Raw genomic sequence first — 56693 nt, 5'->3', positions numbered from 1 at the left:
GCTTTACCACCGGTAGTGGTTTCGGGGGAACCGAAGAAGACGCCGATCTTTTCACGCAACTGGTTGATGAAGATGGCGGTGGTCTTGGTCTGGCTCAGGCGGCCGGTGATCTTACGCAGGGCCTGGCTCATGAGGCGTGCCTGGAGGCCTACGTGGCTGTCGCCCATGTCGCCTTCGATTTCGGCGCGCGGCACCAGGGCGGCAACGGAGTCGATGACGATGACGTCCAGCGATCCGGAGCCCACCAGCATGTCCATGATTTCCAGGGCCTGTTCACCGGTGTCCGGCTGGGAGACGAGGAGGGCGTCCGTGTCCACTCCGAGTTTGGCGGCGTAGTCAGGATCCAGGGCGTGTTCGGCGTCGATGAAGGCCGCGATGCCGCCGGCGCGCTGCGCATTTGCCACGGCGTGCAGGGCGACGGTGGTCTTACCGGAGGACTCAGGGCCGTAGATCTCGATGACGCGGCCGCGCGGGAGCCCGCCAATGCCAAGGGCGACGTCCAGTGCGATGGAGCCGGTGGGGATGACTTCGATCGGGGCACGGACTTCGTCGCCCAGGCGCATGACCGAGCCCTTGCCGAACTGCTTGTCAATCTGGGCAAGCGCTGCTTCCAGCGCTTTTGCACGATCCGGGGCTGCCGCCATGGTTGACACCTCTAATGCTTTCTCGATGGTGGCCTTCGCGGCCGATTTATTGGTCATCTCTGACGCTAAGGGGACCCACTGACATTCCGGCCGGAGGACGACGGCTATGTGGATAAACCCAATAGAAAAAGCATAGCGTTATCCGAACAGGTATTCGAAGAGTGAAACCTCTGCGGCGTGTCCGGCCGGATTGGGGCTAGTCCCGGCGCGGGGCGATGTCCCGTCCCAGCCGGCGTTCTGCCGGTACGTCCTGGACGTCGCAAACGGCAAGCCAGACCTTCCGGGGCTCCACGCCGGCAGCGAGGGCTTGGTCGGCGGTGCGCCCGCCTACCCCGGCAAGGACCAGGGTGCTGCTCAGCACGCGGGAGTAGCCCGCGCCGAACTCGTCATCCATGAGACGCCAGTACTCGCTGATTCGCATCGGTAAATCCTCTCATGATTGTGGACCATAGAATTATTGGCATGAGCACCTCCCCGGATGTCCCGCCACGGCACGACGAAGGCGAAGAAGCCGCCGACACCGCGCTGCAGAATGTTGAGCACCAGATCAGCCTGTTTTGGCGGCGTGCCCGGGCCATTTCCAACCAGCTTTCACGCGAAGTACATCCGGATATGGAGCCTGCCGCCTACGGGCTGCTGACGGTGATCCGGAGGGAGGGACCCATCCGGCTCACCGAGCTTGCCATGAACATCGGGGTGGGCAAGCCTTCAGTCAGCCGGCAGATCGCGTTCCTGGAAAGCCTGGGGCTGGTGTCCAAGGAGGCTGACCCGCTGGACCGCAGGGCACAATCCATCCGCCTGACGCCAAAGGGCGAGGAGAAAATGCACCAGGTCCAGGACGCCCGGCGCCAGGTCTTCCAGGAGCGGCTGCGCGAGTGGCCGGTGGAGGACCTGCAGGAACTCGGCCGCTACATGGCCAAGTTGAACTCCACATATGAGCGTGATGGGTTTCCCGGGGAAGCCGCTGGTGCAGCATCGGCCCAGGACCAATAGCCGAAGAGAACAACCAAAAGAGACAGCAGGAAGCCCCCGGCCTGGCCGGGGGCTTCCTGCTGTTCGTCGGACCCTTGCGGGCGCCGGCTGCCTTTAGCGGGCGCCGGAGAAGAGGCCCGTGGAGAGTTCGTCGTTCAGTTCAGTGTTGAGGTCGCGCTCGAGGTCACGGCCGTAACGCTGGGAGAATTCCTGTGGGACGGTGTCCGGAACGGCGACGCCTTCGGCTACTGCCACACGGTCACTGACCTCGCGGAGCATGCTCGACAGCGGAACATCCAGCGCCGAACAAATCGAGGACAGGAGCTCTGACGATGCTTCCTTCTGGCCGCGCTCCACTTCACTGAGGTATCCCAGGGAGACGCGGGCGCTGTGCGAAACTTCACGGAGCGTACGCCCCTGACGCTGGCGGACATCGCGCAGGACATCACCGATTTCGTGACGAAGTACTACCATCTTGCGCTCCTTCTGTTCGCTCTTAGCCTGTTCGGCGAGGCCCACATCCTTCCAGCGGACAACGCCGTTTACGGATACGGGCTGCTTTACCATCTGTATCGCCTTGCTCCCTCATTGGTCAGGTCCACCGCAGGGCGGACCGTCTTGGTCATTTCATCCTAGGCGCCTCCGCTCTCCGGAAGCGACACAATGTAATAACTAATCGGTACCGGCTTTTGTTCCCGGCAACTTTACGCCCGGTAACTTAGGCGGCCACGGCCTCAGGCGGACAGTGTCTCCAGAAGCCTTTCCAGGGCGGCGGCGCAGGCGGCGGCGCGGATGTCCGGCCTGTTGCCGGTGAAGGAATACTCGAAGGCCGAGGTTCCGGCCGCGGTGGAGATCCCGATGTAAACCCGCCCCACGGGCTTGCCGTCGTGGGCATCGGGGCCTGCCACCCCTGTGGTGGAAAGTCCGACGTCGGCGCCGAGTTCGGTGCGTGCCCCGGCTGCCATGGCGCGGGCGACGTCCGGGTCAACGGACCCTACGCGGGCCAGCAGATCGGCGGGGACATGCAGCACCTTGTCCTTCACGGAGTTTTGGTAGGCAACCACCCCGCCCTGCAACATTCCGGATGCTCCGGGCGTGTCGGCGAGGACCGCTGACACCATGCCCGCCGTCAGCGATTCGGCCGTAGCGACGGTCCGCCCGGACTCAAGCGCCTGGCGGACGGCCTCCCCGGCCAGATGGTGAAGATTGCTCATGCCTGCTCCTGCCCCTGCACGGTCCCGGCCTGGCGTTTGCCCTTCGCACGGAGGCGCAGGGCCTCCACGACATATTCGACGCCGGTCCACAGTGTGATGGCTACGGCCGCCATCATGACCGCGAAGGCAACCCACGACATCCACGGTGCGAACGGTCCGAACGGCAGGAGGTACAGGAAGATCGCCGCCGTCTGCACCACGGTCTTGAGCTTGCCGCCGCGGGAGGCAGGGATGACGCCGTACCGGATCACGAAGAAACGCAGCGCTGTGATGCCCCATTCCCGGACCAGGATCACAAGGGTGGCCCACCAGGGCAACTCCCCCAGCAGGGACAGCATCACCAGCGCGGAACCGGTGAGGAGCTTGTCGGCGATGGGGTCGGCGATCTTGCCGAAGTCGGTGACCAGGTTACGGCTCCTGGCGATGTCGCCGTCGAGCTTGTCCGTGTAGATGGCGACGGCGAACGCTGCGACCGCCGCCCAGCGCCACGGCCCGGATTCGCTGTGCAGCCCGGGGGCGTCCGCTATGAGGAACCACACGAAAAACGGGACCAGCGCGATGCGGATCATGGTCAGGACGTTGGGTAGGTTCCAGACCCCGGCACGGCCTGGGCCGGCGGCGGTTGCATCGGTGCTAGTCACGTTTCTAGGCTACCGGGCTAACGCCCGGTGAGGGACCATGCGTCTTCGGACCCGTCCTCGTCATCGCCGTACCCGCCTGGCGCGGAGTCGGAGCCGTCGTAATATTCGACGCTCTGTTTCCTGTTGTCCAGGTCCGCAGCCACCAGGTCTTCGGCGTAGCCGCCCTGGGCAATGTTGGCGTTGGCGTTGTCGCTCAGCGCGGCGGTCTGGGAGTCCGCCGTGGCCGGCGCCTCCTGGCCCTTCATGGCGGCCAGGACGGCAGCGAGGTCGTCCGGTTTGACCAGCACGTCGCGTGCCTTGGACCCCTCGGAGGGACCCACCACGCCCCTGGATTCGAGCAGGTCCATGAGGCGGCCGGCCTTGGCGAAGCCGACACGCAGCTTGCGCTGCAGCATGGAGGTGGAGCCGAACTGCGTGGTGACTACGAGTTCGGTGGCCTGCAGCAGCACCTCGAGGTCGTCCCCGATGTCGTCGTCGATCTGCTTCTTTTCCGCCTCGGGGGCGACGTCGTCCCGGTAGACGGCCTGGAGCTGTCCCTTGACGTGCTCCACCACCTTGTGGATCTCCGACTCGGTGACCCAGGCGCCCTGGACGCGCATTGCCTTGGAGGCGCCCATGGGCAGGAAGAGCGCGTCACCCTGGCCGATGAGCTTCTCGGCGCCGGGCTGGTCAAGGACCACGCGGGAGTCCGTTACGGAGGACGTGGCGAACGCCATGCGGGACGGCACGTTGGCCTTGATGAGGCCGGTGACCACGTCCACGGACGGACGCTGGGTGGCCAGCACCAGGTGGATGCCGGCGGCACGGGCCAGCTGGGTGATGCGGACGATCGAGTCCTCGACGTCGCGCGGGGCCACCATCATGAGGTCCGCGAGTTCGTCCACGATGACCAGCAGGTACGGGTACGGCCGAATGACGCGCTTGGAGTCCACCGGCGGCTGGACCTTCCCGGCCCGCACCGCCTTGTTGAAGTCGTCGATGTGCTTGAAGCCATAGTTGGCGAGGTCGTCGTAGCGGGCGTCCATCTCCCGGACCACCCACTGCAGTGCCTCGGCGGCCTTCTTGGGATTGGTGATGATGGGCGTGATCAGGTGCGGGACGCCTTCGTAGGCAGTCAGTTCCACGCGCTTGGGGTCCACCATGACCATGCGGACCTCATCCGGCGTGGCCCGCATGAGGATGGAGGTGATCATCGAGTTCACGAAGGAAGACTTACCGGCACCGGTGGCACCGGCCACCAGGAGGTGCGGCATCTTAGCCAGGTTGGCCACCACGTAGCCGCCCTCCACGTCCTTGCCCACGCCCATCACCATCGGGTGGTCCGTGCGGCGGGCGTTCTGGCTGCGGAGCACATCGCCGAGCGAGACGGTTTCGCGGTCCGTGTTGGGGATCTCGATGCCGATGGCCGATTTGCCGGGAATCGGGCTGAGGATCCGGACATCGCTGGACGCCACGGCGTAGGAGATGTTCTTGGATAGCGCCGTGACGCGCTCCACCTTGGTGCCGGGCGAGAGCTCGATCTCGTACCGGGTAACGGTGGGGCCGCGGCTGAATCCCGTGACCGTAGCGTCGACGTTGAACTGCGTCAGGGTGTCGGTCAGGGCAGCAACGACGGCGTCGTTGGCTTCGGTGCGCTCCTTGGGGATGGAACCTGGCGTCAGGAAGTCCGAGGCCGGGAGGGTGTACGTGACGTCGCCCGCGAGGGAGAGCTGCTCGGTGCGCTGCGGGATCGGCACGGGCGGCGGCGCCGGCGCAACAGGGTTGGAAGGCACGGTGGGCGCGGCGGCAGCCTTGCCGGGGGCAGCGGCGCCGGGGATGACCAGCGGGATGGCCTCCGTGGCGTTCTCCGCCGGAGAAGCGGTCGCCGCCGGCGCCCCGGCGCCCAGGCCCTGGGCTGCCTTGATCTTCTCGACGGCGATTTCCGCCTGGGTGGGCCGCCGCACGCCGGGCGCCGGGCGGGCAGTTTCCGGCTCGTCGTCGTCAATGACGGCATGTTCAAAGGCCTCGTCGCCCACGTAGCCCTCAAGGCCGGCGTCGGACTCCTCATCCTTGCCAAAAAGCCTGCGCTTCTTTTTCTTCGGGGCCGCAGGCCGCGTCCGTTCCAGGTAGCTGCGGTCGTGCGTGTCGCCGGGGTTTTCCTGGTCCATCAGGTCGATGCCCATGAGGTGTTCGTACGCTCCCCGAAGGCGCCGCGGGATGGCCGTGAACGGGGTTGCGGTGAGGATCAGCAGCGAAATGAAGGCCAGCAGGCCGTAGAGGAGCACGGGCACGGCGGGATGGATGGCTGCCAGCGGCGCGGCAGCCAGGAAGCCGAGCATGCCGCCGGCTCTGCGCAGGCCGTCGAAGCCATCGGCGACGGTGGGCTGGCCGCCCAGGATGTGCGCCAGGCCGCAGCCCGCGAACGCCATGATCAGGAAGCCGATGCCGACCCGGTTGTTGCCCCGTCCGTCGGAGGGCTGGCGGAACAGCCGGAACGCGCACACGAAAAGCATGAGCGGAAGCAGCAGGGAGATCCAGCCGAACGTGCCATTCACCACGGCGTACACTGCGTCCGGGAACCAGCCCGTCAGGCCCCACCAGGCGAAGGTGGCAATGAAGATGCCCAATGCCAGGTTGAAAAGGGCGGCGCCGTCGCGGCGGTCCTCGGCAGGGAGGTCGCTGACGTCATGGCCGATGCGGCGCACTCCCCCGCCCACCAGATGCCCAACGCCCAGCCAGGCTCCGCCCACCACCCGCAGCAGCCAGGGCTGGTGGTGTTCGACGGCGGGAAGCTGGCGGGTGCGTGCGGTGCTGGATGAGCCGCCGCGCCCAGCCTTGCCGGCAGTGGAGCCGGTTCCGCGGCCGGTGGAGCTCCCGGATTTGCTGCCGGAGCTGCCCCTGCCGGTACCTTTGGGCGCGGAAGTAGTACGTGTGGCCATAGTAGCCACGGTACCGGAAGCATGCTGTGATTCCGGGGATATCGGGGCCGGGCAGGTGCCCGGACCCTGTCGTCAAACAGCTCCGGCCCGCACTCCCGCTTGCAGCGGGAGTACGGGCCGGAGCCAGTGTGCGGGTGCTCTCAGGCTTCGAGCACCACGGGGATGATCATGGGCTTGCGGCGGAGCTTCCGGTTGACCCACGTGCCGACGACCCTGCGGACCACCTGCTGGAGCTGGTGGCTGGTGTGGTCGGCGTGGTTCTGTACTGCTTCCTCCAGGGCCGCGTTGATCTTGGGGATGATGTCGTCGAAGACGGAATCATCCTCGGCCACGCCGCGGGCGTGGATTTCCGGGCCGGACACCACCTTGCCGGTAGCGCGGTGGATAACCGTGATGATGGAGATGAACCCTTCATCACCCAGGATGCGGCGGTCCTTGAGGTCGGCATCGGTGATCTCGCCCACGCTGGAGCCGTCCACATAGACGAAGCCCACCTCCACCTGGCCCACAATGTCTGCCTGGTGATCGCGCAGGTCGATGACGCTGCCGTTGTCCGCGAGGATGACACTGGCCTCCGGCACCCCGGACTCGATGGCAATCTTGCCGTTGGCGATCAGGTGGCGCGTTTCACCGTGTACGGGCATGGCGTTCAGCGGCTCGAGGATGTTGTAGCAGTACAGCAGTTCGCCGGCCGCAGCGTGGCCGGAGACGTGCACCTTGGCGTTGCCCTTATGGATCACGTCGGCGCCGAGCTTAAGCAGGCCGTTGATGATCCGGAACACCGCGTTCTCGTTGCCCGGGATGAGGCTGGAGGCCAGGATGACGGTATCGCCGTCGCCCACCACCACCCGGTGGTCGCCGTTTGCCATGCGGGACAGGGCAGCCATCGGCTCACCCTGGGAACCGGTGGACATGAGCACTACGCGGTTGTCGGGAAGGTTGTCGATGTTCTTGATGTCGACAATCAGTCCGGCGGGAACGTCGAGGTAGCCCAGTTTTTCGGCGATGGCCATGTTGCGGACCATGGACCGGCCCACGAAGGCCACCTTGCGGTTGTGCTTGGCGGCCGCGTCCAGCACCTGCTGCACGCGGTGGACGTGGGAGGAAAAGGAGGCCACGATGATGCGCTTGGTGGCTTGGCCGAAAAGCCGCTCCAGGGTCGGGCCGATTTCCTTCTCAGCCGTGGTGAATCCGGGGACGTCCGCGTTGGTGGAGTCGGACATGAAAAGGTCCACGCCTTCTTCGCCGAGCTTGGCGAAGTGCCGGAGGTCGGTGATGCGGCCATCCAGCGGCAGCTGGTCCATCTTGAAGTCGCCGGTGTGCAGGACGGTGCCGCCCGCGGTGCGGATGAACACGGCCAAAGCGTCCGGGATGGAGTGGTTGACGGCCACGAACTCGCATTCGAAGGGCCCGAACTTTTCCACCTGGCCCTCTTCGACGGTCAGCGTGTAGGGCCTGATGCGGTGCTCCTGCAGCTTGGCCTCGATGAGGGCAAGGGTCAGCTGCGATCCCACCAACGGGATGTCGTTGCGCAGCTTCAGCAGGTAGGGCACCGCGCCGATGTGGTCTTCGTGGCCGTGGGTGAGGACCACCGCCACCACGTCGTCCAGCCGGTCCTCAATGTAGGAGAAGTCCGGCAGGATCAGGTCAACGCCGGGCTGGGTTTCCTCGGGAAAGAGGACGCCGCAGTCCACGATCAGCAGTTTGCCGTCGATTTCGAACACGGCCATGTTCCGGCCGATCTCCCCCAGCCCGCCAAGCGGGACGATCCGCAGCGTGCCCTGGGGCAGGCGCGGAGGGGTGACAAGGCCGGTAAGGGCAGTTTGGGTCATAGTGCACTTCTTTCCAGGCGGAAGGGTGCCGGTCTTAGCCTCAGGAGAAGACCAGCCCCGCTTCCGCCAAATCCCCGCGGATGGTTTCGATCTCGGTTTCGTCCGGCTCCACGAGGGGCAAACGGACAATCGAGTTGGGCAGGACTCCCTGCCATTTAAGAATCTGTTTGGCCGCCACGGCGCCCTGGACGCGGGTCATGGTGGCGCGGACCACGGGCTGCAGCTCGAAGTTGATCTTGCGGGCGGTCCCGAGGTCGTTCGCGTTGACGGCGTCGATGAGTTCGCGGAAGCGGCGGGTGGCGACATGGGTGGTGACGCCCACCAGGCCGACGGCGCCCAGGGCCATCCAGGGAAGTGTCAGTCCGTCATCGCCCGAGTAGAACAGGAGGTCTGTTTCCGCCATGACGCGGGTGGCGGCAACAAAATCCGCCTTGGCGTCCTTCACAGCGACGATGTTGGGGTGCTGCGCCAGCCGGATCATGGTGTCCGGTTCGATGGGGATGGAGGACCGGCCGGGGATGTCGTAGAGCATGACGGGTACGTCCACGGCGGACGCAATGGTCTCGAAGTGGGCGCGGACACCTGCCTGGCTGGGCTTGTTGTAGTAAGGGGTCACCAGGAGGAGGCCGTCGACGCCGAGGGCTGCCGCCTGCTGGGAAAGGTGGACCGAGTGCGCGGTGTCGTTGGTGCCGGTACCGGCAATGATCGCCGCTCGGCCGCCTACGGCGTCTTTGACGGCGCGGAACATGCCGAGGTTCTCTTCGTCCGTCAGTGTGGAGGTTTCCCCCGTGGTTCCCGTGACTACCAGCCCGTCGCAGCCGTCGTCGACCAGCTTGCTGGCCAGCGCTGCCGCCTGGTCGTAATCCACTGCGCCGTCCTTGGTGAACGGCGTGACCATGGCGGTCAGGAGGGTACCGAGGGCAGGGATGTGCGCGGAAGAGTCAGCCATGGAAAAAACGTTACCCTGTCCCCGGCTGGTTAGGACAATGCCACGGGCGTGACGAGCGTCAAATACGGTGCCCGCCGGGCCGGGGCGCGTTTGTTCCGGCGTGGCAATAGCGTCCGACGGCGGCCTGCCGAAGGTCTTCAGCCCAGGACGCGAGCCGTTGCGCAGCGCGTACATAGTGGAACAGCTCCGTTGGCGTCAGCGCATCGATGTCGGTTTCCGCCAGCCGCCGGGCCAGCTCGGCCCCCTCTGGCTGGGCCGCGAGGCTGATGCCCTCCCGCTCCCATTGGACGTCCTCGGCGGGACGACCTGAGACGAGCTGGCGGAAGAGATAGTCCACCACTCCGGGGCTCATTGCCCTCAGCAGCCCGCCGTCCGCTCCAGTGCCGTCCACCGAAGGGCCCGCGGGGCGGAAATCTGCCGGTAACTGACCGGCCCGAAAGTTCCCTGACTGCAGCTTTCCGGAGTGCAGGTTTCCCGGCTGGTCGGATCCCCGTGGCGAAGGGGTTCCGGTAGATGGCGTCTTCATGCAGCCATGCTATTCGAACATATATTCGAAAACAAGGGGGTCACTGCACTGCCGCGCTCCCCTTCCCCCGTGGTTGCCTGCTTGACAGCAACGCCGCCAGTGCATGTGAGACGATCTGGTCATGACGTCCCGAACCCCGGCCACCCGGTCCCGGAAGACCCCAGGCGGGCAACAACCGGGGCGCCTTCGGGGCATCGACGCCGCCCGTGGCCTGGCCCTGTTGGGCATGATGGCCACGCACCTGCTGCCGACGTTCGAATCGAACGCCAGCCTCACCCCAACCTGGATCGGCCTCACGTTCTCGGGGCGGGCCGCGGCGCTCTTCGCCGTCCTGGCCGGCGTCGGGCTTGCCCTCTCCACGGGCAGGGACAAGCCTCTGGAGGGCGCCGAACTCTCCGGCGCCCGGCGTGGAGTGGCGCTCCGCGCCCTGGTGATTGCCGCCGTCGGGCTTACCCTGGGCAGCCTGGAAGTGAACGTGGCCATCATCCTGGTCCATTACGCCGTCCTTTTCCTGTGCATCCTGCCTTTCCTGGGACTCGGCGTGAAGCGACTGTGTGCGTGGGCCGCCGGCTGGATCCTGGCGTCGCCGGTGCTGGCCTATCTGCTGCGGCCCTGGCTCCTTGCCCCCGAGCCGCCCCTGAAGCTGGGCCACAACCCGAACTGGGAGGACCTGGGGACGCCTTCCAGGCTGCTCGCGGACGTGTTCTTCACCGGGTACTACCCGGTGGTGCAGTGGCTGTCGTACCTGCTGGTGGGGCTGGCCATCGGCCGCCTGGTCCTCAGTAAGGCACTGGTTCCCGTCCTGCTGCTGGTGGGCGGGACGGTGGTGGCCGTGGCCGCCAAGACCCTGGGCACAGCCGCGATGGAGGATTGGGGCGGCCGGGCCGCCCTGGAGAAAGTCCTGAACTCACCGGGGTACCCGCTGGGGAGCGTGCTGCAGGTCAACCTGGCAGGACTGCAGCAGGAGGGCTCGTGGTGGTGGCTCGCGTCGGCCGCACCGCACTCCGGTACCACGCTTGACCTGCTGCACACCTCAGCGGTGGCGGCGGCGGCTATCGGGGCATGCCTGCTTCTGGGGCGGCTGGCCGAGTGGGTGGACCTGGACCTGCTGCTGCCGCTGCGGGGAGCAGGCGCCATGACGCTGACCTTGTACACGGTGCACGTCTGGGTAATTTCCGGCTTCTACCTCCACCCCCTGCCCGTGGGCTGGACCGAGGACGGCATGTACTTTGCCCATGCAGCGGCCGCCGTCATCATCGGCATGGCGTTCGCCGTGCTGGGGTGGCGCGGTCCGCTGGAATGGGTGGCCCACGCGGCGAGCCGGGTGGGCCGGGGCGGCCTCAAAGCCCTGTACTGACCGGCAGCCATCGAAAGACTGGCTTCCACATATCGGCCGGGTTTTCCAGTTAACGCCAAGGAACCCGCGCCCAGGTGATGGGGGCGCGGGTTCCTTTCTCAACCCCTAACGGGGGTTGTCCGGCTACTGGGCAGTCAGGGTGAAGGTGGCCGCCTTGTCGCCGTAGTCATCGAATACCACAACCTGGACCGGACCCTTTTTGACGTCGAAGGCAATGATCCCCTGGCGGGCATCACCGGCGCTTACCTCATCGCTGGGCAAGGGCCCCAGCTTCTCATCCAGGTACACCTGCTCGCCCTCTTTGCCGTCGGCATCAAGGACCGTGAAGTTGGAGGGGCTGGAGAAGCTGGTGCCGGTTTGCGTCTCCCAGGAAACCTCCACCGCAAGGAAACCGCCGTTCTTTGGCTCCATGTAGTCCATGCCGGGAATCTTGTCCGTGTAAATGGAGTCGAGAACACTGATTTTCGCGGTGTTGCCTTCGGACACGGTGGCCACCATGGAGTTCGCTCCGGCCGCGCTGCCGCCGGTCGGGCTTCCGCTGGAGGGGGCAGGCGCGGCCTGGGAAGCCGAAGGAAGTTCAGGTGCAACGGGAACCTTCCGGGCGTCAATGGCCGCACCAACCATGGCGATGGACGCGATAGTCAACAAAATTCCGGTGATAATGCTGATCAGCCAGACGACGGCAGTGATGATCCACGCCTTCTTCTTGTTTTCCTGGTAGCCCTCCAGTGGACGGCCGTCCTTGTCCCGGGTGTTTCCCGTCAGGGTCATGATCAGGTCCACAATCGCCCAGATACCCGCACCGCCGGCCGTGAGCAGCTTCGCCACGCCGGAGCCGATCTTGCCCAGGTAGAAGCGGTCCACACCAAACGTGCCCAGCAGGAGGGAAAGGAGCCACGTGACCATGAAGGACTTCCGCGGCGCATCCGGGTAGGGCCCTTGGCCGTAGGACCCGGGCTGGTATTCCCCCTGCGGACCTGCCGGATGCTGCCCCTCGAAAGCGGGCTGCGCGCCAAAGGATGACGGCGGCGGCGGAATGGGCGGCGCCGCCGGCCCGTTCTGCTGCGGGTGGGGGTAATTCGGGTGGCTCATTGGTGGTCCTTCTGTGCGGTGACGAGGGGGCGGTGATCAAGGTGCGGTGATGAGGCATGCGGTGGTCAGGGTGCAGCGCTGCGCCGGCATCCGGGCACGCGGAATGACGGTGTGTGGAGTACAGGGGTGGGGATGTTGGGGGCCGGGCCTGAGATGCTGCAGCCCAGTGGCGCGGACAGTGCCAACGGCAGCGGCCAACCTCATGCTTTCCCCCAAAGCTAAAGAGTGTTTACTAAGTCAACCTACCGTGGACGGCAAAAGACCGCGATGGGCAGAAATGCCCATCGCGGCGGCAATGCCGATTACGGCAGTTGGGCAGGGCTGCCCTGCGAGCTAGGACGCGGCGGTGAAAAGCTTCACGGCGTCGCGCATGGACGCCCGGGCACGCTTGCGGTCTCCGGCGGCATCGTAGGCGCAGCTCAGCCGGAACCATGAACGCCAGTCGTCGGGAGCGGCCTCGGCCTCGGCCCGGTACTTTTCGAATTCGGCATCTGCAGCCGCCCGGACGATCCGGCCGCCGGGCGTGCGCGGGAGCTCGTCCACCGGCAGGCCGCCTTCGGCCTCCAGGACCTTGGCCATTTGCTCCGTGCGGGCACCGAACATCAGCTCGCGGATCAGGGCCCAGGCGCCAACAATGGGCAGCACCAGGTAGGCGGCGCCGATGGCCTTGGCGGTCAGGTTGCTGTCCGACAGGAGCAGGAGTGAGCGCTGGAAGGACACCACCAGGTAGAACACCAGCAACAGCGTTACCGCTGCCACCCAGATCTTGGTGCGGTTCTTCCGGAAGCCGGCTGCCAGCCCGTTCACGGCCTAAAGCCCCAGGTCCAGGTAACCGTCCAGGCCAACGGTGAGGCCGGGGTGTGCAGCAACGTTGCGCACGCCCAGGAGCACGCCCGGCATGAAGGAAGCACGGTCAAAGGAGTCGTGGCGGAGGGTCAGCTGCTCACCGGGACCGCCCAGGAGCACTTCCTGGTGTGCCACGAGCCCGCGGAGCCGGACGCTGTGCACGCGGACGCCATCCACTTCGCAGCCGCGGGCGCCGGCGCGTTCACTGGTGGTGGCATCGGGGCTGGGCGGCACCTGTGCAGCAGCACGTTCCGCAGCGATGAGCTGTGCCGTGCGGACGGCGGTGCCGGAAGGGGCATCCACCTTGTCCGGGTGGTGCAGTTCGATGATCTCCACCGATTCGAAGTACTTGGACGCCTTCGCGGCGAACGCGGAGGCCAACACGGAGCCGAGGGCGAAGTTCGGCGCGATCAGGACGCCCGTCTCCGGGTGCTCGGCCAGCAGGGATTCCAGTGCGGACAGGCGTTCGACGTCCCAACCGGTGGTGCCCACCACGGCGTGGATTCCGTGCTCGACGGCGAAGCGGACGTTCGCTTCGGTGCTTTCGGGGACCGTGAGGTCCACCAGGTACTGGGCACCAGAGGTGGTCAGCTGTTCCAGCGAGTCACCCCGTCCGAGGGCTGCGACGAGCTTCATGTCGGGAGCGGCGTCGATGGCCTTGACGGCCTCGGCGCCCATGCGTCCAGTGGCGCCGAGGACGGCCACCAGCTTGGGAACGGAGTGTTGTTCGGTCATGGCATTAACCCTACCGGCGGCAGTGGTTGGTGCAGGAACCGGGCGGCATGCGTTACCTCGCGGTGGGTCAGCCGCCTGCGCCTACCCATTCCACGGTGCCGTCGGAGAAGAACTGTTCCTTCCAAATGGGCACCTGTTCCTTGATGCGGTCCACGAGTTCGGAGCAGACGGCGAAGGCCTGGCCGCGGTGCGCGGCGGACACGGCGCACACCAGCGCGGGGTCGCCGATTTCCAGCATGCCGATGCGATGTGCTGCCCAGATGCGGACAGGCTGTTCAGCCCCGGCATCCCCTTCCGGGTCCTGTTCGGCAACAAGGCGGGCGACGACGTCGGCCATCACCTGGTGTGCCGTGGGATGCGCGCTGTAGCTGAGGCGCTGGACAGCCTTGCCGCCGTCGTGGTTGCGCACCACGCCACTGAAGCTGACCACCGCGCCCGCGGTGTCGCTTTCCACCGCCGCTATGGCCTGGTCCACAGAGATGGGGTCCGGGCTCAGGACTGCCCTTACTACTTCGAATGCTTCAGTGCCCATGTCCGCCTTCCAACTGGTCGCAGAGGTGCCCGATCAACGGGTCCAGGACGGTGAGCCCGTCCATAACCCCCTTAGGTGAACCGGGCAGGTTCACGATGAACGTGTGCCCTGCGGCGCCGGCGTAACCCCGGCTCAGGGACGCGAGCGGGGTTTTGGCAGCGCCCGCCCTCCTGATCGCCTCCATGATCCCGGGGATCTCCCGGTCCAGGAGCGGCAGGGTGACATCCGGCGTGCGGTCGTCGGGGCTTAGCCCGGTGCCGCCGCTGGTGATGATGACGGCGGGGTGCTGGGTGAGGAGGGCCCTGATGGCGGCACCTGCCGGGTCACCGTCGGGGACCACCATGGCCGGGAACACGTCAAAGCCATGCTCGGCGAGCCAGTCTGTAATCACGGGGCCGGTTTCGTCTTCGTAGATTCCGGCGGCCGCACGGGTGGAGGCAATGACGACGCCGGCCTTCCGCCCCTGTACCTCGCCGTGCACATGTGGGGCGGCTGCGCTGAAAGGTGTGGTCACAGTGCCCAGTCTCCGCTCTTGCCGCCGCTCTTGGCCAGCACCTTGATGTCCGTCAGGACCGCGTGCTTGTCCACGGCCTTGATCATGTCGTAAACGCTCAGCGCCGCCACGGAGGCCGCGGTCAGGGCCTCCATTTCCACCCCGGTGACGCCGCGGGTTTTCACCGTGGAGCTGATGGTGACGGCGGCCGGACCAAGGTCGAAGTCGACCGTCACCTTGGACAGCGGCAGCGGATGGCAGAGCGGGATCAGGTCCGGGGTCTTCTTGGCGGCCATGATGCCGGCCACGCGGGCAACGGCCAGCGCATCCCCCTTCGGGAGCCCGCCGGTGCCCAGGAGCTGCATCACTTCGGCGGTGGTCCGGACCGTGGCGGTGGCCGTCGCCTCCCGGGTGGTCTCTGCCTTGGCGGAAACATCCACCATCTGGGCGCTGCCGTCCTGGCGCAGGTGCGTCAGGGCGGGGGTCTGTTCTGCGTTCACAGCATCCATACTTCCACCTCGTCCCCGGCAGCGAGTTCCGCTACGCCGGCAGGAACGTGGACCAGGACGTTCGAACCTGCCAGCGCGTGCATCAGGTGCGAGCTCTCGCCGCCTTCCAGCCGTACCGTCCCGTCCGGCTGCAGGCTGCCCCGCCGGACCTGGTGTTTGGGCCCGGGGGACCTGAGTTGCTGGGCTTGCCCTTCAAGGTCAAGGCGGGCGCGCAGGGGCAGCCGGGCCGCCGGTGCCCCCAGCAAGGCCGACAGGGCGGGCCGGAGGAACATCTCGAAGGACACCAGGCAGCTGACAGGATTGCCGGGAAACCCAAGGAAGGGGACGCCGTCGAACGTTCCGATTCCCTGGGGGCCACCGGGCTGCATTGCGACGTGAAGGAAGTCGACCGGTTGTTCCGCCATGGCCTGCCGCACCACCTCGTAGGCTCCCTTGCTGACCCCGCCGGTGGTGACGATCAGGTCCGCGTCCCGGCCTTCGGTCCGCAGCAGCGCCTGGAGTTCCGCAGGGTTGTCGGTGGAGATCCCGGCGCGGCGGACGCGAAGGCCTGCCTGCGTCATTGCCGCTTCCAGGAGGGTTCCGTTGGAGTCGTAGATCTTGCCCTCCGGCAGGGGCCGGCCCGGTTCAACTACCTCGTCCCCGGTGGTGACGAGCAGGACGGTCACCGCCCGGTACACCTCCACCTCCGTTATGCCGAGGGCGGCGAGCAGTCCCAGCTGTGCCGGCCCCAGGCAGGTTCTGGCGGCGAGCGCCCGCTCCCCTGCCGCAATGTCGCTGCCGGCGGCGCGCACGTACGTTCCCGGGGCGGTGGCCGGCAGCGTCACAACAGTGCCGTCCTGCTCCGGAAGGAAGTGGTCGGGCACCGCTTTTTCAATAGGTACGACGGCGTCAGCCCCCGCCGGGATCATCGCACCTGTCATGATGGGCGCCGCAGCCCCCGGCCCAAGCGGCTGCGGGCTCGACCCGGCGGGAATGGGAGGCATGATGCGCAGCTCAGCGCCGCCGTCGGGGATGTCCGCGGAACGGACGGCATACCCGTCCATCTGGGAGTTGGCGAAGGGGGGAAGGCTGAGCGGAGCAAGGAGTCCGTGCACCAGCGCCCGGCCCAGGGCATCAGGCAGGGGAACAACTTCAGTGCGGGATTCTGCCGCCAGCGGGGCGAGGAGGTCAGTGACTGCGGCCAGATGCGCGGCGACGGAGCGGGCGTTGTGGGCCTTGCCCGCAGGGGCGTGATGCGCAGTGGTCATGGGTACGCCTTTGGTCGCGGCCGTCAGGATTTCACGTCCACTCTAACCGTGTGGAATCCGGTGGCCCCGTCAGGCGCGGGCGGCCGTGATGTTTCATCCTGGGGCCGGCCGTTCATGTCGGTCGCGCGGACCTGGATTTCGTACTGCCCCGGTGTGAGGTCGACGGCCAGCTTCCACTGGTACCAAGTGTCGGCGGAGATGCCGGGCGCCAGCTCGGCTTCCCGCCAGGGCCCCCGGTTGAGCCGCACTTCCACCTTCCCGATGCCGGTGTGCTGGGCCCAGGCGACGCCGGCAAATACAACGGTTCCCGGGCTGACCGGGCGCCCGCTGCGCGGCACGTCGATCCGCGACGACGTCTTGATGGGTCCGCGCTCGGACCAGCCCCGCGGGGTCCAGTACCCGGCGTCGTCGGCAAACCTGGTGACCTTGAGTTCCGTCAGCCACTTGGTTGCCGAAACATAACCGTAAAGGCCGGGGACAACCAACCGGACGGGGAAGCCGTGCTCCAGCGGCAGTGGTTCACCGTTCATGCCGACGGCCAGCAGGGCATCCCGGTTATCCGTCAGCACCTCCAGGGGCGTTCCGGCGGTCCAGCCGTCGGTGCTGCGTGAGAGCACCATGTCGGATCCCGGCTGCGGTCCTGCCAGTGCCAGCAGGTCCCTGACCGGCCAGCCCAGCCAGCGGGCGTTGCCGATCAGGTCGCCGCCCACGTTGTTGGAGACGCAGGCGATGGTGATGTGGCGTTCGGTCAGGGGTTTGGCCATCAGGTCCGCGAAGGAGAGCTGGACCTCCCGGGCCACCATGCCGGTGACTTTGAGCAGCCAGGTATCCGGGTTGACCGCCGGGACGGTGAGGGCTGTATCGATCCGGTAGAAGTCACGGTTTGGCGTGACCAGCGGCGGCATTCCCGCCACGCCGGACTCCGCGGCCGCCGGGATTGGCGGCGCCGGAGATGCCGGCGTTGGAAGGGTGATGCGGGCCCTGGCTTCGCTGACCGCGTTGGCGGCACCGCGCCAGATTCCCGCCAGGGCCCCGGCAACGGCGGCCAAAGCCGCGGTGCCGGCGAGGGCCTGGAGGAAGCTGCGGCGGGACCGGGATGGTGTGGGATCTGCTGTCCTTTCGCCGTCGCGGGTTGAGGCCGCTGACTGCCACGCCGCGAGCTTGCCCACCAGGAGCCGCAACAGCACGACGGCGGCACCCGCGGCCAGGAGCGGAAGCAGGAGGGCGACCGGGGCCACTTGGGAACGCGTCAGGACGGCGGCCGCCCCGGCGAGGCCGAAGATGCCCACCAGGACGGCCCCAGTGAACCGCCTCCGGAACTCAAGCACTCCAGCCAGTGCCGCCAGCCCGGCGATGACCAGCGCCATGCCCGTCAGCAGGGCAGCCTTATCGGCCGTACCGAAAAGGGAGATGGCCCAGTCCTTCACACCGGGAGGAACGGCATCGATCACCACTCCGCCGACGCCGGTCAACGGGGACAGGGACGGGCTGGCGAATCCTGCCAGCAACTCCCCCGCGGCGACCCCGCCGGCGACGGCCACCATCCCGGCGGCAGCGGCCCAACGCCCCCTTGTGTCCCGCACCCTAGCGCGCGGGACTCCCGGTTGCCGGACGGAACGTTCCGGCCGCCCCTGAAGGCCGCCGCCGTCGTCGTCCGCCCCGTACCTGTGCCCGGAACTGTTCACAACTCCCAGCATAGGTTCGTGGCACCCGGGTGACGCCGGGCCGGTCAGGGTGTGATGTGCCGCTCAAGGTGGCGTAGCCTGAATTCATGAGTGTCCAGCTAGGCATGCCCCAGCCGCGGGAGGAAGCAGCATCGGCCCTGCCGGGCGTTCCCCGTGCCAGGCCCGCGGATGCACCGGCCGGCCTGGCGGACCGATACGGCCGCCGCGCCACGGACATGAGGCTGTCCCTGACCGACAAATGCAACCTCCGCTGCACCTACTGCATGCCTGCCGAAGGCCTCGAGTGGTTGGCCAAGCAGGCAGTCATGTCCGCTGAAGAGATCGTGCGGATCGTCAAGGTGGGCGTGGATCAGCTGGGCGTCCGGGAGCTGCGGCTGACAGGCGGCGAGCCGCTGGTCCGGCACGACCTGGTGGACATCATCGCAGCCCTGCGGCGCAACCATCCGGACCTTCCGATCTCCATGACCACCAACGCCGTTGGCCTGGCGAAAAAGGCGGCCGCGCTCAAGGATGCCGGGCTGACGCGCATCAACGTCTCACTTGATTCCCTGCACGAGGAAACGTTCACCAAGCTGACCCGCCGTCCCTTCCTGAACCAGGTCCTGGCCGGTGTTGACGCCGCGTGGGCTGCCGGGCTGGGACCGGTCAAGCTGAACGCTGTCCTGATGCGCGGGATTAACGATGCCGAGTCGCCGCAACTGCTGGCCTGGGCCCTGGAGCGCGGGTACGAATTGCGGTTCATCGAGCAGATGCCCCTCGACGCCGACCACGGCTGGACGCGCCGCAACATGATTACCGCCGCCGAGATCCGCGGGCTGCTGTCCCGGGACTTCGTCCTCAGTCCCGATCGGCGGGAACGCGACGGCGCCCCTGCGGAGCGCTTTGAAGTACGACGGCGGGCGGCAGGTTCTCCTGATCCGGAGGGTCCCGTGCTGGGAACGGTGGGGATTATCGCCTCCGTCACCGAGCCCTTCTGCTCCGACTGCCGGCGCACAAGGATCACCGCCGAAGGCAAGATCATGAGCTGCCTGTTCTCGCGCGAGGAATACGACCTCCTGGGCCTGCTGCGCGCGGGCGCGAGCGACGCCGAGCTGGCGCAGCGGTGGCAGGACGCCATGTGGATCAAACCCAAAGCCCACGGCATGGACCACGTGGGACTGGACGCCCCGGACTTCGTCCAGCCGGACCGCAGCATGAGTGCCATCGGGGGCTGACCGGAATGCTTGTACGCTACTTTGCTGCCGCACGCGCCGCCGCCGGTTTCGAGGAGGAGAAGTTCGACCTGCCCGGCGGCGCCACGGTGGCGGACCTGTTGGAGGCTGTTGCGGCCATGGAGCGGCCGGAGCCTCCGTCGGGGACTCCCCCGCTGCCCCGTATCCTTTCCCGCAGCAGTTTCCTGCTCAATGAGGTCGCCGTGCGGGACCAGGCAACCGTGCTGGGTCCCGACGACGTCGTCGACGTGCTGCCGCCGTTCGCGGGGGGCTAGGCGTCCAGGCGTTCTGGCCCTTGGGGTCCTGCTGCCCCTTGCTCTCGCCCCCACTCTAAATGTCAGTGCCTCGTTGGATGATTCTTTTATGGCAGTCATCAGTGGTGTTGGGGCAGGTGTGGAGGGTGTTCAAGCCTCTGTGGCCGCCCTCGGTGCGCTGGATGCCATAAGTGTGCTGGACCGGGAGGATGCGTTCCTGGCCTCCGGGATTGCTGTTGGTCCGGGTGTTGATGTGTTGCGGCGGCGGTACGAGATCCGGCTGGAGCGGCTCGAACTAACGGCCCGGCTGGAAGCGCAGCTTGCCGCGATGAAGGCGCGGGATGCAGCGGAGGCGGTCGGGTTCCAGCAGGCCATGACTCCCCCTGACGCGTCGGTGCAGGACCGCACCTACGCCGAGATGTCCGCGGTGGAGGAGATCGCAGGGGTCCTGACCGTCAGCTCCGCCGCCGCAGGTGCTCTGGTGGAACAGTCCCGGAAAATCTGCTCCCTCCCACCGGTGTTCCAGGCCCTGTCCGCCGGTGCCATGTCCTGGCAGCACGCCCGCATCGTTGCGGACGAAACCGAGGGCCTCGATCAGGCGGGCGCTGCGGCGCTGGTGGCGCACTTCTTCGACCCCGACGCACCCCACCCCGCCCGCGGCGCAGCCCCTGGCGAACTCGTCCCCTCCCGGTTTAGGGCCAAGGTCCGTGCCTGGCGCGAACGCCACCACCCCGAGACACTGCAGAAACGCCACGCCAAAGGGGTTACTGACCGGCGGATGGAATACACCCCGGACCGGGACGGGATGGCCTGGGTCTCGCTCTACCTCCCCGGCGACACCGCCTGCGCCATCTGGAACCGCACCACCGCCACCGCCCGCGGCCTCCAAGGCCCCAACGAACCACGCACCATCACCCAACTCCGCCCCGACATCGCAGCATCCCTGCTCCTTGGATCAGCAAGCGAACCCGGCAAGGTCCCCACCCCGCGGGCCGACGTCCTGGTCATGGTGCCGGTGTTCTCCCTCCTCGGACTCACGGATGAGCCCGCAACGCTGGACGGGTTAGGGCCCATCCCGGCGTCCATGGCCCGGAAACTGGTCGCCGACGGGGCGGACTCCTTCTACCGCGTCCTGGTCGACCCGAGGGACGGGGCACCCTTGGAGATCGGCCGGAAGAACTACCGGCTCACCGAAACCATCAAACGCTGGATCAGGATGCGCGACGGCAAATGCACCTTCCCCGGCTGCACCAACGGCACCCCGGACAACGACACCGACCACCTGCAATCCTGGGAACACGGCGGAACCACCGGGGCCAGCAATCTGGCACAGCTCTGCCCGAAACACCACCGGCTCAAACACCACACCCAATGGACACCAGAGCCGGCAACAGAAGACAGATCACCCGGCTGGACCTCACCCACCGGCCGCCACTACAAACCCGAACACCCCCACCCAGAACCAACACACTGGCCACCGGGAATCCTGCCGGCGGAAACTATCGTGGCTGCCATGTCGGTGGACGCTCCACAGTGGCAGCAACTGCTCGCGGACATGCCTGATTGGGCCGACCCACCACCCGAAGATCCACCCGGCCAAAACCTGCTCGAGCCGGGCGAACTATGCCCGACAGATCCACTGTGGGAGGACTTCTACGCGCAGCCCTTCATTCTGCCACCCGACCCGTTGCAGGAACTGGGAAGCGCTGGAATCACAAACGTATTGCCAGCGCCGGAGCGGCTAGCCGCCCGACCGGTATCAAACGATGGGTATTGATGGGTCGGCAAGGCGCGCGGCCGGCATGCAAGTACCGGGCACTCAGACACGATGGAAGACAGACCGCATGAATGGCCTGTAGCTTGTGCCCTTTCCGTTCGTGGTGACTGGCGCTTTAGCGTCCGGCACCCCTTCACGCGCGGCCTCACGGGTTGCCCGCAATTCGCTGACATGCTGCAGCACGCCGGCCTCGACACTGATGGCGTGGCGCGTCCAGCCCGCACGGCTTGGCCGCTCAACCCGGATGACGCCGTCGTGCCAAGTACAGCGGACGGCGGCAGCGGGCGGCACCCCAGTACTGTCGACGTAGTACCACAGGACGTCATTATGGTCTGGATCGACCGTGAAGATGCCGTGGCCCTCGAAGTGCGTACCGTCAGCCTCGACATGCCGATAGCTCTGGACGACCCCGATGCCGCCGGCCATCGGGCTGTAGGAAACCTCAGCGTCCACGGTGCGCTCGGGTCCCCAGGGGCCGGCGGCGAGTATGGTGCTTCCCCGCCAGCGTCCCAACAGAGGTGCCAAGGCAGGATGCTCTGGCTTCAACTCGGGCCCGTCCACGAACACGCACCTCCTGCCGACGCTCACCCCCATACTCAGGATGGACTCTGCAGGGCAACAGCGCCAGCGTGCTACAGCCCGAAGGTTTCCGTCTCCTCGAAGGGGCCCACGACGGTGATGGTCCGCGGCGCGGCGGCGAGTTCGGCGGCCAGTTCCTGGACCTGTTCGGCGGTGACAGCCTTGATCAGGCGGAGGGTCTCGTCGATGTCCTGGTATTCCCCGGAGACCAGCTCGGCCCGGCCCAGACGGGACATCCGGGAGCCGGTGTCCTCCAGTGCCAAAACGATCCCACCGCCGAGCTGCCCCACTGCCTTGCGGAGTTCGTCGTCGGATATTCCGTGTTCGGCGAGTTTGTCCAGCTCTACGCCCAGCAGGTCCACCACCTGGCGGACCTTGGACGGCGTGCAGCCGGCATACATGCCGAAGTAGCCGGCGTCGGCGTAGGACGAGGCAAAGGAGTAGGTGGAGTACACAAGGCCGCGCTTCTCGCGGACTTCCTGGAACAGCCTGGAGGACATGCCGCCGCCCAGGACCGCGTTCAGGACACTCATCACGTAGCGGCGTTCGTCGGTGGCGACGATCGTGGGGCATCCCATGATGATGTTTGCCTGCTCCACGGCACGCTTGACCACGTGCAGACCGGCCGTCCCGGTAATCAGGGCGCGTTCGGTGGAACGGCGCTGCACGGGTGCCGCGTCGGACTGCAGCGACCAGCCGGCAGACTCGAGGGCATCCACCACAAGTCCGCATACGACGTCGTGGTCCAGGCCGCCTGCCGCGGTGATGACCAGTTCCTCCGGCTTGTAGTACCGGCGGTAGTGCTCCCACACCGAGTCCCGGGCCACGGCCCTGATCGCGGCGGGCGTGCCGCCGATGGGACGGCCCAGCGGGTGGCTGCCGAGGACCGCGGCGACAAAATGCTCGTGGGCAACGTCGGTGGGGTCATCGCTGTCCATGGCAATTTCTTCCAGGATGACGTCGCGTTCCTGCTCCATCTCATCCGGGTCCAGTACGGCCCCGGTGATCATGTCCGCAATGACGTCGATGGCCATGGGCAGGTCGGTGTCCAGGACCCGGGCAAAGTAGCAGGTGCTTTCCTTGGCTGTTGCCGCGTTGGATTCCCCGCCCACCTCATCGAACGCCGAAGCGATCTCCAGGGCGGTGCGCCGCTTGGTGCCCTTGAACAGCAGGTGCTCGAGGAAGTGGGTGGATCCGTGCTGACCGGGGGCTTCATCCCGGGATCCGACGCCTACCCAGAACCCGATGGTGGCTGACCGCTGGCCCGGCATCGCCTCCGTCAGTACCCGCACGCCTCCTGGCAGCACTGAACGGCGGACCTCGGACCCGCCGTCGGAGCCGTGGACCAGGGTGTCGCCGGCGTGGTTCTGCTCAAGCGGCAGGGGTGCAACAGTCATTGATGCCTTTCAGGAGGGGCAGCCGGATCTGGCTGCCATCGTAACAGCGGCGGGACCGGTGGATCATCCACCGGTCCCGCCGATTCATGCTTGTGCCGGGAAGCCCGGGCTATTAGACCTCGGCGCCCTCAGCAGGCTCCGTGGCGTGAACGCGCTCGGTCTCGTCGGCGCCTTCCTCTTCGGCCACGACGGGAGACAGGGACAGCTTTCCACGGTCGTCGATCTTGGTGATTTCCACCTGGATCTTCTGGCCCACGGAAACAACATCGTCGACATTGTCCACGCGCTTGCCGCCTGCGATCTTGCGGAGCTCGGAGATGTGCAGGAGGCCGTCCTTGCCCGGGGTCAGCGACACGAAGGCACCGAAGGTGGTGGTCTTGACGACCGTGCCCAGGTAGCGTTCGCCGATCTCGGGGACCTGCGGGTTGGCGATGGCGTTGATGGCGGAGCGTGCTGCGTCGGCGGACGGGCCGTTGGTGGCGCCGATGTAAACGGTGCCGTCGTCCTCGATGGAGATGTCCGCGCCGGTGTCCTCCTGGATCTGGTTGATCATCTTGCCCTTGGGGCCAATGACCTCGCCGATCTTGTCCACGGGGATCTTGACGGCGATGACGCGCGGCGCGAACTCGGAGAGCTCGTCCGGGGTGTCGATGGCCGAGTTGATGACCTCGAGGATGTGCAGGCGGGCTTCGCGGGCCTGCTTCAGTGCTGCTGCCAGCACGGAAGCGGGGATGCCGTCGAGCTTGGTGTCCAGCTGGATGGCCGTGACGAACTCGGAGGTACCGGCAACCTTGAAGTCCATGTCACCGAAGGCATCTTCGGCGCCGAGGATGTCAGTCAGGGCTGCGTAGCGGGTCTGGCCGTCCACCTGGTCGGAAACCAGGCCCATGGCGATGCCGGCGACGGCGGCCTTCAGGGGCACACCGGCGTTCAGCAGGGACAGGGTGGAGGCGCAGACGGAACCCATCGACGTCGAACCGTTGGAGCCGAGCGCCTCGGACACCTGGCGGATGGCGTACGGGAATTCCTCGCGGGACGGCAGCACGGGCACGATGGCGCGTTCGGCCAGGGCGCCGTGGCCGATTTCGCGGCGCTTGGGCGAGCCCACGCGGCCGGTTTCACCGGTGGAGTACGGCGGGAAGTTGTAGTTGTGCATGTAGCGCTTGCGCGTCACCGGCGACAGCGAGTCGATCTGCTGTTCCATCTTGAGCATGTTCAGCGTGGTGACACCCATGATCTGGGTCTCGCCGCGCTCGAAGATGGCGGAACCGTGGACGCGGGGCAGGACCTCAACCTCGGCGGTGAGCTGGCGGATGTCCGTCAGGCCGCGGCCGTCGATGCGGACCTGGTCCTTCAGGATGCGCTGGCGCACCACGTGCTTGGTGACCGAGCGGAAAGCTGCGGAGAGTTCCTTCTCGCGGCCTTCGAACTGGCCTGCCAGGCTGGCAAGGACCTCGTCCTTGAGTGCGTCGGAAGCGTTGTCGCGTTCCTGCTTGTCCGCGATCTGGAAGACGGCGGCAAGCTTGTCGGCGGCAGCGGACTCGACGGCGGCGTAAGCGTCATCCTCGTAGTCCAGGAAGACCGGGAACTCGACCGTCGGCTTGGCAGCGCGTGCGGCGAGGTCGGCCTGGGCGTCGCAAAGTGCCTTGATGAAGGGCTTTGCAGCCTCCAGGCCCTCGGCCACAACCTCTTCGGTGGGGGCGGTGGCGCCCTGTTCCTTGATGAGGTTCCAGGAGTTGTCCGTGGCTTCGGCCTCGACCATCATGATGGCGACGTCATCACCGGCAACGCGGCCGGCAACCACCATGTTGAACACGGAGTTTTCCAGCTGGGAGTGCTTGGGGAAGGCAACCCACTGGGATCCGTTTTCGTCGTTCACCAGGGCAACGCGGACACCGCCGATGGGGCCGGAGAACGGCAGGCCGGACAGCTGGGTGGACATCGAGGAAGCATTGATGGCCACGACGTCGTACAGCTCGTCGGGGTTGATGGCCAGGACGGTCACTACGATCTGGACCTCGTTGCGCAGGCCCTTGATGAAGGCGGGGCGCAGCGGGCGGTCCATCAAGCGGCAGGCCAGGATGGCTTCGGTGGAGGGGCGGCCTTCGCGGCGGAAGAACGAGCCCGGGATGCGGCCCGCAGCGTACATGCGCTCTTCGACGTCGACGGTAAGGGGGAAGAAGTCGAAGCCTTCACGCGGGTGCTTGCCGGCGGTGGTGGCGGACAGCAGCGCAGTGTCATCGTCGATGTACACCATGGCTGCGCCGGCGGCCTGCTTGGCGAGGCGGCCGGTTTCGAAGCGGATTACACGCTTGCCGAAGCGGCCATTGTCAATGACTGCTTCTGAGAACTGGATTTCGGGACCCTCCAAGAGAGTCACCTCCGTTTCTGTTTGACGGAAGTCCAGCCGCATCAACCCAGCCCAGCATCTGTCTACTGGCCCTGCACCCGGTCATCGATCGAGACCCACGGGCCGCCGGCTTCTGTCGACGAAGCCGTTCCCGGGGATCACTACCGAGGACCGCGAATGCGTGATGCGGTTGATCCTCCTGTTTAGTTTTTCATTTGAAGAGGGCGGCCCGTTCCGGATGGGAAGGGCCGCCCCAAAGCCAGACTAGCGGCGCAGGCCGAGGCGCTCGATGAGCGAACGGTAGCGGGCGATGTCAGTCTTCTTGAGGTAGCCCAGCATGCGCTTGCGGCGACCAACCATGGCCAGCAGACCGCGCTGGGTGTGGTAGTCGTGCTTGTGCTCCTTCATGTGCTCAGTCAGATCCTTGATCCGCTGGGTCAGGACCGCAACCTGGACCTCCGGTGAACCGGTGTCGCCTTCGGCGGTTGCGTATTCCTTGATGATGGACTGCTTTACAGCGGCGTCAAGTGCCACAATTACTCCTTGGGAATGTGCCGTGAGGGCCCAGGTCAGTAACTCACTGCCGGGTCTGCCGCCAACGTCCTGAACCGGAAAACCGGAGGAGGCGCCAACAACAGGAGCCAGCCGCCACGGACTGCAGCCGGATCCATCGTCCAGTTTACCGGCCCCGGCCTAACCTTGTCGAAACAGTGCGGTCGCGGCAGTGTTGGCAGAACAGTCCAATCCGAACAGCGGGGCACTCAGCCCTGCAGCCGGTCCCGGATGGCCGCCATGCCCTGCAGCACTTCGGCGAAGCTGGTGCTCATCGGGGACAACCCCACCCGGATGCCGTGCGGCGAGCGGAAATCCGGAATAACGTCTCCGTCCCAGAGCGCTTCGACGGTGGCCTTGGTGAAGTCGGGGTGGTCCACGGTGATGTGGCCGCCCCGCTCCCCCGGCTCCCGGGGCGATGCCAGCTGCGCCCCCAGCGGGGCCAGCCATGCGTCGAAGACTTCCACGGCGAAATCGGTCAGTGCCACGGACTTTTCCCGGATGGCGGCCATGGACGCTTCCTCGATGAGGTCCAGGGTGCCCTGCATGGCAATCATGCCGAAGACGGCGGGAGTGCCGCTGAGGAAACCCCGGATGCCCTGGGCTGGTTCATAGCCGGCCCCCATTTCGAACGCGTCCTTGCGCCCCATCCAGCCCCAGATGGGCTGGTTCAGTGCGGGCAGGTGGCGGGCGTTGACGTAGGCAAAGGCCGGCGACCCCGGGCCTCCGTTCAGGTACTTGTACGTGCACCCGGCGGCAAAATCCACGTCCGCGCCGTCAAGGCCGATCTCCACCGACCCCGCGGAATGGCAAAGGTCCCACACCACCACGGCGCCGGCGTCGTGCACTGCCGCGGTGATGCCCGGCAGGTCGGCGAGGTGGCCGGAGCGGTAGGCGATCTGGCTGAGGAGTACGACGGCGGTGCGTGGCCCGGTGGCCTGGCGCACCTGCTCAAGGGTCACCCCGGCGGCGGGGTCCGGCTGGATCCACCGGAGGGTCAGGCCCTCCTCGAGGGCGATGCCCTCCACCAGGTACCGGTCGGTGGGAAAGTTTTCGGTGTCCAGCACGAGCTCGTTGCGGTCCGGGTCCTGCACCGCGGCAAGGGCTGCCCGGATCAGCTTGTACAGCACCACGGTGGTGGAGTCGGCGATGATGGTCTGCCCCGGAGCGGCGCCAAGGACCGCGCGGCCCAGCTGGTCGCCGATGGCCTGGGGCAGGGCAAGCCACTTCTCGTCCCAGCCCCTGATGAGCCGGCCTCCCCATTCATCCCGGATAAACGCGGCAACATCGTCGGCAGTGCGCTTCAGGGGCCGGCCCAGGGAGTTGCCGTCCAGGTAGGACAGCGGCGTGTCCGTGCCGATGAACAGGTCCCGGAAGCGAGCCAGGGAATCACGGCGGTCCAGCTCTTCGGCCCGCTGCCGGAGTTCGCCCAAGGCCACGTCGGTGCTGTTTTCCTGGTGGATGCTCATTGTCCAATCTCCGTCCTGACAGCGAATAGTTCCGGGAAGAACGTCAGTTCCAGGGCCTTCTGCAGGAAGGTCACACCGCTGGATCCACCCGTGCCGGTCTTCATGCCGATGGTCCGCTGCACGGTGCGCAGGTGCCGGAACCGCCAGAGCTGGAAGTTGTCCTCCAGGTCCACCAGTTCCTCGCACGCTTCGTAGGCGGCCCAGTTGTCCGCGGCGTTTTCGTAGATGTGCTTGAAGAGCGGGACCAGTTCCGGGGCGAACTCGTGGGCCAGCGTCACGTCCCGGTCCAGGACGGAACGGGGCACGTCGAACCCCTGCCGGGACAGGTAGGCCAGGAACTCGTCGTAGATGCTGGGTGCGGCCAGCAGCTCCGCCAGCATCCCGTGGGCCTCCGGGTCGGATTCGAAGATGGGCAACATCTTGCTGTTCTTGTTGCCAAGGACAAACTCCACCGCGCGGTACTGGGCGGACTGGAATCCGGACGAGTTGCCCAGGAAGCCGCGGAACTGCGAGTACTCGGTGGGCGTAAGGGTGGCCAGGACGGACCACTGCTCGGTGAGGGTCTTCTGGATGTGCTTGACCCGGGCAATGCCCTTGAGGGCCGAGCCCAGGTCGTCCTCCCGGAGCCAGGCGGCCGCGCTGCGCAGTTCGTGCAGGACCAGTTTCAGCCACAGCTCCGTGGTCTGGTGCTGGATGATGAACAGCAGCTCGTCGTGGTGTTCAGGCTGGCTGACCGGCTGCTGGGCACTGAGCAGGGTGGGAAGCTGCAGGTAGGAGGCGTAGCTCATCCGCGAGCTGAAGTCGCGGACAATCCCCTGGTCCAGGTTGCGGGTGTTCTTCTCGACGGACACGCACTGCCTTTCGTTGTTCTCATCCCTGGCGGATGAGGCTGGGGTCAGCGGCCGGCCAGGATCTGGTGGGCCTGGGCGACGTCCAGACGCATTTGCTCCACCAGGGCCTCAGGGCCACGATAGGCCACCATGCCGCGGAGCCGCTGCACGAATTCGACGATGACTGTCTGGTCATACAGATCGAAGTCCTCCACGGCTTCCTCCGGCCTGTCGATCACATGCGCCTCCACCTGCCGGCTGACGCCGTCGAATGTGGGGTTGGAGCCTACCGAGATCGCTGCCGGCCAGCGCTTGCCGGCCTGGTCCACCAGCCAGCCCGCGTATATGCCGTCCGCGGGGATCAGGCCGGTGGCATTTGAGGAAAGGTTTGCCGTGGGGAAGCCAAGCGCCCTGCCCCTGGCGGCGCCGTGGACCACTTCGCCGCGCATCCGGTGCGGGCGGCCCAGGACGGACGCGGCGGTGGCGACGTCACCCTCCTGCAGCGCCTCCCGCACCCAGGTGGAGGAACAGCGGCGGTCCGTGCCGTCGTCGTCATGCAGGGGGTAGCCCTCGGAGCCGAACTCGCTGATGACCTGGACGTCGAAACCGAATTTGTCGCCCAGGGCCTTCATGGTCTCAAGGTCGCCGGAGTTGCCGCGTCCGAAGCGTGCATCATGGCCGATGACCACCTGGCTGGCGTGCAGGCAATCAACCAAGTACTGCTCCACGAACTCTTCGGCCGTGAGGCTGGCAAGGTCCAGTGAGTACTTGACCACCAGGATGGCGTCCAGGCCCAACTCGCCGAGCGCCTCCAGCTTGTCATCCAGGCCCATGATGAGCTCCGGCGCCGCCTCGGGCCGGTGGATGACCGCCGGGTGGGGGTCGAAGGTGATGGCCACGGCCTTGGCCTGGGAGAGCCGGGCAGAACGGATCAGCTGGGACAGCACCTGCTGGTGGCCGCGGTGAACGCCGTCGAAGTTGCCGAAAGTGACAACAGATGGGCCGAAGTCCGCCGGGACATCGGACGGATCGTTCCAGATGTAGACCATCACCCTCGCCTTAAGCTGCGTGCAAGCATCAACGTTCCACCGGCCGTGCGGCCGGTGAACTCTTCAAGGTTACCCGGATTCTCTGCGCGGCTTTTGCCGTCACTCCGCAGCCTTGGCGGAACCCGCCGCGACCTTCGAGGGGCGGCGGCGGTACAGCCATACCAGGCCCAGGATGGGCAGCAGCAGGGGGATGAAGCCATAGCCGCGGCCGAACAGGGACCAGACGGTTTCATGCGGGAACTGCACGGAGTCCAGGATGCTCAGCGTCCCCACCACCAGGACCCCGGCGAGCTCAACCAGAACGGCCGCAACGGAGACCTTGAACCAGGTGGTTCCTGCCTTGGCCAGCGATACCGTCGCCAGGATATACACCACGGCGGCGAACGCGGAGAGCAGGTAGGCCAGCGGAGCCTCGGAGAATTTGGTAAGGATCTGGTATCCGGCACGGGCGGTGGCCGAGATGGCGAACACCCCGTATACCGCGATCAAAAGGCGGCCGGGACCGGTGTTGCGGGTATTGCGGACGGGTGCGTCGCCGGCGGCCGCGCGGGCCTGCTGCTCTTTCATTTCTGCTGCTTCTTCCACTTCAGTACCAGATCTGGTTCATTCGGGCAGCCATCACCAGCGCAGTGACACCGACCGCGGCCAGGACAAAGTTGCTCCATCGCGTCCGCTCCAGGATGGCCCAGTAGATCGCCGCGGGCGGCAGGAGCATGGCGGTGGCCATGTAGCCCCAAAACTCCCACGCTTCGCCGGCGATGGGTTCCCCGGCGATGACGCGGACGATCGAACCCACCAGGTAGACCACCAGGGCTGCTTCCACTGCCACGACGGACAGGAGGGTGACGTCGTTGGGCGCCTTCTTCAGGATCCCCGCCCCCAGGCAGAGCACCGTGGACACCAGGCCGACGACGAGGATGATCCAAAAGTATGCGTCCACGCCTACGCCTCCGCGGCTGCTGTGGCGGCCGCCCCGTTCCCATGTCCGGTCCCGGTTCCGGGCGCGAAGACAAGGACCGGTTTGGCGTAGCTGCCCGCATCGGCGAGGAGCGCCACCAGGCTGCCGTCGGGGGCGAAGCCCGCCGCAGGGTGCTCAGCGGTGGCGGCGCCCGGGGTACCGGCAGCCGTGCCGGCAGCGATCCGGCGGCCGAAGGAGATTTCGGCGGTTTCCTGGGCCGTGAGCTCACGGTTGGGCATCAGGGAACGCGCGGCCAGGGACATGTCCAGGACGTTGAGGTCTTCCGCGAGCTGTTCCAGGGTACGCGCCTGGTCAAGGGTGTACGGACCCACCTGGGTCCGTCGGAGGGCGGTGAGGTGTCCGCCGACGCCAAGGGCGTTGCCGAGGTCCCGGGCCAGGGCGCGGATATACGTGCCGGAAGAGCATTCGACGGTGACATCCAGGTCCACGACGCCGGCCGTGGGGTCCCTGCGGATGGCATGGACGTCGAACCGGTGGATGGTGACGGGGCGCGCGGCGAGCTTGACGTCCTCGCCGGACCGCACCCGTGCGTAGGCGCGTTCGCCGTTTACCTTGATGGCGCTGACGCTGCTGGGCACCTGCTGGAGCTCCCCCGTGAGTGCCGCGACGCCGTCGTATATCTCCTCGTCAGTGACGTCTGCGGCACTGGTGGTGGTCGTGACCTCGCCCTCCGCGTCATCCGTCACCGTGGACTGACCCAGCCGGATGGTGGCGGTGTAGGTCTTGGAAGTGCCTACGATGTAGGTCAGCAGGCGGGTTGCTTTGTTGATGCCGAGCACCAGCACGCCGGTGGCCATGGGATCGAGTGTTCCAGCGTGCCCTACTTTCCGGGTCCCTGCGAGGCGCCGCATCCGGCCAACCACATCATGGCTGGTCCATCCCTGCGGCTTGTCCACTATCACCAGTCCAGAAAGCACGCCTCCCAGTATATCGGCGCAGGTTGGAGCCGCCGTACGGACCACCGCGACGGCTAGGATGGCTGGCATGCCTGAGCTTGCCGCCCATGTCCGCGACGTGCCCGTGAACCAGATCCGGGAGATCACCGAGGCCGCCTGGCGGACCCCGGGCGCCATCGTGTTGAGCATCGGCGAGCCCGGCTTCCCGCTCCCCCGGCACGTCCTGGACGCAGGTATCGCCTGCCTGGACCGCGACGAAACCAACTACACCCCCAACGCCGGAATCCCGGCCCTCCGCGAGGCGTTCGCCGCCAGGTTCCGGGAGGAACAGGGCGTGGACGTCGGCGCCGACCGGGTGTACGTGGTCTCCGGTGCGCAGCAGGGCCTGCACTTCGCCATGAGCCTGCTGCTCTCCCCCGGCGACGAGATCCTCATCCCCAATCCCGGCTACCCCACCTTCGCCATGACCAGCCGGCTGCTGAACGCCGTTCCCGTGGGGTATCCGCTGCATCCGGAACACGGCTTCCAGCCACGTGTTGCCGACGTGGAAGCACTCATCACCAGCCGCACCCGGGTGCTGGTGCTCAACTCACCCTCCAACCCGCTCGGTGCCGTGCTCAACGGGGAACTGGTGCGGGAACTGGTGGAGCTGGCCCGACGGCACGACATCTGGGTCATCTCCGACGAATGCTACGAGGCGTTCACCTACGACGTCCCGCATGTCAGCCCGGCCAGGTTCGACGGCGGCACGGAGGCGGATGCGCGCGTGTTCACTTCGCTGACACTGTCCAAGACCTACGGACTGACCGGGCTGCGGATCGGCGCACTGGTCTGCCCGCCGGGGCTGGAACAGAAGATGGACAACGTCATGGAATCGATCGTCTCCTGCGTGGCCTCCGCCCCGCAGTACGCGGCGCTGGCGGCGCTGACCGGCCCCCAGGACTACGTCCGGCACGCGCATCAGCACTACCGCGGGAACCGGGACGCTGCTTCGGCAGTCCTTGCCGCAAAGGGCATCCGCTACCTGCCGGCACAGGGCGCGTTTTACCTGTGGGCCGATATGTCCCACGTATCCGGCGGCGACGTGCGGGGATGGGTCCGGCGCTTCCTTGCTGACTCCGGCGTGGCGTTGGCTCCGGGGACGGCGTTCGGCTCCATCGGCGAGGGCTGGGTGCGGATCGCGCTGTGCGGGCGGAAAGAGGACCTGCTGGCGGGACTTTCCCGGCTGCCGGACGCCCGGTCCTAGGTCCGGCAGGCCTCACCTCCGGCGCGGGCGGGCGCGGGCAGGCGCGTCAGCTGCGGGCGCCGGCGAGGGCCCTGTCCAGCCAAGACCGAAGGACTTCTGCGGGTGCGGCGCCTGCCTGGCGGGCGGCGACCTTCCCGTCAACGAGCACCATCAGCGTGGGAATGGCCTGGACGTCGAACCGCCGCGACAACCCGGGCGATTTGTCCACATCCACCTTCACCAGCTTGATCTTGCCGGGCCGTTCCCGCGCCAGCTTGTCCAGGACCGGGCTGACCATCCGGCAGGGTCCGCACCAGGCCGCCCAAAAATCGACCAGCACCGGTACTGGGGATTGCTCCGCCACGGCAGCGAAGTCGCCGTCACCCGCCGCCACGATCCAGGGCAGGTCCGCCTTGCAGTTGCCGCAACGGGGGTGGCCTGACGCCTGGGCGGGCACGCGGTTGGTCTTTCCGCAGGAGGGGCAGGCAAGCAGCGTGGGTTCCATGGTCAGTATTCCTTCCTGCTGTCAAAGGCGCGCCAGGCCTGGAAGGGGGCGTCCGACGTCGGGATGTCACCCCGGGTGACCGGCATCAGTTCCGGTGCGGCGCCGCTGAAATAGTCGTAGAAGAGGGCGTCGTCGAAGCCCGCGGCTGCGGCGCCATGGCGGTCCGCGGCGAAATAGACGTGCCCGATTCGAGCCCACAAAGCTGACGCCAGGCACATGGGGCAGGGCTCGCAGCTGGCGTAGAGGACCGATCCCGTGAGGTCGAAGTCCGCTGTTGCTGCCGCTGCCGCCCGGATGGCAACCACCTCGGCATGGGCGGTGGGGTCGTTGTCCCGGGTCACCCTGTTGACGCCGGAGTGGACCCGTCCGTCGGGCGTCACCACCACGGCCCCGAACGGTCCGCCGCCCTGGCCCACGTTCGCCGTGGCGAGATCCACTGCCTGTTCGAGGTATGGGGCCCCTTCGACGTGTCGGGTCCGGTCGAGGCGCTGGGCCCGTTCGACGTGTTCCGGGGAGCTGTTTCCGTGGTCTGCGGCGGTCATAGCACGATCCTAGCCACCGGTGACCCGTTGGGGGATGGAAAGGGGGCCAGGAAGGGGGGACGCCCGCAAACACTACCCGCCGGTACGGGCCTACTCTTGCGCCGGGGGATACATATTTTGCCTCTGCCGAGGCTTCCATATCCGGCCCGCAAGGGCCCCGCACCCCGGAGTACCCAATGAAGAGAAGACTCGCAGTCTTAGCCTGTATCACCGCCTCGGCCGCTGCCATAGCGTCCGGAGGCCCGGCCGCAGCTTCCACCAAAGCGCCGGATTACCAGGTACTTGCAGGCGGCCTGGTCTCGCCGCTGCACGTCGCTGCAGGAAACGGCAAGGCGGTCCTGGTGTCCCAGGATTTTGCCGGGAAACTAACGCGCATCAACCGGGACGGATCAACCGGGGACCTGGCGACCGGCACGCCGGAGGGCTGGGAAGTAGCCGGTTCCGATACCCGCGGCAGCACAACGTACTACCTGGAAAGCGTCGGCGCCGGTCAGGGTGACCCGGCCGGACTGCACGGATTCCTGAAGTCGATCGACGCCAAGGGCGGCGTGGACACCATCGCAAACTTTGCCGATTACGAGCGGCGCCACAACCCGGACGGCGACCAGCGCTACGGATTCGGCAATGACGTGAGCGCAGCGTGCCTTGCAGGGTGGCCGGCCTTCGCGCCTGCAAAGTACAAAGGCCTGGTGGACTCGCATCCGTATGCCCTGGCAGTGAAGGACGACACCGCGTATGTCGCCGATGCCGGGATGAACGCTGTCCTCAAGGTCAACCTGAAAGACGGTGACATCGACACCCTCGCTGTCCTGCCTCCACGGCCGGCGGTCATTCCCAAGGGATTGGTCATTCCCACCGACATGCAGGGCGGGACCTTCAAGGTGCCCGACTGCGTGGCCGGCCATAAGTATGCCTTCGAACCCGTCCCGACGGACGTCGCGATGGGACCGGACGGCATGCTCTATGTGACGTCGCTGCCCGGCGGACCGGAAGGACCGGAACTGGGCGCCCGTGGTGCCATTTTCAAGGTGAATCCGTGGAACGGGGACGTGGACCTCTGGGCCGACCATATCCTCAGCCCCACGGGTGTGGCTGTGGCCGGCAACGGTGACGTGTATGTTGCGTCGCTGTTCGGTGGCGAGATCCTGAAGTTTACCTGCGACGGCGACCGTTCGACGTTCCTGAAGGTGAACATGCCGGCTGACGTCGACATCAGGGGGAACAACCTCTACGCCACGGTCGACGCGCTGGGCGACCCGATGCAGCCGCCCGCCGGAAAGGTCATCAAGGCCGATCTCGGGTAGCAGGCCGTGACAACGCCCCGGCTTAAAGGACGGGGTGGGTTAAAAGCAGCCAGGGCCCGGGATAAGCTCCCGGGCCCTGGTGTGCGTCTTACTTGTTGCCGTCCTCGTTGAGGTCTTCATCGTCGCTGAGGTCCAGGTCCTCTTCGTCGAAGTCGTCCTCATCGATGTCCACGTCGCCGGACGCGTCGGACTTGTACGGGTCCGCGTCGCCTGCGTGCCGGGCGTTGGCGGCAAGGGCTGCCACCTCGGCATCCCGCTTTCGGGCCTCCCGCAGCAGCTCCTCCAGGTTGGAAGCATTGACCGGGATCTGGTCGGCGACGAATTCGAGGGTGGGGGTCAGGCGGACGGTGATGTTCCGGCCCACCTCCTGCCGAAGCACACCTTTGGCCTTCTCAAGCCCCTTGGCAGCATCGGCCTGGACAGCCTGGTCGCCGAGGACGGTGTAGTAAACAGTGGCGTGCTGCAGGTCGTTGGTCACGCGGGCATCAGTAACAGTAACGCCCTCAACCCGCGGATCCTTGATCCTCCGGCCCAGGGCCTCAGCAACAACAACCTTAATCCGCTGCGCCAACTTGGCAGCACGTGCCGGATCAGCCATGAACAACTCCTATAAGAAGAAAAAAATTAGGGACGTACGACGGCAACAACAGGGCAGCCAACGGACGTTTCAGTTATCTGCCACGCACCTGGGGCCGGGACGCCCGCACTATGGCGAGTGTACGACGGACCTGCGTTGGGTTTTTCCGGCGGCCTGGGAGTGGCATCGGGCCTGCCGAAGCTGGGTGCCCGACGTCGTCAGACGTTGGCCATCCAGCGAAGGGGCGGGGCCGCCGGAAAAATCCAACGGCCCCGCACCTGGCACTGCTGACAGCCCGAAGGCCGGCCAGACTAGACGCGCGGCTTCTCGCGCATCTCGAAGGTTTCGATGATGTCACCTTCGGTGATGTCGTTGTACGAGCCAAGACCGATACCACACTCGAAGTCTGTGCGGACCTCGGTGACGTCGTCCTTGAAGCGCTTGAGCGTCTCAACGGTGAGGTTGTCGCCGATGATCTTGCCATCGCGGCTGACGCGGGCCTTGGCGTTGCGTCGGATAACACCCGAGCGCACGATCGAGCCTGCAATGTTGCCGAACTTGGAGGAACGGAACACTTCGCGGACCTCGGCGGTGCCGAGCTGGACTTCTTCGTATTCCGGCTTGAGCATGCCCTTGAGCGCTGCTTCGATGTCATCGATTGCTGCGTAGATGACGGAGTAGAAGCGCATGTCCACGCCTTCGCGGTCTGCCAGTTCGGCAACCCGCTCGGCGGGCTTGACGTTGAAGCCGATGATGACGGCGGAGTCGACCGTTGCCAGGTTGACGTCGTTCTGCGTGATCGCACCGACGCCGCGGTGGATGACGCGCAGCTGCACGCCTTCGCCGACGTCGATCTTGAGCAGCGCGTCTTCGAGGGCTTCGACGGCACCGGACACGTCACCCTTGAGGATGAGGTTGAGGGTGTCGATCTTGCCTTCGGCGACGGCCTGGTCGAAGTCCTCCAGGCTGATGCGCTTGCGGCGCTTGGCCAGGGCTGCGTTGCGGTCGGCTGCTTCACGCTTCTCGGCGATCTGGCGGGCGGTGCGCTCGTCAGCGGTCACGAAGAAGGTGTCACCGGCGCGCGGCACGTTGGACAGACCCAGCACCTGGACGGGGCGGGACGGACCGGCCTCGGTCAGGGCGCTGCCGTCGTCGTCGAACATCGCACGGACGCGGCCGTGGGCCGTGCCTGCCACGATGGTGTCGCCGACGCGCAGGGTACCGGACTGCACCAGGACGGTGGCAACCGCACCGCGGCCCTTGTCCAGGTTGGCTTCGATCGCGATGCCGCGGGCGTCCTTGTTCGGGTTGGCGCGCATGTCCAGGGCTGCGTCTGCGGTGAGCAGGACAGCCTCGAGCAGCTCGTCAATGTGCAGGTTCTGGCGGGCAGAGACCTCCACGAACATGGTGTCGCCACCGTATTCCTCGGGAACCAGGCCGTACTCGGTCAGCTGGCCGCGGACCTTCTCCGGGTTGGCGCCTTCCTTGTCGATCTTGTTCACGGCCACGACGATCGGCACGTTGGCCGCCTGGGCGTGGTTGAGGGCTTCAACGGTCTGCGGCATCACGCCGTCGTCCGCTGCGACCACCAGGATGGCGATGTCGGTGACCTTGGCACCACGGGCACGCATGGCGGTGAACGCCTCGTGGCCCGGGGTGTCGATGAAGGTGATCTTGCGATCGTCGCCTTCGTGGTTGTGCGTGACCTGGTAGGCACCGATGTGCTGGGTAATGCCGCCGTGCTCGCCCGCCATGACGTCGGACTTGCGGATGGCATCGAGCAGGCGGGTTTTACCGTGGTCAACGTGGCCCATGACGGTGACTACCGGCGGACGTGCCTCGAGTTCCTCATCGCCTTCGGCTTCGAGTTCGGCGTCAAAGTCGATGTCGAAGCTGGAGAGCAGCTCGCGCTCCTCGTCCTCCGGGGAGACGACCTGGAGCTTGTAGCCCAGTTCCTCGCCGAGCAGGGCGAAGGTGTCCTCGTCCAGCGACTGGGTGGCGGTGGCCATCTCACCAAGGTGGAACAGCACGGTGACCAGCGCGGCGGGGTTTGCCTCGATCTTGTCGGCGAAGTCCGTAATGGACGAACCACGGCGAAGCCGGATGACGGTGTTGCCGTCGCCGCGGGGTACGCTCACGCCACCCAGCGACGGGGCACTCATCTGCTCAAGTTCCTGGCGCTTTGCGCGCTTGGACTTGCGCTGCTTGCCACGGCCAGCGCCGCCCTTGCCGAAGGCACCCTGGGTGCCGCCGCGGCCGCGGCCGCCCTTGCCAAAGCCACCGCCGGCGGGTGCACCGCCGCCGCCACCGGGACCACCGGTACCGGGAGCGCCACCGGGGCGTCCTGGACCGCGTCCGCCGCCACCGGGACGTCCTGCACCTGCGGGTGCGGGACGCTCAGTGCGGTTAGGCATCATGCCCGGAGTAGGACGGGGACCACCGGGGCGCGGGGCGCCTGGACGGGGACCACCGGCGCCTGCTGCGGGGCGGGGACCACCGGCACCGGCTGCGGGACGCGGCCCACCGGGGCGCGGTCCGCCGGCGCCTGCTGCGGGGCGGGGACCACCGGGGCGGTCGCCGTCGGTGCGGCTGCCACCCGGACGGGGCATGCCCTGCGAGGTGGCAAACGGGTTGTTGCCGGGACGGGGTGCACGGTCACCGTCTCCACCGCGGCCGCGGGGCATGCCCTGCGAGGTGGCGAACGGGTTGTTGCCCGGACGGGGACCGCCGGGGCGGGGCCCTGAACCACCCGGACGGGCGGAGGGAGCCGGAGCTTCAGCCTTGGGTGCCGGGCGGGCACCGGGCTTGGCGCCGGTGGACGGGGCACCAGCGGCTGGGGCACCGGAAGACGGAGCCGCGGGGGCGGCAGGCGTGGCGGGGGCTGCCGGGGCTGCTGCCTGTGCAGGAGCAGCGGGAGCGGCCGGAGCCGGTGCCTGGGCCTTGGGGGCCGGAGCCTTGGGCGCAGCCGGACCGGGAGCCGGTGCTGAAGGGCGTGTTCCTGCCGCGGGAGCAGGTGCCTTGGGCGCAGCGGCTGGCGCTGCGGCCGGGGCCGAGGACTTTGCCGCGGCGTCGGGGAAGGCGTTGCGCAGTTTGCGCACAACGGGGGCCTCAATGGTTGAAGAGGCAGAGCGAACGAATTCGCCCAGTTCCTGCAGTTTTGTCACTGCATCTTTGGAAGTTATACCGAGCTCTTTGGCGAGCTCATGTACGCGGACCTTGGCCACATTTCTCCTGTCTCGGTCCGCACCGAGCCAGGCACGAACCGTCTACTTCTTACTGCGGACCCCAGCCGCTGTTGATGCGAAGGGGCCCATTGCAGAGCGCAACAAAGTTGTCATCGTTACGCACTCATCGCTGGGAACTCATCGGGTTTCCATCAGATTTCTGACCCGCTTTCAGGTTGGACGGTTGGTGTTGCAGCCACCGGGGCGGCGTCAACGTTCGGACCTGGCGTGAACCAGCGTTCGACGGCGGTTGTTTCAGTTGCGCCCGGAAGGGCACGCCCGAATGCTCGCCGCTTGACCGCCAGGGCCAGGCACGATGTGCTGGGGTGCAGCCATGCACCCCGGCCAGCCATCCGGCGTCGTTCATCCACCAGGACAGCGGTTGACCCGCTGCCTTCGGCGACGAGCCGGAGCAACTGCGACCGCGGGCCCTTCTTCCGGCATCCGATGCAGGTACGCTCGGGCTGATTCCCTGTGGAAAGCATTTCTGCCACGGTCATCGTCCTGACGTTCTTTCTGCTGGCCGCAGGTTTTACTGCCCCGCAGTTGCGGAAACGAGCACGCCCAAGGCACACGGCTACCGGCTGTTAGGCGCGGTCTTATCCATTCTAGCCCCTCGGGGCCGTTCTGCCCGAAACGGGGTGGCTGCCGCGGCGCGCCAACCACCCGCGTCCCGGCAGTTATTTGTCGCGGGCCACCGCGGCGTCGGAGACGATGTCGATGCGCCACCCGGTCAGCTTTGCCGCAAGGCGGGCATTCTGGCCTTCCTTGCCGATGGCCAGGGACAGCTGGTAGTCCGGAACCACCACGCGCGCGGAGCGGGTGGCCTCGTCGGTGATGGTGACCGAATTCACCCGCGACGGCGACAGCGCGCTGGCAATGAAGGTAGCCGGGTTCTCGCTGTAGTCGACAATGTCGATCTTTTCGTCGTTCAGCTCGTTCATGACGGCACGGACGCGGGAACCCATCTCACCGATGCAGGCACCCTTCGCGTTGATCCCGGGGGTGTTCGCCTTGACGGCGATCTTGGTGCGGTGGCCGGCTTCGCGGGCCAGCGCGACAATCTCCACGGAGTGGTCGGCGATCTCGGGGACTTCGAGTTCGAAGAGCTTCCGAACCAGGCCCGGGTGCGACCGGGACAGCGTCACGGAGGGGCCCTTGGTACCGCGGTGCACGTCAATGACCAGGGCGCGCAGGCGGTTACCGTGGATGTACTTCTCGCCGGGGACCTGCTCGGGCGGGGGAAGCAGCGCCTCGAGGGACCCGAGGTTGACCTGGACCATGTGCGGGTTGTTGCCCTGCTGGATGGTGCCGGACACCAACTCGCCTTCGCGGCCCTTGAACTCGCCCAGGACGTTGTCGTCCTCAACGTCGCGAAGCCGCTGCAGGATGATCTGGCGGGCCGTGCTGGCTGCGATGCGGCCGAACCCTTCTGGGGTGTGCTCGAATTCGCCGATGGGGGCGCCGTCGTCGTCAATCTCCACGGCCCAAATGGTCACGTGCCCGCTCTTGCGGTCCAGTTCGGCGCGTGCTTTTTCGAAGGCGCCGGGCGACTTATGGTAGGCCACCAGGAGCGCCTGCTCGATGGTGGGGATCAGGAGGTCCAGCGGGATTTCACGCTCACGCTCCAAAAGTCTCAGTGCGCTCATGTCAATATCCATCAGGCCTCCTCAGAAGGTCCATTGTGTTCAGGTTCCAGACCGTCCTCCGGGAGGTGGCTGAATTCGATCTCGACTTTTCCGTTGCGGATCCTGTCGAAAGGAAGCTTTACGGGTTCACCCTGTCGGGGCTTCATGCCCTTCTTGACGGCGATCTCCGGAACGAGGGTGACTCCCCCGTCGTCCACGGACTTGATGCGGCCGGTCACGTTCTCGCCCTGGGTGACGTTGACCTTGACCATCCGGCCCCGCGCGCGGTGCCAGTGCCGCGGTTCGGTCAGGGGGCGACCTACGCCGGGCGAGGACACCTCGAGGTCATAGGGCCGGCCGTCGTCGTTGGGGTCGTTATCCAGCACATCCGAGAGGACCTTGGAGATGTCCGCGATGACGTCCAGGCTGACCCCGCCCGTCTCCTCCTGCGGCAGGTCCACCACGACATGGACCACACGGTGGGAGCCCGGGATGATGGCTACGTCCTCCAGGTACAGGCGGTTTGCGTGAACGGCGGGTTCCAGGAGAGCCCGGAGCCGCGCAGCTTCGGGGTTGTGGGCCGGCGCGGTTCCGCTTCCCGTGCCGGTGTGGTCTGGTGAAGCCGTAGCTTCTGCGTTGCTCACGATGCCGGCCGCCTCCCTATAGATGATGTGGTGTTTACTAGCGTAGCTATTTTACCGGCCCCGTGGTGCACCCGGGTGCCCCCTCAGCGTGACACCATGGTCTGTTGTGAAACACCCCCTCAAGGACACCCACCCGCGCGTGCGCGCGTTCCGGTTTGCCGTCTTTGCCCTCGCCGTGCTGGTGGTCCTGAGCCTCGGTTTCGCCTTGATTCCCGCGGAAAAGCCAGCTCCCGCCGAGCCTCCGTTCACGGAACGGGCCAGGGCGGCGGCGTTCACTGCTGCCATGGACCTGCGTGCCTCCGGGATGGAGTTGTCTTCCACTGGCGCAGCGGATTCCGCCATCCTGGACCCCGTTGTGACCTTGCTGACCATCCAGGCCAGGGCGTTGATGTCCCCCGCGCTGACGTCCCCTGCACCGGAAACCGGTGCAGCCACGCCGCCGGCACCTTCCACGCCGTCTTCCACCGCCGGCCCCGCCAGTGTTGCCGGACTCGTCCAGGCGCTGGCCGGCAGCGGAACCGCGCGCCTCAAGGACGCAGAAACAGCCGACGGCGGCATGGCCCGCCTCCTCGCGGGTGCCGGCACCGCGCAGATCCTCGCCGCCGGCCGACTGGCCGCCGCCACAGGAGTACCCGTCCCGGAGGCAACGGCAGCCGCAACGGTAGAAGAGGTGCCGGCCCAGGCAACTGCTTCCCCATGCCCCTCGCCATCCGCGGCTGCCTCGCAGAGGGGCGCTCGCCCGGGCACTGCTGCCGGCGTGCGCGAGGCGCTGGCCGCTGCCGTCACCGCAGAGGAGGAGGCTGCCTACGGGTACCAGGCGGCACTCCCCCGCCTCGGTCCCGCCGAGTCCGGCCCGGCGTCGGAGTTCCTGGCCCGGCACCGCGAACTGGCCGACGCCGGGGAGGAACGCCTCAGGCTCGCTTGTGGAACGGCCGTACCGCAACAGCCGGGATATGTCCTCGATTCCGCCTTCCTGGCCGCACCGGCAGCAGGCCTGGGCAGGCTCGAGGCAGCGACGCTCGCCTCCTACGGCGACCTGGTGGCACTGTCCCAGGGCCAGGACCGGAAATGGGCGCTGTCAGCGCTGCAGGCTGCCGCAGGACGGGCGCTTCGCTGGGGCACAGACCCCGGAGCTGTTCCAGGCCTGACCCTGGACGTTAACCAACTGCCCAACCTTCCCGCAGTTACTGGACGTCCTGCCGGTACCGGCCCCGCGCCGTCGTCCGCGGAATCCCAGGCCCTCACTGGGCCGTCACCACTGAAGGAATGGTCGTAAAGAAGACCACGCAGAGGGTGGCACTGGGAAGGCCGGGGTGGTTTCCTGAAAGGATGAACGCCGACGATCCAGCCGATGCCCCGGGGACCGGTGCCAGCCCGGAACTGAACAACCACCTTGAGACGGAACCGCACGGCAACGATATTGCGCACCGGCTGAACTGGTTGCGCGCCGGCGTCCTCGGCGCCAATGACGGCATCGTCTCCGTGGCCGCCATTGTGGTGGGCGTGGCGGGTGCCACGGCCGAATTGGGGCCCATCCTCACGGCCGGCGTCGCCGGCGTCGTGGGGGGCGCCGTGTCAATGGCGTTGGGCGAATATGTCTCGGTCAGCAGCCAAAGTGACAGTCAGCGCGCCCTGATTGAGAAGGAACGCCGCGAACTGGAGGAAGAACCGGAAGCGGAGCTCGCCGAACTGACCGCCCTCTACCTGGCCAAGGGGCTGACCCCCGAAACCGCGGCCAAGGTCGCCCGCGAACTTACTGCCCACGACGTCCTGGCCGCACACCTGTCTGCCGAGCTCAACATCGACGAGGAGGACATCGTCAGCCCCTGGCACGCGGCATTCGCCTCAGCCATTGCGTTCACCATCGGGGCTATTCTGCCAATGCTGGCCATCCTGCTTCCCCCACCCGGCATCCGGGTTCCGCTGACGTTTGCAGCAGTCCTGGTGGCCTTGGCCATAACGGGCGCCCTGGGGGCATGGATCGGAGGCGGCTCAAAAACGCGGGCAGCTGTGCGCGTGGTGGTGGGCGGCGCATTGGCGCTCGCGGCGACGTTCATGATCGGCAACCTGCTGGGGGCCTCGGGTGTTGTTTGACCCCGTGGTGCCGGCACTTCCCATCCCGCCGGACCTCACGGCCCGTTACATGCGCGACCGGGCAGGACGCACCTGGCTCGACAGCCTTCGGGGGCTGCTGGCTGACCGGCTGGAGCAATGGCAGCTCGACGTGGACCTGGCGCCCGGCAGCCTGCCGTGGAGTGGACACGGCGGCATCGTGCTGCCGGTGCGGCAGGACGACGGTTCACCAGCAGCCTTGAAGATCGCTTTCCCCCACGATGAAGCCAAGGTGGAGCGGCATGCACTGGCACTTTGGGGCGGCCGTGGCGCTGTTGCATTGCTGGCCTCCGACGCGGAATCGTGCGCCATGCTCCTGGAACGCCTCGACGCCGGACGGTCACTGGCGGACGTGCCCCTGGATGACGCTGCCGTTGTCTGGGGAGGGCTGGTGCGGCAATTGGGGCTGGCCCCGGACCACCGCGCTGAATGGCGGGAGTTCGCCGACATCGCCGGCCGAGCCGAACAGTGGAGCGACCAACTGCCGGCGGACTGGGAGCAGCTGGGCCGCCCGTTCCCCCGGTGGCTGCTGGAGGCAGCCCTTGAAGTGTGCCAGACCCGCGGTGCGGTGGGCCGCCGGTCGGCCCATGACCTGCTGGTCCACACGGACCTGCATTTCCTGAATGTCCTGGCGCGCCCGGGGAAGCAGGCCACGGGTGAAGCGCCGACGGCGGCGGGATACGCGGCCATCGACCCCCAGCCGATGATTGGCGAACCCGAGTTTGCCGTGGCTCCGCTGCTGTGGAACCGCCTTGCGGACCTGCCGGCGTCCCGGCCCGGCGCGGCGCTGCTGACGCGTTGCCACGACTTCAGCACAGCCGCCGGCCTGGACCCTGACGTGGCCCGGCAGTGGGCCATCGCCAGGGAAGTGGATAACGCGCTGGGGTACGCCGCGCAGGGACACCAGGGCGACCTGGCCCGGTCCCTTTGGGTCTCCAGCACCCTGGCCGGCAAAACCCTGGACGGCCTGCCGCATCCCCATTCACTGCCCGAGCCGGGACAGGACGGGTAGGGCGGCCGGCAAGGCGTGCGCGAACGGTCAGGAGTTCCGCACGGCGGCCAGGGCTGACCGCACGGCGTCGATTGCGGTACCCACATCCTCCCCCGCCGTATGCCAGTTGCTCACCGAAACCCGAAGGATGTCCCGCTCCCGCCAGCGTGACCCGGACATCCACACCTTCCCGTCCTGGATGACACGGGCCGTGACCGCGCGGGTGGTGTCGTCGTCGCCGAAAGCCAGGCACACCTGGGTGTAGGAGACGTCGTTGAGCACCTCCACGCCGTCCAGGGCGGCCATTCCTTCTGCGATTGCCGCGGCGGCACCCGCCAGACCACCCACCTGGGCTGCCACGCCCTCGCGGCCCAGGCTTTTCAGCGCGGCCCACACCGGTACTCCCCGTGCCCGGCGCGAGAGTTCCGGGACCTTCTCGAAGGGATCGCCCGGGCCTTCCGCGTCGTGCACCAGGTAGCTCGCGTGCAGGCCCATCGCAGCCCGCAGCGCCGACGGGTCGCGGACGATGGCGATGCCGCAGTCGTACGGCACGTTCAACGTCTTGTGGGCATCCGTGCCCCAGGAGTCGGCCTCTTCATAGCCCCGGGTGAGGTGCCTCAGTTCCGGTGCGGCGGCAGCCCAAAGGCCGAACGCACCGTCGATGTGTACCCACGCACCGTGTTTGCGTGCGACGGCGATGGCCTGGGAAAAGGGGTCGAAGGCGCCTGAGTGCAGGTTGCCTGCCTGGAGGCACACCAGGGCGGGCCCGGTTCCGGCGGCAAGCGCGGCGTCCAGGGCGGCGGGGAGCAGGCGGCCCTGCCCGTCTGCGTCGACTTCCGTTGGTTTTCCGAGGCCCAGGTAGCGAAGGCCGAGGTCAACGGTGTCGTGCCGTTCCCGTCCGACAAAGCAGCGGATCCGGGGTGCGCCGCAGAGTCCGTCGCGGTCCAGGTCCCAGCCGGCATCGGAGAGCAGCCGCCAGCGGGCGGCAGCCATGCCGGTGAAGTTTGCCATGGTGGCGCCGGTGACGAATCCGACGTCGGCGGTGGATGGGAGGCCCAGCAGATCCAGCAGCCAGTGTCCGGCGGCTTCCTCGATGGCAGCCGTGGCCGGGGTAGCGTAGCGCAGGCCCGCGTTTTGGTCCCAGGCGCTGACCAGCCAGTCCGAGGCCAGGGCGGCCGGCAGGGTGCCGCCGATCACCCAGCCGAAGAACCGGCCCGAGGGCATGGCCATGAGGCCAGGTTCTGCCTGAGTGGCCAGGAAGTCGATGACGCCCGCTGCAGGCATTCCTGCTTGGGGCAGTGGTCCGCCGAAGACTTCGGCGAGCTCTGTGGCGTTCCGGCTCGGTCCCACGCGGCGGTGCGGAAGGCTGTCCAGCCAGGCCTGCGAATACCCTGCGGCGGCTGCCAGTGCCGCGGCAAACCCGTCATCGCCGTGTGCCATACCTGCATGCTACGCCGGGCTGGTCCCCGCGACGAGGACCAGTTTCCAGGGCGGATCAGGAGAAGTTTTCCTGCCAGACGTCGTAGCCAAGCTTGACGATCAGGGCCGCCACGACCGCCAGGAAGACCACCCGGACGAATTTGCTGCCCTGCTTCACGGCTGTGCGGGCGCCGAGGTAGCCGCCGGCCATGTTGGCGCCGCCGAGCAGCAGGCCGATCCCCCACAGGATGGACCCGTGCGGCAGGAAGAACAACAGGGCACCGGCATTGGTGGACATGTTGACAATTTTGGCCTTGGCGCTTGCTTCCAGGAAGGCGTAGCCCATGGCGGACACCAGGGCGATGACCAGGAAGGAACCGGTCCCCGGGCCGATAAGCCCGTCATAAAAGCCGATCACAGCACCGATCAAACAGGCCACGACGTAGTGCTTATGGCCTTCGTGGCGCAGTGCCGTCAGCTCACCCACGCTGGGCCGCAGGGCAGTGAAAAGCGCGACGGCGACCAGGGCCACCACGATGATGGGCTTGAACACCCCGGCCGGCAGGGTGGCGGCCAGGCTTGCCCCGCCGAAGCTCCCCGCCAGGGCTATCACCGCCATGGGCACCGCGGTCCGCAGGTCCGGCCCCACCCGCCGGTAATACGTGACAGCACTGGTGGCGGTACCGAAGATGGATCCCATCTTGTTGGTGGCCAGCGCCTGAACCGGCGCGATGCCGGGGACCAGGAGCAGCGCCGGAAGCTGGATGAGACCTCCGCCGCCCACCACCGCATCAATCCACCCGGCTGCGAATCCAGCCACCACGATCAGGATGATGGTGGTGAGCTGGATCGACTCGAAGCCGGAGGTCACTGGTTGCGGACGGCGTTGACCACGTAGTCGACGGCCTTGTCTACCGCCACGTTCTCGGCGGCACCGCTGCGGCGGTCCTTGATCTCCACCACGCCGTCCACCAGGCCGCGGCCCACGGCCAGGATGGTGGGGACGCCCACCAGCTCGGCGTCGCCGAACTTCACGCCCGGCGAGACCTTGGGCCGGTCGTCATAGATGACCGACAGTCCGGCTTCCTCGAGTTCTGCCGACAGCTTTTCCGCCGTCTGGAAGATCTCGTCACCGCGGCCCACTGCAACCACATGTACATCGGCGGGCGCCACCGTGCGGGGCCAGACCAGGCCGCGGTCATCGTGGTTGGCCTCTGCCAGGGCCGCCACGGCCCGGGTGACCCCGACGCCGTAGGAACCCATGGTGACCACCACCTGCTTGCCGTTCTGGTCCAGGACCTTGAGGTCCAGTGCTTCGGCGTATTTGCGGCCGAGCTGGAAGATGTGGCCCATTTCGATGCCGCGGGCGGTCTCCAGCGGGCCGGAGCCGTCCGGGGAGGGGTCGCCGGCGCGGACTTCGGTGCACTCGATGACGCCGTCCCAGCGGAAGTCGCGTCCGGCCACCAGGCCGAAGACGTGCTTGCCGGCCTCGTTGGCGCCAGTAATCCAGGCAGTTCCGCTGACCACCCGGGGGTCCACCAGGTACAGCAGCTTGGTGGCACTGTCGGCGCCCAGGAGCGGCTGGTCGAGGGACAGGCCGGGGCCAAGGTAGCCCTTGACGATCAGCGGCTGCTTCTTGAGGTCTTCCTCGCCTGCCTGCTCCAGGCCGATCTCTCCACCGATCGGCAGGAAGGCGCCGATGTTTGCCTCCACCCTTTTGAGGTCCACTGCGCGGTCGCCGGGGAGGCCGATGACCACCAGCTGCCGCTCACCGGTGGGCAGCGTGACGGCGAGGACCACGTTCTTGAGCGTGTCCGCTGCAGTCCAGGCGCCGCCGTCGGATTCTGCCCGAGGGGCGATCTGGTTGGAAGCGGCAACCAGGGTCTCGATGGTGGGGGTGTCCGGGGTATCCAGGACCTCTGCCGCCGGGGCGTTGGTGAAGTCGATTTCCTCGGGGACCACCGTGGTGACGGCCTCGACGTTGGCGGCGTAGCCGCCGGCCGAGCGGACAAAGGTGTCCTCGCCGATCTCCGTGGGGAAGAGGAATTCCTCGCTCTTGGAACCTCCCATGGCGCCCGCGGTGGCTGCCACGGGCACTACTTCAAGGCCCAGGCGTTCAAAGATCTTCAAGTAGGCGGCGCGGTGGGCGGCGTAGCTGGCATCCAGGCCCGCGTCGTCCACGTCAAAGGAGTAGGAATCCTTCATGATGAACTCGCGGCCGCGGAGGAGCCCGGCCCGGGGACGGGCCTCGTCGCGGTACTTATTCTGGATTTGGTACAGGCTCAGCGGCAGGTCCTTGTAGGACGAGTACAGGTCCTTGACCAGGAGCGTGAACATCTCCTCATGCGTGGGGGCCAGCAGGTAATCAGCTCCCTTGCGGTCCTGGAGGCGGAACAGGCCCTCGCCGTATTCGGTCCAGCGGTTCGTGGCCTCGTACGGCTCGCGTGGCAGCAGGGCCGGGAAGTGGACTTCCTGGGCGCCAATGGCTGCCATCTCCTCGCGGATGATTTCCTCGACCTTGCGCAGGACGCTCAGTCCCAGCGGAAGCCAGGTGTAGATGCCGGGGGCAGCGCGGCGGATGTAGCCGGCGCGGACCAGGAGTTTGTGGCTGGCAACCTCGGCATCGACGGGGTCTTCGCGCAGCGTGCGCAGGAAAAGCTGGGACAGTCGTAGGACCACGGGTGGTATCCGTTTCTGGGGAAGTGCTGGGTCAGCAGGGCCGGACAATTCGTCTGGATACTAATCTACCGGCACGGAACATGCGGCAATTACGGGCCAGGGAACGCAGCCGGGCCGGCGTGCCCGGCAATGGCCGGACACAGTAGGGCCACGCCCGGGAATACAAAGCCCCTGGCCCCCCAATGAGGCTGGTCATCGCATCCGGGCGTGGCCCAACGCCGTTATCGCCTGAGTACTGGTGAGGACTGGTGAGACCGCCCACCCCACTTCCAGCGCAGCTAGAAAGAACTTATGTGATCGTGCGCACGTTTGACAAGTGTTTTTATTTTCGGATCCGCGTGCCCTTTACCTGTCGCGCGGCGTTACTTCCGCTGTTGTGCCTTGACGACGCGTTGTTACGTGACAGGCGGTTGTCTTACCTGACCAGCGCAGCAGCGGAGTCAAGGAGGGCACCAGCCCGGCGGACGGCGTCAGCCTCGCTCTCGCCTCCGGACGCAACCGAGGTGAGCACCACGCCCTGCTTGACCACCTGGGCCGTAACGGTTGACTGCTTGCGTCCATCGGGAAGGGCGCTGTCAGTGCGGTAGGCAACGGTACCGGGGAGGCTCCCGGCTCCCTGCACCGGAGTCACGGTTACGGCTATCTCCATGCCCGACGCGGTCATGGTCATGGAGGAGCACTTCGCCAGCTGGTCCGGCTGGTCCTTGACCTTGGCAAGGAAGCTTTGGTCCAGGCCGGCAATCAGGGACAGGGCTGTGGCGGCCCCGGTGCCGGCGTCCGTGCTCATGCCCATCGCCATGGTTGCTCCGTCGACGGAAGGTACGGCGCTTGCGGCGGCCAGTTCCTTGCACTCTGCGGGCTTGACGTCAATGGACGCAATCATTGCCTTGGTTTGTTCGAGCGTGGTTTTGATGTCGGCGCTGGGCAGGACTGACAGCCTGCGGTCTGCCGCGTCCCGGACCTGGCCGACGATGGCAGCGAGTTCCTCGCTGGTGTAGGCCTTGGCGGTTGGCGTCGGAGTTGCCGTTGGGGTGGGCGTACTTTGTGTGGAGGCCGCAGGCGCGGCAGGTGTGGATTCCGCTGCCTGTGGCGCGGACGTCCCGCCGCACGCAGAAACACCAACGGCAAGAAGGGCGCAGGCCCCGAAAGTTCCAAGCACGGACGTCTTCAATTTTTCCCCCAATATCCAGCACGGAACCGGCAGTTACCGGCTAGAACAGGACTGTAGCGAAGGTCCCCACCTGGCGGAAGCCCACACGCTCATAGGTGGACCTGGCCCTGGTGTTGAAGCCGTTGACGTAGAGGCTGGTCATCGGGGCAATCTGCTGGGCTTTTTCCACCACTGCCGCCATGTACGCCGCACTGAGCCCCTGGCCGCGGAAAGCCGGATTCATCCATACCCCTTGGACTTGGGTGACGTCGTCCGTGACTGCACCCAACTCGGCTTTGAACACCACCTCGCGGGCTTCGTTGAGGTGGACCAGGGAGTGCCCCTGCCTGATGAGGCCTTCCACCCGCCGGCTGTAGAACTCCCTGCCGCCCAAATAGGGCGAGTAGCCTACTTCTTCCTCGAACATGGCGGCGCATGCGGGAAGGATGCGGTCGAAGTCCGCCAGGTCCCCGTGCACCAGGCCCGGGTGGGGCCGTACCCGGGGTGCTCCGTCGATGACCATCAGGGGCTGGTCGGCCCGGACCTCGTGGGCCTGGTGCCCCAGTTCCGTGAGTTCGGCATTAAGTGCCAGCACGGCCTCGGCCGGACCGAAAGCCGAGGCGTACCTGCGCCCGGAACTGTTGGCTGCCTCCGCTACCAGGGGGGCCAGTGCGGGATCGAGCTGGACCGGAACCAAATTGGCCCCGGCCCAGCATGCGCCCGTCAGGATGCCGCCGTCGAAAACGCCGATGACGCCGGCCCCGCCGCTGGTGGGTGCCGCCGTCCCGGTGCCGCGCAGATGGGCCAGGATGAACACATTGGCCACCGGGTCCTGCTGGGCCAGCGCCGTCAGTGCGGGGGTGTCCTGGCCGTCGAGCGTACGGACAGAAAGCCCTGCCGGGTCGGGAGCGTCCCTACGAGACGCTAACCACGGGGCTACCCTTGACAGCATCTTCGCCATCGGCCTCCCCCATCTCTTCCGCGATACGCATAGCCTCTTCGATCAGTGTCTCAACAATTGCGCTCTCGGGAACAGTCTTGATGACCTCGCCCTTAACGAAGATCTGGCCCTTGCCGTTGCCTGATGCAACACCAAGGTCCGCTTCACGCGCCTCGCCGGGGCCGTTCACGACGCAGCCCATGACCGCCACGCGCAGCGGAATTTCCATCCCCTCGAGCCCGGCGGTGACCTGTTCCGCCAGAGTGTACACGTCCACCTGGGCACGGCCACATGACGGGCACGACACGATTTCCAGCTTGCGGGGCCGCAGGTTCAGCGATTGGAGGATCTGGTTGCCGACCTTGATCTCCTCCACCGGCGGCGCGGACAGGGACACGCGGATGGTGTCACCGATACCCCGCGACAGGAGCGCGCCGAACGCCGTGGCGGACTTGATGGTCCCCTGGAAGGCGGGGCCGGCTTCGGTGACGCCCAAATGCAAGGGCCAGTCACCCTTTTCCGCGAGCATCTCGTAGGCGGCCACCATCACCACGGGGTCGTTGTGCTTGACGGAAATCTTGAAGTCGTGGAAACCGTGCTCCTCGAACAGTGAGGCTTCCCAGACCGCCGACTCGACCAGTGCCTCCGGAGTGGCCTTGCCGTACTTCTTCAGGATGCCCGGTTCCAGGGAGCCTGCGTTCACGCCGATGCGGATGGAGGTACCGTGGTCCTTCGCCGCGGCGGCGATCTCCTTGACCTGGTCGTCGAACTTACGGATGTTTCCCGGGTTCACGCGCACCGCAGCGCAGCCGGCTTCAATGGCTGCGAAGACGTACTTGGGCTGGAAGTGGATGTCCGCGATGACGGGGATCTGGGACTTCCGGGCGATGATGGGCAGCGCTTCGGCGTCATCGGCGGACGGGCAGGCGACGCGGACGATGTCGCAGCCGGACGCAGTCAGTTCAGCGATCTGCTGCAGGGTGGCGTTGATGTCCGTGGTGGGCGTGGTGGTCATGGACTGCACGCTGATGGGGTAGTCAGACCCTACGCCTACCGAGCCGACTTTAATCTGGCGCGTCTTGCGGCGGGGCGCGAGGACGGGCGGTGGTGCTGACGGCATTCCCAGGCTGACCGAGGTCACGTGGACTCCTTGAGTTGAAAGGGTAAAAAGGCGGCTACGCGGAAATCCCGGCCAGCATGCCGGTTACCGGTGACCATTCCGTGATGCGCGTTCCGGCGATCACACCGGCTCCGGCGAACGGGTCCTGCTTGAGGATCGAGTTGAGGGCGGCTTCATCCAAGGCCTTGAAGATCAGCAGGGCACCGGCACCGTCACCGTACGGGCCGCTGGCTACGATGACGCCGTCCTGTGCCAGGTTCGCGGTCCATTCCCGGTGCGCGGGCCGGACCTCGTTGCGGGTTTCAGTGGAGCTGGCGGCATAAACGTACTCAACGGCAAAAACTGTCATACCGCTACCCTATCGCCATGGCTGGCTTGGTACCGTACGCGTCCGGCCGGCAGGGCGAAGCGACTTGGCGCGCAAGACCGTCCGGGGCCGGTCATGACCTTAGTGCAGGAAGAGGACTAGTGCAGGAAGAGGACTTTGACGGCGGCAGCGGTTCCGGCCGCCCAGAGCATCGACGTGAGCGTCCCGATGATGAAGCGCTCGGCTGCCACCGGCGTTTCCTTCAGCTCGGCGAACCTGCCCAGGCCCTTGATGGCAACGATGTAGGCGATGGCCACGGGCTGCCCGGTAAGGATGGCGAGGCAGACGCCCAGCCGCTCCAGTACGCCAATGATGGCACCCCCGCGCAGGATGCGCTGGGTAGGGGGCGCCGGCCCGGCAGGCGCGTCCGACGGCGGCTGGACAGGCGGGGCGGTCAGCTCATCGTCCACAGCCTGGCCGGCTGCGCCGCCTGCTGTTCCAAGGGCAGCCCCCGGGGCGTCGGCAGGGGTGTCGTCCACGGTAACGTCGCCCGCGGGATCCTGTTCGGCCTTGCGGGCTGCATCCGCCGCCTTCGCAGCGTCCGCGCGGTCGTCGATGGTCCGCGCGAGCTTGAACACCAACGCCGTCACCGGCCAGCCGGCGAAGCCGGCCACTACCAGGGCCACTGCCACCCAAAGTGCGGTCACCTGTCTCCTTCGTTGGGGTCGTCTGCATCACGGTCGTCTTTGAGGGGGCCGTTAATCTGCGAGTTCGCAAAGCCCAGAAGCATCGCCGCAGCGGGCCTGGCTGCCCATTCTTCCTGCCACCCGGACCGAAGCACGGTACGGCTCACCGACTGTTCCGAGATGCCGAGTTCAAGCGCCACCTGCTTCTGGCTTCCGTGGCGGCCCGGTCCCGGGCTGCGGGCACCCAGGCGGCTTCCATCCAGGCGGCCTTCATCCAGGCGGCGCAGGGCATCCACCACCCGCCACTGGGCCTCCGTGCGGTCCTGGACAAGCCGGCCGAGCAGCCGGAGCACCGCCTCCGCATTTGCGCATGCCTGGCTCCCCTCCCCGGCGGGGACACCGCCGGTCTTCGCCATGATGCCCGGCACCACCGACAACGGCACCTGCGGCCCGGCGGCCTTGGCCAGCTCAACTGCCTTGCGGGCGGCGACAAACGCAGTCCCGGTTCCTTGGCGGGGGCTGGCGCCTGGAGCCAGGGAGACAGTTCCGACGCCGATCCCCACGTACCAGCGACCGAAGCGGAGTGCATGGAGGGCAATCTCCACGACGACGGAAGGGTTGGGCACTACCCCCTGGACTTCATCACCCACGGTACGTTCGAAGACCGTCTGCTCCGTTCCGGACGGTTGCAGCGCGGCAATCCGGGCGAGAAGGTCCGGGACGAGGTCCTGGCCGCCGGTACTTCCCCGCTGGTCGATGGTCATGACGAACATTTCTCAACCATAGATGGCTGATGCCAGTGAATCAATCACATTTGACTGATATTTGGGAAATCAGTCGATATCGGCTGCGAGAAGGAGAGTGCAGTACCAACGCGTCCCGCCCATGCGGCTCCACAGAGGCTGCGGCCTAACCGAAGAGATTGACCGGCTTGACGATGTCCGCGTAGATAAGCAGGACGCTCATGCCCATGAGCAGCGCCGCCACAACGTAGGTAACCGGCAGCAGCTTGGCGATGTCGAACGCTCCCGGGTCCGGCCGGCCGCGCAGCTTTGCCACCTTGCGCCGTACGCCCTCATAGAGCGCCCCGGCGACGTGGCCGCCGTCGAGCGGCAGGAGCGGGACCAGGTTGAACACCGCCAGTGCGAAGTTCAGGCCTGCCAGCAGGCCAACGAGGGTTGCCACCCGGGATTGCAGCGGCACCGCTTCCATGGCGGCCACTTCACCTGCAACCCTGCCTACGCCCACAACGCTGATGGGTCCGTTCGGATCGCGGGGCTCCTCGCTGAAGGCGGCTTTGGCCACGCCCACCACTCGGGCCGGAAGGTTCAAGACCACGCCGGCCACCTGGCGGATGTTCTCCCCCGCCATGGGCAGGACGGACGACGCCGGCTGGGGCACCAGCGCCGTTTGCGCACCGATGCCAAGGAAACCGACGTCCTGGTACTGGAGGTTGCCGGCGGCGTCGGTGGCCTGCCGCCCGTCGCTTCCCATCACCGGCCGGGCCGAAAGGACCGGCGTCACGGTGGTGGACACTGGGTTGCCATCCCGCTGCACGGTAATGGCCACTTCCCTGCCCGCGGAAGCGCGGATCCATTCCGTCAGCTGGTCCCAGCTGGTCACGGCCTTGCCATCGAAGGAAGTGACGGTGTCATTGGGCTTGAGCCCGGCAGCCGCGGCCGGCGTGAGCTGGCAGTCAGCGGAATTCGGGTCAACGGTTTGCCCGGCCGCCACCTGGCATTTGGACACGTCCGAGATGGTGGTGGTGGCTGTGGCAACACCGAAGCCCATGAGCAGCACAGCCGTGAACAGCAGCCCAAGGATCATGTTCATGGCCGGGCCGCCCAGCATCACGATGATTTTTTTCCAGACCGGCAACCGGTAGAAAACGCGGTTTTCGTCACCGGGCCCAACTTCCTCGTGGGCCTGCGAGCGGGCCTCGGTGGCAAGTGTCTGGAACATGCCGGTGCTGGATGGCCGGACCGAGCCGTCCTCCTTGTTGGGCGGGTACATGCCGATCATGGAGACGTAGCCACCCAGCGGGACTGCCTTGACGCCGTATTCGGTTTCGCCTTTTCGGCGCGACCACAGCGTGGGTCCGAAGCCGATCATGTACTTGGTGACGCGCACCTTGAAAAGCTTGGCGGGGACCAGGTGCCCCACTTCGTGGAGCGCAATGGACACGGCGATGCCCACCGCCACGAAGACGACGCCGAGGATGAAAAGTAAAACAGGGGTCATGGAGGTGCTGCTGCTTCCTAGAGACTGCTGACTGCTAAACGTTCGTGGGCCCGGGCACGTGCCCAGCTTTCAGCATCCAGCACTGACTCCACCGTCAGCCCGGAAGAGCCTGAGTGTTCGCTGAGCAAGACCTCGATGGTGTCCACGATGTCGGTAAAGCGGATCCTGCCGGCATGGAATGCGGTGACGGCTTCCTCGTTGGCCGCATTGAACACGGCGGGGAACGTGCTGCCCTGCTTGGCCGCTTCCTTGGCAAGGCCGACGGCGGGGAAAGCTTCAGTGTCCAGCGGTTCAAAGGTCCAGGTGGCGGCCTGGCTCCAGTCGCACGCGCTGGCGGCCTTGGGTACGCGGGACGGCCAACCAAGTCCCAGCGCGATGGGCAGCCGCATGTCCGGCGGGGAGGCCTGGGCGATGGTGGAGCCGTCAATGAACTGCACCATGGAGTGCACCACGGACTGAGGATGGACCACCACGTCGATCCGGTCCAGCGGGATATCGAACAGCAGGTGCGCCTCGATGACTTCCAGGCCCTTGTTCACCAGCGTGGCCGAATTGGTGGTGACCATGACGCCCATGTCCCAGGTGGGGTGGGCCAGGGCCTGCTGGGGCGTCACACTGTGGAGTTCCTCCCGGTTCCTGCCGCGGAATGGGCCGCCGGAAGCGGTCAGGATCAGTTTGTCCACCTCGTCGGCAGTGCCGGAGCGCAGGCACTGGGCAATGGCGGAGTGTTCCGAGTCCACCGGAACAATCTGGCCTTCCGCGGCCGCGGCCTTGACCAGGCTGCCGCCCACGATCAGCGACTCCTTGTTGGCCAGGGCCAGGGTGGCGCCGGACTTGAGGGCCGCGAGCGTGGGGGCCAGGCCGATGGAACCGGTGATGCCGTTAAGCACCACGTCCGCCTGGACTGCCGCGACCTGCGCGGAGGCGTCCGGACCGGCCACGATCTGGGGCCGGTAGCCGGGACGGCCTGCCGCAGCGGCAGCTTCACGGATAAGTGCTTCCAGCCGGGCTGGGTCTCCCCCGGCAATTCCCACGGCTGCGGCACCGGTGTGGACGGCCTGCCGGGCCAGGAGTTCCAGGTTGCCGCCCCCGGCGCTCAGTGCCACCACCTCGAACAGGTGGGGGGCGCCGTCGACGACGTCAATCGCCTGGGTGCCGATGGAACCGGTGGATCCGAGGAGGACGATTCTGCGTGGCTGCATTGGTTAAGTATCCCGCACCCTTCGGGCCCGCCCGCGCCCCGGCCCGCGCCGCTGACCTGCTGCTGCGCCTTGACCCCGGGGTTGCCGGGCGTAACGTGGACTGCGTGGACTGGCTCTCATGGTTTGATGCGCCGGAGTACGAATTCGCCCGGCAGGTGCTGCAACGGGGTGTGGCGGCACTGTACTTCGTAGCGTTCCTGTCCACGCTGAACCAGTTTCCCGCCCTGCTTGGCGAGCGCGGGCTGCTGCCGGTGCCGGAGTTCCTGGCGGCGTTTACCCGGATGCGCCGGTTCACACTGTTCCGCTGGCGGTACTCGGACGGCCTGCTGCGTGGTGTCTGCGCCGCCGGCCTGGTGGTGTCGGCGCTGCTCGTGGCCGGAATTCCGCAGATGGGGCCGCCCTGGGTCCCGCTGATCGCCTTTCTGGCCCTGTGGCTGCTGTACATGTCCATCGTGAACGTGGGCCAGACGTTTTACGGATTCGGCTGGGAGATGCTGCTCCTGGAGGCGGGTTTCACCGTTGCCTTCCTCGGTTCCAACCAGACCGAGCCGCCGAGGACCATCCTGATCCTCATCGTGTGGCTGGTGTTCCGGCTGGAGTTCGGGGCGGGAATGATCAAGATCCGCGGCGGCCGCGAGTGGCGTGACCTGACGGCGCTGTAC

The 56693-nt window shown here is 66.8% G+C and carries 56 protein-coding genes (2 of these 56 running past the window's edge); 11 read left to right on the top strand and 45 right to left on the bottom strand.

From position 1 onward, the window contains the following. Positions 1-644 carry the 5' portion of a recombinase RecA gene (recA, locus tag LFT46_RS07570; protein ID WP_236802823.1) on the bottom strand. It extends 412 nt beyond the left edge of the window, so 644 of the gene's 1056 nt are visible here — the first part of the coding sequence; the start codon lies at positions 642-644; the stop codon falls past the left edge of the window. Between the two features lie 196 nt (positions 645-840). Beyond that, complete coding sequence (locus LFT46_RS07565; RefSeq protein WP_141940786.1) at positions 841-1065, bottom strand: DUF3046 domain-containing protein; 225 nt, start codon at positions 1063-1065, stop codon at positions 841-843. Positions 1066-1106: 41 nt separating this feature from the next. Between LFT46_RS07565 and LFT46_RS07560 the strand changes: the two genes are divergently transcribed. Beyond that, entirely contained in the window at positions 1107-1637 is a 531-nt protein-coding gene (locus LFT46_RS07560) for a MarR family winged helix-turn-helix transcriptional regulator (protein ID WP_236821747.1), read from the top strand. A 93-nt stretch (positions 1638-1730) separates the two neighbouring features. Here LFT46_RS07560 and LFT46_RS07555 read toward each other — a convergent pair whose 3' ends face one another. The 7 genes from LFT46_RS07555 to LFT46_RS07525 form a co-directional block, all read right to left on the bottom strand. Beyond that, positions 1731-2183: a helix-turn-helix domain-containing protein gene (locus tag LFT46_RS07555; protein WP_236801933.1), complete on the bottom strand. Its 453-nt coding sequence runs from the start codon at positions 2181-2183 to the stop codon at positions 1731-1733. A 167-nt stretch (positions 2184-2350) separates the two neighbouring features. After that, entirely contained in the window at positions 2351-2830 is a 480-nt protein-coding gene (locus LFT46_RS07550) for a CinA family protein (protein ID WP_236821746.1), read from the bottom strand. Then, complete coding sequence (gene pgsA / locus LFT46_RS07545; protein ID WP_236801931.1) at positions 2827-3471, bottom strand: CDP-diacylglycerol--glycerol-3-phosphate 3-phosphatidyltransferase; 645 nt, start codon at positions 3469-3471, stop codon at positions 2827-2829. Before pgsA ends, LFT46_RS07550 begins: the two co-directional genes overlap by 4 nt. Positions 3472-3488: 17 nt before the next feature. Next, positions 3489-6389 carry an FtsK/SpoIIIE family DNA translocase gene (locus tag LFT46_RS07540; protein WP_236801930.1) on the bottom strand — a complete coding sequence of 967 codons (2901 nt, stop codon included), beginning with the start codon at positions 6387-6389 and terminating at the stop codon, positions 3489-3491. Between the two features lie 140 nt (positions 6390-6529). Next, a complete protein-coding gene (locus tag LFT46_RS07535) occupies positions 6530-8221 on the bottom strand; it encodes a ribonuclease J (protein WP_236821745.1) in 1692 nt (563 codons plus the stop codon). 40 nt (positions 8222-8261) lie between these two features. Beyond that, positions 8262-9170, bottom strand: coding sequence for a 4-hydroxy-tetrahydrodipicolinate synthase (gene dapA, locus LFT46_RS07530; protein ID WP_236801928.1), 909 nt, complete (start codon positions 9168-9170; stop codon positions 8262-8264). Positions 9171-9228: 58 nt separating this feature from the next. Next, a complete protein-coding gene (locus LFT46_RS07525) occupies positions 9229-9696 on the bottom strand; it encodes a hypothetical protein (RefSeq protein ID WP_236821744.1) in 468 nt (155 codons plus the stop codon). Positions 9697-9817: 121 nt separating this feature from the next. Here LFT46_RS07525 and LFT46_RS07520 point away from each other — a divergent pair, with 121 nt between their 5' ends. Further along, the gene (locus tag LFT46_RS07520; protein ID WP_236821743.1) at positions 9818-11053 is read left to right on the top strand and encodes a heparan-alpha-glucosaminide N-acetyltransferase domain-containing protein; all 1236 of its coding nucleotides are present in this window, start codon (positions 9818-9820) and stop codon (positions 11051-11053) included. 123 nt (positions 11054-11176) lie between these two features. Here LFT46_RS07520 and LFT46_RS07515 read toward each other — a convergent pair whose 3' ends face one another. From LFT46_RS07515 to LFT46_RS07480, 8 genes are all read right to left on the bottom strand, one after another. Beyond that, positions 11177-12145: a TM2 domain-containing protein gene (locus tag LFT46_RS07515; protein ID WP_236821742.1), complete on the bottom strand. Its 969-nt coding sequence runs from the start codon at positions 12143-12145 to the stop codon at positions 11177-11179. A 333-nt stretch (positions 12146-12478) separates the two neighbouring features. Further along, complete coding sequence (locus LFT46_RS07510; protein ID WP_236801924.1) at positions 12479-12952, bottom strand: hypothetical protein; 474 nt, start codon at positions 12950-12952, stop codon at positions 12479-12481. A 3-nt stretch (positions 12953-12955) separates the two neighbouring features. Beyond that, complete coding sequence (gene dapB / locus LFT46_RS07505) at positions 12956-13726, bottom strand: 4-hydroxy-tetrahydrodipicolinate reductase (protein WP_236821741.1); 771 nt, start codon at positions 13724-13726, stop codon at positions 12956-12958. A 67-nt stretch (positions 13727-13793) separates the two neighbouring features. Beyond that, positions 13794-14258, bottom strand: a complete 465-nt coding sequence (locus LFT46_RS07500; RefSeq protein WP_236801922.1) for a molybdenum cofactor biosynthesis protein MoaE — start codon at positions 14256-14258, stop codon at positions 13794-13796. Then, positions 14248-14772 (bottom strand): MogA/MoaB family molybdenum cofactor biosynthesis protein, encoded by a 525-nt coding sequence (locus LFT46_RS07495; protein WP_236821740.1) that lies wholly within the window; start codon positions 14770-14772, stop codon positions 14248-14250. The genes LFT46_RS07500 and LFT46_RS07495 overlap by 11 nt, the downstream gene beginning before the upstream one ends. Then, positions 14769-15260 carry a cyclic pyranopterin monophosphate synthase MoaC gene (gene moaC / locus LFT46_RS07490; protein WP_236821739.1) on the bottom strand — a complete coding sequence of 164 codons (492 nt, stop codon included), beginning with the start codon at positions 15258-15260 and terminating at the stop codon, positions 14769-14771. The genes LFT46_RS07495 and moaC overlap by 4 nt, the downstream gene beginning before the upstream one ends. After that, on the bottom strand, positions 15248-16507 hold the full coding sequence (locus LFT46_RS07485) for a molybdopterin molybdotransferase MoeA (RefSeq protein ID WP_236821738.1): 1260 nt from the start codon (positions 16505-16507) through the stop codon (positions 15248-15250). Before LFT46_RS07485 ends, moaC begins: the two co-directional genes overlap by 13 nt. Before the next feature lie 23 nt (positions 16508-16530). Then, positions 16531-18051: a molybdopterin-dependent oxidoreductase gene (locus LFT46_RS07480; RefSeq protein ID WP_236822012.1), complete on the bottom strand. Its 1521-nt coding sequence runs from the start codon at positions 18049-18051 to the stop codon at positions 16531-16533. Positions 18052-18278: 227 nt separating this feature from the next. Between LFT46_RS07480 and moaA the strand changes: the two genes are divergently transcribed. The 3 genes from moaA to LFT46_RS07465 all read left to right on the top strand — a co-directional run bounded on the left by moaA (position 18279) and on the right by LFT46_RS07465 (position 21434). Beyond that, positions 18279-19406, top strand: coding sequence for a GTP 3',8-cyclase MoaA (gene moaA / locus LFT46_RS07475; protein WP_236821737.1), 1128 nt, complete (start codon positions 18279-18281; stop codon positions 19404-19406). A 5-nt stretch (positions 19407-19411) separates the two neighbouring features. Beyond that, the gene (locus tag LFT46_RS07470) at positions 19412-19678 is read left to right on the top strand and encodes a MoaD/ThiS family protein (RefSeq protein WP_236821736.1); all 267 of its coding nucleotides are present in this window, start codon (positions 19412-19414) and stop codon (positions 19676-19678) included. A gap of 88 nt (positions 19679-19766) precedes the next feature. Beyond that, positions 19767-21434, top strand: a complete 1668-nt coding sequence (locus tag LFT46_RS07465) for an HNH endonuclease signature motif containing protein (protein ID WP_236821735.1) — start codon at positions 19767-19769, stop codon at positions 21432-21434. Positions 21435-21476: 42 nt separating this feature from the next. Here the strand turns inward: LFT46_RS07465 and LFT46_RS07460 are convergent, their stop codons facing one another. The 10 genes from LFT46_RS07460 to truB form a co-directional block, all read right to left on the bottom strand. Beyond that, entirely contained in the window at positions 21477-21995 is a 519-nt protein-coding gene (locus LFT46_RS07460) for a DUF1579 family protein (RefSeq protein WP_336885547.1), read from the bottom strand. Positions 21996-22066: 71 nt separating this feature from the next. Further along, positions 22067-23410 (bottom strand): M16 family metallopeptidase, encoded by a 1344-nt coding sequence (locus tag LFT46_RS07455; RefSeq protein WP_236821734.1) that lies wholly within the window; start codon positions 23408-23410, stop codon positions 22067-22069. A gap of 112 nt (positions 23411-23522) precedes the next feature. Next, complete coding sequence (locus LFT46_RS07450; RefSeq protein ID WP_236802821.1) at positions 23523-25781, bottom strand: polyribonucleotide nucleotidyltransferase; 2259 nt, start codon at positions 25779-25781, stop codon at positions 23523-23525. Positions 25782-26024: 243 nt separating this feature from the next. Continuing rightward, entirely contained in the window at positions 26025-26294 is a 270-nt protein-coding gene (gene rpsO, locus LFT46_RS07445; RefSeq protein WP_236801914.1) for a 30S ribosomal protein S15, read from the bottom strand. A gap of 227 nt (positions 26295-26521) precedes the next feature. Next, positions 26522-27781, bottom strand: a complete 1260-nt coding sequence (locus tag LFT46_RS07440; RefSeq protein WP_236821733.1) for a kynureninase — start codon at positions 27779-27781, stop codon at positions 26522-26524. After that, the gene (kynA, locus tag LFT46_RS07435; RefSeq protein WP_236801912.1) at positions 27778-28632 is read right to left on the bottom strand and encodes a tryptophan 2,3-dioxygenase; all 855 of its coding nucleotides are present in this window, start codon (positions 28630-28632) and stop codon (positions 27778-27780) included. The genes LFT46_RS07440 and kynA overlap by 4 nt, the downstream gene beginning before the upstream one ends. Before the next feature lie 44 nt (positions 28633-28676). Then, positions 28677-29660 (bottom strand): bifunctional riboflavin kinase/FAD synthetase, encoded by a 984-nt coding sequence (locus tag LFT46_RS07430; protein ID WP_236821732.1) that lies wholly within the window; start codon positions 29658-29660, stop codon positions 28677-28679. A 99-nt stretch (positions 29661-29759) separates the two neighbouring features. Then, entirely contained in the window at positions 29760-30227 is a 468-nt protein-coding gene (locus tag LFT46_RS07425; RefSeq protein WP_236801910.1) for a hypothetical protein, read from the bottom strand. Positions 30228-30246: 19 nt separating this feature from the next. Next, positions 30247-30600 (bottom strand): hypothetical protein, encoded by a 354-nt coding sequence (locus tag LFT46_RS07420; protein WP_236801909.1) that lies wholly within the window; start codon positions 30598-30600, stop codon positions 30247-30249. A gap of 2 nt (positions 30601-30602) precedes the next feature. Further along, positions 30603-31556: a tRNA pseudouridine(55) synthase TruB gene (gene truB / locus LFT46_RS07415; protein ID WP_236821731.1), complete on the bottom strand. Its 954-nt coding sequence runs from the start codon at positions 31554-31556 to the stop codon at positions 30603-30605. A gap of 67 nt (positions 31557-31623) precedes the next feature. On the opposite strand from truB, the gene LFT46_RS07410 reads away from it, so the two are divergent. Continuing rightward, a complete protein-coding gene (locus LFT46_RS07410; protein WP_236821730.1) occupies positions 31624-32781 on the top strand; it encodes a pyridoxal phosphate-dependent aminotransferase in 1158 nt (385 codons plus the stop codon). A gap of 46 nt (positions 32782-32827) precedes the next feature. Here the strand turns inward: LFT46_RS07410 and trxA are convergent, their stop codons facing one another. Together trxA and LFT46_RS07400 are read right to left on the bottom strand one after the other, a co-directional pair. After that, positions 32828-33265 (bottom strand): thioredoxin, encoded by a 438-nt coding sequence (trxA, locus tag LFT46_RS07405; RefSeq protein WP_236821729.1) that lies wholly within the window; start codon positions 33263-33265, stop codon positions 32828-32830. 2 nt (positions 33266-33267) lie between these two features. Then, on the bottom strand, positions 33268-33807 hold the full coding sequence (locus LFT46_RS07400; protein ID WP_236821728.1) for a nucleoside deaminase: 540 nt from the start codon (positions 33805-33807) through the stop codon (positions 33268-33270). Between the two features lie 176 nt (positions 33808-33983). Here LFT46_RS07400 and LFT46_RS07395 point away from each other — a divergent pair, with 176 nt between their 5' ends. Further along, the gene (locus LFT46_RS07395) at positions 33984-35111 is read left to right on the top strand and encodes a ScyD/ScyE family protein (RefSeq protein WP_236821727.1); all 1128 of its coding nucleotides are present in this window, start codon (positions 33984-33986) and stop codon (positions 35109-35111) included. An 88-nt stretch (positions 35112-35199) separates the two neighbouring features. Here LFT46_RS07395 and rbfA read toward each other — a convergent pair whose 3' ends face one another. The 5 genes from rbfA to rimP form a co-directional block, all read right to left on the bottom strand. After that, on the bottom strand, positions 35200-35709 hold the full coding sequence (gene rbfA, locus LFT46_RS07390; protein ID WP_236801905.1) for a 30S ribosome-binding factor RbfA: 510 nt from the start codon (positions 35707-35709) through the stop codon (positions 35200-35202). A 290-nt stretch (positions 35710-35999) separates the two neighbouring features. Further along, positions 36000-38912 carry a translation initiation factor IF-2 gene (gene infB / locus LFT46_RS07385; protein ID WP_236821726.1) on the bottom strand — a complete coding sequence of 971 codons (2913 nt, stop codon included), beginning with the start codon at positions 38910-38912 and terminating at the stop codon, positions 36000-36002. A 152-nt stretch (positions 38913-39064) separates the two neighbouring features. Continuing rightward, a complete protein-coding gene (locus LFT46_RS07380) occupies positions 39065-39397 on the bottom strand; it encodes a YlxR family protein (RefSeq protein ID WP_236802820.1) in 333 nt (110 codons plus the stop codon). A 195-nt stretch (positions 39398-39592) separates the two neighbouring features. Continuing rightward, complete coding sequence (gene nusA, locus LFT46_RS07375; RefSeq protein ID WP_236801903.1) at positions 39593-40573, bottom strand: transcription termination factor NusA; 981 nt, start codon at positions 40571-40573, stop codon at positions 39593-39595. After that, positions 40573-41184 (bottom strand): ribosome maturation factor RimP, encoded by a 612-nt coding sequence (gene rimP / locus LFT46_RS07370; protein ID WP_236801902.1) that lies wholly within the window; start codon positions 41182-41184, stop codon positions 40573-40575. The genes nusA and rimP overlap by 1 nt, the downstream gene beginning before the upstream one ends. A 106-nt stretch (positions 41185-41290) precedes the next feature. Here rimP and LFT46_RS07365 point away from each other — a divergent pair, with 106 nt between their 5' ends. The 3 genes from LFT46_RS07365 to LFT46_RS07355 are packed head-to-tail and all read left to right on the top strand — an operon-like array spanning position 41291 to position 44308. Then, positions 41291-42460 (top strand): DUF4439 domain-containing protein, encoded by a 1170-nt coding sequence (locus tag LFT46_RS07365; protein WP_236821725.1) that lies wholly within the window; start codon positions 41291-41293, stop codon positions 42458-42460. A gap of 53 nt (positions 42461-42513) precedes the next feature. Further along, positions 42514-43278 (top strand): VIT1/CCC1 transporter family protein, encoded by a 765-nt coding sequence (locus LFT46_RS07360; RefSeq protein WP_236821724.1) that lies wholly within the window; start codon positions 42514-42516, stop codon positions 43276-43278. Between the two features lie 49 nt (positions 43279-43327). Beyond that, positions 43328-44308 (top strand): aminoglycoside phosphotransferase family protein, encoded by a 981-nt coding sequence (locus LFT46_RS07355; RefSeq protein ID WP_236822010.1) that lies wholly within the window; start codon positions 43328-43330, stop codon positions 44306-44308. A gap of 27 nt (positions 44309-44335) precedes the next feature. Here the strand turns inward: LFT46_RS07355 and LFT46_RS07350 are convergent, their stop codons facing one another. The 11 genes from LFT46_RS07350 to dxr all read right to left on the bottom strand — a co-directional run bounded on the left by LFT46_RS07350 (position 44336) and on the right by dxr (position 56031). Further along, a complete protein-coding gene (locus tag LFT46_RS07350) occupies positions 44336-45727 on the bottom strand; it encodes a pyridoxal phosphate-dependent decarboxylase family protein (RefSeq protein ID WP_236821723.1) in 1392 nt (463 codons plus the stop codon). A gap of 55 nt (positions 45728-45782) precedes the next feature. Further along, the gene (locus LFT46_RS07345) at positions 45783-46577 is read right to left on the bottom strand and encodes a sulfite exporter TauE/SafE family protein (RefSeq protein WP_236821722.1); all 795 of its coding nucleotides are present in this window, start codon (positions 46575-46577) and stop codon (positions 45783-45785) included. Further along, complete coding sequence (locus tag LFT46_RS07340) at positions 46574-48385, bottom strand: proline--tRNA ligase (protein WP_236801897.1); 1812 nt, start codon at positions 48383-48385, stop codon at positions 46574-46576. The genes LFT46_RS07345 and LFT46_RS07340 overlap by 4 nt, the downstream gene beginning before the upstream one ends. Positions 48386-48800: 415 nt before the next feature. Next, entirely contained in the window at positions 48801-49544 is a 744-nt protein-coding gene (locus tag LFT46_RS07335; RefSeq protein WP_236821721.1) for a hypothetical protein, read from the bottom strand. Between the two features lie 52 nt (positions 49545-49596). Then, a complete protein-coding gene (locus LFT46_RS07330) occupies positions 49597-50487 on the bottom strand; it encodes a GNAT family N-acetyltransferase (protein ID WP_236822009.1) in 891 nt (296 codons plus the stop codon). Beyond that, entirely contained in the window at positions 50450-51616 is a 1167-nt protein-coding gene (gene ispG / locus LFT46_RS07325; protein ID WP_142134593.1) for a flavodoxin-dependent (E)-4-hydroxy-3-methylbut-2-enyl-diphosphate synthase, read from the bottom strand. Before ispG ends, LFT46_RS07330 begins: the two co-directional genes overlap by 38 nt. A 34-nt stretch (positions 51617-51650) precedes the next feature. Then, a complete protein-coding gene (locus tag LFT46_RS07320) occupies positions 51651-51944 on the bottom strand; it encodes a YciI family protein (protein WP_236821720.1) in 294 nt (97 codons plus the stop codon). Positions 51945-52060: 116 nt separating this feature from the next. Next, entirely contained in the window at positions 52061-52609 is a 549-nt protein-coding gene (locus tag LFT46_RS07315) for a hypothetical protein (protein WP_236801894.1), read from the bottom strand. Further along, positions 52606-53361, bottom strand: a complete 756-nt coding sequence (locus LFT46_RS07310; protein WP_236821719.1) for a MarR family transcriptional regulator — start codon at positions 53359-53361, stop codon at positions 52606-52608. The genes LFT46_RS07315 and LFT46_RS07310 overlap by 4 nt, the downstream gene beginning before the upstream one ends. 136 nt (positions 53362-53497) lie before the next feature. After that, a complete protein-coding gene (locus tag LFT46_RS07305) occupies positions 53498-54829 on the bottom strand; it encodes a M50 family metallopeptidase (RefSeq protein ID WP_236821718.1) in 1332 nt (443 codons plus the stop codon). A 17-nt stretch (positions 54830-54846) separates the two neighbouring features. After that, on the bottom strand, positions 54847-56031 hold the full coding sequence (gene dxr / locus LFT46_RS07300) for a 1-deoxy-D-xylulose-5-phosphate reductoisomerase (protein WP_236821717.1): 1185 nt from the start codon (positions 56029-56031) through the stop codon (positions 54847-54849). 104 nt (positions 56032-56135) lie between these two features. Between dxr and LFT46_RS07295 the strand changes: the two genes are divergently transcribed. Further along, positions 56136-56693 carry the 5' end (the start) of a lipase maturation factor family protein gene (locus tag LFT46_RS07295; RefSeq protein ID WP_236822008.1) on the top strand. It continues 912 nt past the right edge of the window, so the window shows 558 of its 1470 coding nt (coding positions 1-558); it begins with the start codon at positions 56136-56138; its stop codon lies beyond the right edge, outside the window.

Origin of the sequence: Arthrobacter sp. FW306-07-I, from assembly GCF_021800405.1 — a bacterium.
Taxonomy (GTDB): domain Bacteria; phylum Actinomycetota; class Actinomycetes; order Actinomycetales; family Micrococcaceae; genus Arthrobacter.
The sequence above is the reverse complement of the archived record's forward strand: the minus strand, read 5'-3'. Positions and strand labels throughout refer to the sequence as shown.

Coding starts and splice junctions, on each gene's coding strand:
- LFT46_RS07410 (WP_236821730.1), top strand. CDS start 31,624: ATGCCTGAGCTTGCCGCCCATGTCCGCGACGTGCCCGTGAACCAGATC.
- LFT46_RS07440 (WP_236821733.1), bottom strand. CDS start 27,781: ATGAGCATCCACCAGGAAAACAGCACCGACGTGGCCTTGGGCGAACTC.
- trxA (WP_236821729.1), bottom strand. CDS start 33,265: ATGGAACCCACGCTGCTTGCCTGCCCCTCCTGCGGAAAGACCAACCGC.
- LFT46_RS07515 (WP_236821742.1), bottom strand. CDS start 12,145: ATGAGCCACCCGAATTACCCCCACCCGCAGCAGAACGGGCCGGCGGCG.
- LFT46_RS07520 (WP_236821743.1), top strand. CDS start 9,818: ATGACGTCCCGAACCCCGGCCACCCGGTCCCGGAAGACCCCAGGCGGG.
- LFT46_RS07430 (WP_236821732.1), bottom strand. CDS start 29,660: ATGGTCTACATCTGGAACGATCCGTCCGATGTCCCGGCGGACTTCGGC.
- LFT46_RS07350 (WP_236821723.1), bottom strand. CDS start 45,727: ATGGCACACGGCGATGACGGGTTTGCCGCGGCACTGGCAGCCGCCGCA.
- LFT46_RS07320 (WP_236821720.1), bottom strand. CDS start 51,944: ATGACAGTTTTTGCCGTTGAGTACGTTTATGCCGCCAGCTCCACTGAA.
- LFT46_RS07525 (WP_236821744.1), bottom strand. CDS start 9,696: ATGAAGACGCCATCTACCGGAACCCCTTCGCCACGGGGATCCGACCAG.
- LFT46_RS07355 (WP_236822010.1), top strand. CDS start 43,328: ATGCGCGACCGGGCAGGACGCACCTGGCTCGACAGCCTTCGGGGGCTG.
- LFT46_RS07310 (WP_236821719.1), bottom strand. CDS start 53,361: ATGTTCGTCATGACCATCGACCAGCGGGGAAGTACCGGCGGCCAGGAC.
- LFT46_RS07500 (WP_236801922.1), bottom strand. CDS start 14,258: ATGGGCACTGAAGCATTCGAAGTAGTAAGGGCAGTCCTGAGCCCGGAC.
- LFT46_RS07560 (WP_236821747.1), top strand. CDS start 1,107: ATGAGCACCTCCCCGGATGTCCCGCCACGGCACGACGAAGGCGAAGAA.
- LFT46_RS07555 (WP_236801933.1), bottom strand. CDS start 2,183: ATGGTAAAGCAGCCCGTATCCGTAAACGGCGTTGTCCGCTGGAAGGAT.
- LFT46_RS07330 (WP_236822009.1), bottom strand. CDS start 50,487: ATGCTGTCAAGGGTAGCCCCGTGGTTAGCGTCTCGTAGGGACGCTCCC.
- LFT46_RS07395 (WP_236821727.1), top strand. CDS start 33,984: ATGAAGAGAAGACTCGCAGTCTTAGCCTGTATCACCGCCTCGGCCGCT.
- LFT46_RS07470 (WP_236821736.1), top strand. CDS start 19,412: ATGCTTGTACGCTACTTTGCTGCCGCACGCGCCGCCGCCGGTTTCGAG.
- LFT46_RS07550 (WP_236821746.1), bottom strand. CDS start 2,830: ATGAGCAATCTTCACCATCTGGCCGGGGAGGCCGTCCGCCAGGCGCTT.
- dxr (WP_236821717.1), bottom strand. CDS start 56,031: ATGCAGCCACGCAGAATCGTCCTCCTCGGATCCACCGGTTCCATCGGC.
- LFT46_RS07485 (WP_236821738.1), bottom strand. CDS start 16,507: ATGACCACTGCGCATCACGCCCCTGCGGGCAAGGCCCACAACGCCCGC.
- LFT46_RS07360 (WP_236821724.1), top strand. CDS start 42,514: ATGAACGCCGACGATCCAGCCGATGCCCCGGGGACCGGTGCCAGCCCG.
- rbfA (WP_236801905.1), bottom strand. CDS start 35,709: ATGGCTGATCCGGCACGTGCTGCCAAGTTGGCGCAGCGGATTAAGGTT.
- LFT46_RS07480 (WP_236822012.1), bottom strand. CDS start 18,051: ATGGTGGCCGTCGCCGGCGGGGTCGCCGCGGGGGAGTTGCTGGCAGGA.
- LFT46_RS07400 (WP_236821728.1), bottom strand. CDS start 33,807: ATGACCGCCGCAGACCACGGAAACAGCTCCCCGGAACACGTCGAACGG.
- dapB (WP_236821741.1), bottom strand. CDS start 13,726: ATGACCGAACAACACTCCGTTCCCAAGCTGGTGGCCGTCCTCGGCGCC.
- LFT46_RS07455 (WP_236821734.1), bottom strand. CDS start 23,410: ATGACTGTTGCACCCCTGCCGCTTGAGCAGAACCACGCCGGCGACACC.
- LFT46_RS07380 (WP_236802820.1), bottom strand. CDS start 39,397: ATGCTTTCCACAGGGAATCAGCCCGAGCGTACCTGCATCGGATGCCGG.
- moaC (WP_236821739.1), bottom strand. CDS start 15,260: ATGGATGCTGTGAACGCAGAACAGACCCCCGCCCTGACGCACCTGCGC.
- dapA (WP_236801928.1), bottom strand. CDS start 9,170: ATGGCTGACTCTTCCGCGCACATCCCTGCCCTCGGTACCCTCCTGACC.
- LFT46_RS07425 (WP_236801910.1), bottom strand. CDS start 30,227: ATGAAAGAGCAGCAGGCCCGCGCGGCCGCCGGCGACGCACCCGTCCGC.
- LFT46_RS07465 (WP_236821735.1), top strand. CDS start 19,767: ATGGCAGTCATCAGTGGTGTTGGGGCAGGTGTGGAGGGTGTTCAAGCC.
- LFT46_RS07540 (WP_236801930.1), bottom strand. CDS start 6,389: ATGGCCACACGTACTACTTCCGCGCCCAAAGGTACCGGCAGGGGCAGC.
- nusA (WP_236801903.1), bottom strand. CDS start 40,573: ATGGATATTGACATGAGCGCACTGAGACTTTTGGAGCGTGAGCGTGAA.
- LFT46_RS07305 (WP_236821718.1), bottom strand. CDS start 54,829: ATGACCCCTGTTTTACTTTTCATCCTCGGCGTCGTCTTCGTGGCGGTG.
- LFT46_RS07565 (WP_141940786.1), bottom strand. CDS start 1,065: ATGCGAATCAGCGAGTACTGGCGTCTCATGGATGACGAGTTCGGCGCG.
- moaA (WP_236821737.1), top strand. CDS start 18,279: ATGAGTGTCCAGCTAGGCATGCCCCAGCCGCGGGAGGAAGCAGCATCG.
- LFT46_RS07535 (WP_236821745.1), bottom strand. CDS start 8,221: ATGACCCAAACTGCCCTTACCGGCCTTGTCACCCCTCCGCGCCTGCCC.